This window comes from Solilutibacter silvestris (assembly GCF_050574925.1).
In the GTDB taxonomy this organism is placed as follows: Bacteria; Pseudomonadota; Gammaproteobacteria; order Xanthomonadales; family Xanthomonadaceae; genus Solilutibacter; species Solilutibacter silvestris_A.
Genome location: NZ_JBCMOO010000007.1, coordinates 1 through 57,494, shown reverse-complemented (window position 1 = coordinate 57,494; position 57,494 = coordinate 1). Strand labels below are relative to the sequence as shown.

General features: G+C 64.4%; 51 protein-coding genes and 1 riboswitch (1 of these 52 running past the window's edge). Of the genes, 28 read left to right on the top strand and 23 right to left on the bottom strand.

The genetic code is table 11. The features are described from left to right. On the bottom strand, positions 1–2,827 hold the 5' portion of the coding sequence (hrpA, locus tag ABE093_RS12255; protein ID WP_430761193.1) for an ATP-dependent RNA helicase HrpA. 1,070 nt of this gene lie to the left of the window's left edge; only the first 2,827 of its 3,897 coding nucleotides appear in the window; the start codon lies at positions 2,825–2,827; its stop codon lies off the left edge, out of view. Positions 2,828–3,138: 311 nt separating this feature from the next. On the opposite strand from hrpA, the gene ABE093_RS12250 reads away from it, so the two are divergent. Genes ABE093_RS12250 through ABE093_RS12215 form a run of 8 tightly spaced genes read left to right on the top strand, consistent with a single transcriptional unit; the run spans position 3,139 to position 10,309 of the window. Continuing rightward, positions 3,139–4,527, top strand: a complete 1,389-nt coding sequence (locus ABE093_RS12250) for an anthranilate synthase component I family protein (protein WP_430761192.1) — start codon at positions 3,139–3,141, stop codon at positions 4,525–4,527. Next, a complete protein-coding gene (locus ABE093_RS12245) occupies positions 4,524–5,099 on the top strand; it encodes an anthranilate synthase component II (RefSeq protein WP_430761191.1) in 576 nt (191 codons plus the stop codon). The genes ABE093_RS12250 and ABE093_RS12245 overlap by 4 nt, the downstream gene beginning before the upstream one ends. Next, positions 5,096–6,127, top strand: coding sequence for an anthranilate phosphoribosyltransferase (trpD, locus tag ABE093_RS12240; protein WP_430761190.1), 1,032 nt, complete (start codon positions 5,096–5,098; stop codon positions 6,125–6,127). Before ABE093_RS12245 ends, trpD begins: the two co-directional genes overlap by 4 nt. After that, positions 6,124–6,933, top strand: a complete 810-nt coding sequence (locus ABE093_RS12235; protein WP_430761189.1) for an indole-3-glycerol-phosphate synthase — start codon at positions 6,124–6,126, stop codon at positions 6,931–6,933. The genes trpD and ABE093_RS12235 overlap by 4 nt, the downstream gene beginning before the upstream one ends. Then, entirely contained in the window at positions 6,930–7,550 is a 621-nt protein-coding gene (locus tag ABE093_RS12230) for a phosphoribosylanthranilate isomerase (RefSeq protein WP_430761188.1), read from the top strand. The genes ABE093_RS12235 and ABE093_RS12230 overlap by 4 nt, the downstream gene beginning before the upstream one ends. Next, positions 7,534–8,718, top strand: a complete 1,185-nt coding sequence (trpB, locus tag ABE093_RS12225) for a tryptophan synthase subunit beta (protein WP_430761187.1) — start codon at positions 7,534–7,536, stop codon at positions 8,716–8,718. The genes ABE093_RS12230 and trpB overlap by 17 nt, the downstream gene beginning before the upstream one ends. After that, positions 8,719–9,471 (top strand): tryptophan synthase subunit alpha, encoded by a 753-nt coding sequence (gene trpA, locus ABE093_RS12220; RefSeq protein WP_430761186.1) that lies wholly within the window; start codon positions 8,719–8,721, stop codon positions 9,469–9,471. Between the two features lie 46 nt (positions 9,472–9,517). Beyond that, complete coding sequence (locus tag ABE093_RS12215) at positions 9,518–10,309, top strand: prolyl oligopeptidase family serine peptidase (protein WP_430761185.1); 792 nt, start codon at positions 9,518–9,520, stop codon at positions 10,307–10,309. A 12-nt stretch (positions 10,310–10,321) separates the two neighbouring features. Here the strand turns inward: ABE093_RS12215 and ABE093_RS12210 are convergent, their stop codons facing one another. The 5 genes from ABE093_RS12210 to ABE093_RS12190 form a co-directional block, all read right to left on the bottom strand. Next, complete coding sequence (locus ABE093_RS12210; RefSeq protein WP_430761184.1) at positions 10,322–11,233, bottom strand: aspartate carbamoyltransferase catalytic subunit; 912 nt, start codon at positions 11,231–11,233, stop codon at positions 10,322–10,324. Positions 11,234–11,235: 2 nt separating this feature from the next. After that, entirely contained in the window at positions 11,236–11,712 is a 477-nt protein-coding gene (ruvX, locus tag ABE093_RS12205) for a Holliday junction resolvase RuvX (RefSeq protein ID WP_430761183.1), read from the bottom strand. 264 nt (positions 11,713–11,976) lie between these two features. Continuing rightward, entirely contained in the window at positions 11,977–12,555 is a 579-nt protein-coding gene (locus ABE093_RS12200; protein ID WP_430761182.1) for a YqgE/AlgH family protein, read from the bottom strand. Between the two features lie 9 nt (positions 12,556–12,564). After that, entirely contained in the window at positions 12,565–13,701 is a 1,137-nt protein-coding gene (locus tag ABE093_RS12195) for a PilT/PilU family type 4a pilus ATPase (protein ID WP_430761181.1), read from the bottom strand. Between the two features lie 50 nt (positions 13,702–13,751). Then, the gene (locus ABE093_RS12190) at positions 13,752–14,789 is read right to left on the bottom strand and encodes a type IV pilus twitching motility protein PilT (protein ID WP_430761180.1); all 1,038 of its coding nucleotides are present in this window, start codon (positions 14,787–14,789) and stop codon (positions 13,752–13,754) included. A 92-nt stretch (positions 14,790–14,881) separates the two neighbouring features. On the opposite strand from ABE093_RS12190, the gene ABE093_RS12185 reads away from it, so the two are divergent. From ABE093_RS12185 to ABE093_RS12175, 3 genes are all read left to right on the top strand, one after another. Next, positions 14,882–15,562 (top strand): YggS family pyridoxal phosphate-dependent enzyme, encoded by a 681-nt coding sequence (locus tag ABE093_RS12185; protein WP_430761179.1) that lies wholly within the window; start codon positions 14,882–14,884, stop codon positions 15,560–15,562. Between the two features lie 69 nt (positions 15,563–15,631). Next, positions 15,632–16,480: a pyrroline-5-carboxylate reductase gene (gene proC / locus ABE093_RS12180; protein WP_430761178.1), complete on the top strand. Its 849-nt coding sequence runs from the start codon at positions 15,632–15,634 to the stop codon at positions 16,478–16,480. After that, complete coding sequence (locus ABE093_RS12175; protein ID WP_430761177.1) at positions 16,477–16,965, top strand: DUF4426 domain-containing protein; 489 nt, start codon at positions 16,477–16,479, stop codon at positions 16,963–16,965. The genes proC and ABE093_RS12175 overlap by 4 nt, the downstream gene beginning before the upstream one ends. A 3-nt stretch (positions 16,966–16,968) precedes the next feature. On the opposite strand, the gene ABE093_RS12170 is transcribed toward ABE093_RS12175, so the two are convergent. From ABE093_RS12170 to ABE093_RS12155, 4 genes are read right to left on the bottom strand one after another with little or no spacing between them, the layout of a single operon-like run. After that, positions 16,969–17,760, bottom strand: coding sequence for an ABC transporter substrate-binding protein (locus tag ABE093_RS12170; protein ID WP_430761209.1), 792 nt, complete (start codon positions 17,758–17,760; stop codon positions 16,969–16,971). After that, positions 17,760–18,221: an aminoglycoside 6'-N-acetyltransferase gene (gene aac(6') / locus ABE093_RS12165; RefSeq protein ID WP_430761176.1), complete on the bottom strand. Its 462-nt coding sequence runs from the start codon at positions 18,219–18,221 to the stop codon at positions 17,760–17,762. Before aac(6') ends, ABE093_RS12170 begins: the two co-directional genes overlap by 1 nt. Further along, positions 18,218–18,826 (bottom strand): pyridoxamine 5'-phosphate oxidase, encoded by a 609-nt coding sequence (gene pdxH, locus ABE093_RS12160; protein WP_430761175.1) that lies wholly within the window; start codon positions 18,824–18,826, stop codon positions 18,218–18,220. Before pdxH ends, aac(6') begins: the two co-directional genes overlap by 4 nt. A 39-nt stretch (positions 18,827–18,865) precedes the next feature. Continuing rightward, positions 18,866–19,069, bottom strand: a complete 204-nt coding sequence (locus tag ABE093_RS12155) for a dodecin family protein (protein ID WP_430761174.1) — start codon at positions 19,067–19,069, stop codon at positions 18,866–18,868. A 106-nt stretch (positions 19,070–19,175) separates the two neighbouring features. Between ABE093_RS12155 and ABE093_RS12150 the strand changes: the two genes are divergently transcribed. The 5 genes from ABE093_RS12150 to ABE093_RS12130 all read left to right on the top strand — a co-directional run bounded on the left by ABE093_RS12150 (position 19,176) and on the right by ABE093_RS12130 (position 23,300). Beyond that, positions 19,176–19,706, top strand: coding sequence for a shikimate kinase (locus ABE093_RS12150; RefSeq protein WP_430761173.1), 531 nt, complete (start codon positions 19,176–19,178; stop codon positions 19,704–19,706). Continuing rightward, positions 19,703–20,794: a 3-dehydroquinate synthase gene (aroB, locus tag ABE093_RS12145; protein ID WP_430761172.1), complete on the top strand. Its 1,092-nt coding sequence runs from the start codon at positions 19,703–19,705 to the stop codon at positions 20,792–20,794. Before ABE093_RS12150 ends, aroB begins: the two co-directional genes overlap by 4 nt. A 24-nt stretch (positions 20,795–20,818) precedes the next feature. Beyond that, on the top strand, positions 20,819–21,073 hold the full coding sequence (locus tag ABE093_RS12140) for a WGR domain-containing protein (RefSeq protein ID WP_430761171.1): 255 nt from the start codon (positions 20,819–20,821) through the stop codon (positions 21,071–21,073). Positions 21,074–21,095: 22 nt separating this feature from the next. Beyond that, positions 21,096–22,178, top strand: a complete 1,083-nt coding sequence (gene hemE / locus ABE093_RS12135) for a uroporphyrinogen decarboxylase (protein WP_430761170.1) — start codon at positions 21,096–21,098, stop codon at positions 22,176–22,178. A gap of 75 nt (positions 22,179–22,253) precedes the next feature. Further along, a complete protein-coding gene (locus ABE093_RS12130) occupies positions 22,254–23,300 on the top strand; it encodes a proline iminopeptidase-family hydrolase (RefSeq protein ID WP_430761169.1) in 1,047 nt (348 codons plus the stop codon). Positions 23,301–23,312: 12 nt separating this feature from the next. On the opposite strand, the gene ABE093_RS12125 is transcribed toward ABE093_RS12130, so the two are convergent. After that, positions 23,313–26,840, bottom strand: coding sequence for an ATP-binding protein (locus tag ABE093_RS12125; protein ID WP_430761168.1), 3,528 nt, complete (start codon positions 26,838–26,840; stop codon positions 23,313–23,315). 117 nt (positions 26,841–26,957) lie between these two features. On the opposite strand from ABE093_RS12125, the gene ABE093_RS12120 reads away from it, so the two are divergent. Genes ABE093_RS12120 through ABE093_RS12110 form a run of 3 tightly spaced genes read left to right on the top strand, consistent with a single transcriptional unit; the run spans position 26,958 to position 28,708 of the window. Further along, positions 26,958–27,569 (top strand): YceI family protein, encoded by a 612-nt coding sequence (locus tag ABE093_RS12120; RefSeq protein ID WP_430761167.1) that lies wholly within the window; start codon positions 26,958–26,960, stop codon positions 27,567–27,569. Positions 27,570–27,584: 15 nt separating this feature from the next. Then, entirely contained in the window at positions 27,585–28,163 is a 579-nt protein-coding gene (locus ABE093_RS12115; RefSeq protein WP_430761166.1) for a cytochrome b, read from the top strand. Next, positions 28,160–28,708: a YceI family protein gene (locus ABE093_RS12110; protein ID WP_430761165.1), complete on the top strand. Its 549-nt coding sequence runs from the start codon at positions 28,160–28,162 to the stop codon at positions 28,706–28,708. The genes ABE093_RS12115 and ABE093_RS12110 overlap by 4 nt, the downstream gene beginning before the upstream one ends. Here the strand turns inward: ABE093_RS12110 and ABE093_RS12105 are convergent. Then, positions 28,680–28,925 carry a glutaredoxin family protein gene (locus ABE093_RS12105; protein WP_430761164.1) on the bottom strand — a complete coding sequence of 82 codons (246 nt, stop codon included), beginning with the start codon at positions 28,923–28,925 and terminating at the stop codon, positions 28,680–28,682. The genes ABE093_RS12110 and ABE093_RS12105 overlap by 29 nt on opposite strands. A gap of 63 nt (positions 28,926–28,988) precedes the next feature. Here ABE093_RS12105 and ABE093_RS12100 point away from each other — a divergent pair, with 63 nt between their 5' ends. Further along, positions 28,989–29,516: a cytochrome b gene (locus ABE093_RS12100; RefSeq protein WP_430761163.1), complete on the top strand. Its 528-nt coding sequence runs from the start codon at positions 28,989–28,991 to the stop codon at positions 29,514–29,516. 16 nt (positions 29,517–29,532) lie between these two features. Next, the gene (locus tag ABE093_RS12095) at positions 29,533–30,915 is read left to right on the top strand and encodes an L-serine ammonia-lyase (protein ID WP_430761162.1); all 1,383 of its coding nucleotides are present in this window, start codon (positions 29,533–29,535) and stop codon (positions 30,913–30,915) included. On the opposite strand, the gene ABE093_RS12090 is transcribed toward ABE093_RS12095, so the two are convergent. From ABE093_RS12090 to metX, 4 genes are all read right to left on the bottom strand, one after another. Then, complete coding sequence (locus tag ABE093_RS12090; RefSeq protein ID WP_430761161.1) at positions 30,902–31,537, bottom strand: HdeD family acid-resistance protein; 636 nt, start codon at positions 31,535–31,537, stop codon at positions 30,902–30,904. The genes ABE093_RS12095 and ABE093_RS12090 overlap by 14 nt on opposite strands. Positions 31,538–31,661: 124 nt before the next feature. Next, a complete protein-coding gene (locus tag ABE093_RS12085) occupies positions 31,662–32,732 on the bottom strand; it encodes a homoserine dehydrogenase (protein ID WP_430761160.1) in 1,071 nt (356 codons plus the stop codon). After that, the gene (metB, locus tag ABE093_RS12080) at positions 32,729–33,922 is read right to left on the bottom strand and encodes a cystathionine gamma-synthase (protein ID WP_430761159.1); all 1,194 of its coding nucleotides are present in this window, start codon (positions 33,920–33,922) and stop codon (positions 32,729–32,731) included. The genes ABE093_RS12085 and metB overlap by 4 nt, the downstream gene beginning before the upstream one ends. Then, on the bottom strand, positions 33,919–34,968 hold the full coding sequence (metX, locus tag ABE093_RS12075; protein ID WP_430761158.1) for a homoserine O-succinyltransferase MetX: 1,050 nt from the start codon (positions 34,966–34,968) through the stop codon (positions 33,919–33,921). Before metX ends, metB begins: the two co-directional genes overlap by 4 nt. Before the next feature lie 18 nt (positions 34,969–34,986). Further along, positions 34,987–35,109: riboswitch (SAM riboswitch) on the bottom strand. Positions 35,110–35,228: 119 nt separating this feature from the next. Here metX and ABE093_RS12070 point away from each other — a divergent pair. The 4 genes from ABE093_RS12070 (at position 35,229) to trhA (ending at position 38,856) form a co-directional block, all read left to right on the top strand. Next, the gene (locus ABE093_RS12070; RefSeq protein ID WP_430761157.1) at positions 35,229–35,447 is read left to right on the top strand and encodes a hypothetical protein; all 219 of its coding nucleotides are present in this window, start codon (positions 35,229–35,231) and stop codon (positions 35,445–35,447) included. After that, positions 35,434–36,270 (top strand): M23 family metallopeptidase, encoded by an 837-nt coding sequence (locus ABE093_RS12065; RefSeq protein WP_430761156.1) that lies wholly within the window; start codon positions 35,434–35,436, stop codon positions 36,268–36,270. The genes ABE093_RS12070 and ABE093_RS12065 overlap by 14 nt, the downstream gene beginning before the upstream one ends. A 264-nt stretch (positions 36,271–36,534) precedes the next feature. Continuing rightward, the gene (locus ABE093_RS12060) at positions 36,535–38,139 is read left to right on the top strand and encodes a peptide chain release factor 3 (RefSeq protein ID WP_430761155.1); all 1,605 of its coding nucleotides are present in this window, start codon (positions 36,535–36,537) and stop codon (positions 38,137–38,139) included. A 69-nt stretch (positions 38,140–38,208) separates the two neighbouring features. Beyond that, a complete protein-coding gene (gene trhA, locus ABE093_RS12055; protein WP_430761154.1) occupies positions 38,209–38,856 on the top strand; it encodes a PAQR family membrane homeostasis protein TrhA in 648 nt (215 codons plus the stop codon). A gap of 6 nt (positions 38,857–38,862) precedes the next feature. Here the strand turns inward: trhA and ABE093_RS12050 are convergent, their stop codons facing one another. Next, positions 38,863–39,294: a CBS domain-containing protein gene (locus ABE093_RS12050; RefSeq protein WP_430761153.1), complete on the bottom strand. Its 432-nt coding sequence runs from the start codon at positions 39,292–39,294 to the stop codon at positions 38,863–38,865. Between the two features lie 55 nt (positions 39,295–39,349). Further along, the gene (mtgA, locus tag ABE093_RS12045; RefSeq protein WP_430761152.1) at positions 39,350–40,174 is read right to left on the bottom strand and encodes a monofunctional biosynthetic peptidoglycan transglycosylase; all 825 of its coding nucleotides are present in this window, start codon (positions 40,172–40,174) and stop codon (positions 39,350–39,352) included. Between the two features lie 28 nt (positions 40,175–40,202). Between mtgA and ABE093_RS12040 the strand changes: the two genes are divergently transcribed. Next, complete coding sequence (locus ABE093_RS12040) at positions 40,203–41,099, top strand: Hsp33 family molecular chaperone HslO (RefSeq protein WP_430761151.1); 897 nt, start codon at positions 40,203–40,205, stop codon at positions 41,097–41,099. A 149-nt stretch (positions 41,100–41,248) separates the two neighbouring features. After that, the gene (locus tag ABE093_RS12035) at positions 41,249–42,028 is read left to right on the top strand and encodes a hypothetical protein (RefSeq protein ID WP_430761208.1); all 780 of its coding nucleotides are present in this window, start codon (positions 41,249–41,251) and stop codon (positions 42,026–42,028) included. A 149-nt stretch (positions 42,029–42,177) separates the two neighbouring features. On the opposite strand, the gene ABE093_RS12030 is transcribed toward ABE093_RS12035, so the two are convergent. From ABE093_RS12030 to ABE093_RS12010, 5 genes are all read right to left on the bottom strand, one after another. Next, positions 42,178–45,210, bottom strand: a complete 3,033-nt coding sequence (locus ABE093_RS12030; protein ID WP_430761150.1) for a TonB-dependent receptor — start codon at positions 45,208–45,210, stop codon at positions 42,178–42,180. Between the two features lie 286 nt (positions 45,211–45,496). After that, a complete protein-coding gene (locus ABE093_RS12025; RefSeq protein WP_430761149.1) occupies positions 45,497–48,529 on the bottom strand; it encodes a TonB-dependent receptor in 3,033 nt (1,010 codons plus the stop codon). Between the two features lie 355 nt (positions 48,530–48,884). Beyond that, the gene (locus ABE093_RS12020) at positions 48,885–52,001 is read right to left on the bottom strand and encodes a TonB-dependent receptor (protein WP_430761148.1); all 3,117 of its coding nucleotides are present in this window, start codon (positions 51,999–52,001) and stop codon (positions 48,885–48,887) included. 375 nt (positions 52,002–52,376) lie between these two features. Then, positions 52,377–54,146, bottom strand: coding sequence for a phosphoenolpyruvate carboxykinase (GTP) (locus tag ABE093_RS12015; RefSeq protein WP_430761147.1), 1,770 nt, complete (start codon positions 54,144–54,146; stop codon positions 52,377–52,379). A gap of 6 nt (positions 54,147–54,152) precedes the next feature. Further along, the gene (locus ABE093_RS12010; protein WP_430761146.1) at positions 54,153–54,755 is read right to left on the bottom strand and encodes a TetR/AcrR family transcriptional regulator; all 603 of its coding nucleotides are present in this window, start codon (positions 54,753–54,755) and stop codon (positions 54,153–54,155) included. A gap of 168 nt (positions 54,756–54,923) precedes the next feature. Here ABE093_RS12010 and ABE093_RS12005 point away from each other — a divergent pair, with 168 nt between their 5' ends. Next, the gene (locus ABE093_RS12005; protein WP_430761145.1) at positions 54,924–57,404 is read left to right on the top strand and encodes an acyl-CoA dehydrogenase; all 2,481 of its coding nucleotides are present in this window, start codon (positions 54,924–54,926) and stop codon (positions 57,402–57,404) included. Positions 57,405–57,494: the final 90 nt, after the last annotated feature.

Here is a 57,494-nt window from a genome sequence, read left to right as displayed (position 1 = left end):
AACGCGCCAAGGTCGAGACGAATGCATCCGCCTCCGGTTCGCGATGCGCTTCGGCAAAGGCGCGCCCGAAATCCGGCGCCGGCACGAAATTGCGCCGCAGGATCTTCGGCAACGACTTGATCAGCGCCGTCGCCTTGTCCTGCACGAAACCGGGTGCCAGCCACGACAGCTTCGCTTCGTCCAGCGCGTTGAGCAGGTGTAGCGGCACGGCCAGCGTCATGCCGTCGTCGACCGCGCCGGGTTCGAAGCGATAGCGTACTGCCAGCCGCACGTCGCCGATCGCGAGATAGGGCGGGAAACGCGCGGCATCGGTTTCGTCGGCGACCAGCAGATCGTCGCGCGACCATTCCAGCGCCGCCTGCGCGTCCTTCGACAGCGACTTCCACCACGCGTCCAGCGCCTGCGCGTTGTGGACGTGGGGCGGCAGGCGATCGAGGTACCAGCGCGCCTGCCAGTCCTCATCCACAACCAATCCTGCGCGACGCTGCTTGGCCTCCTCTTCCTTGGCCAGTTCCAGCGTGCGCAGGTTGCGGGCGAGGAAGCCGCTGCGCGTGTTGATCTCGCCGGCCACCAGGGCATCGCGCACGAAGATCGCCCGCGCCTCCTCCGGATACAGCGCACCGTAGTGCACCGGCTTCTTCGGCGCCAGCACCAGGCCGAACAGGCTGATCTGTTCGCTGCCGAGCACGCGCCCCTGCGAACGCGACCAGTGCGGATCGTGATGGCGGCGTGCCAGCAGGTGCGGCAGTTCCGAGATCGCCCAATCCGGTTCGATCGCCGCGTTTGTGATCGCCCAGACCTTTTCGGTATCGAGCAAGGTTGCCGACAACAGCCACGGCGCTGGCTTCTTCGCCAACACGGAACCCGGGAACAGCTGGAAGCGCCGGCCGCGCGGGCCTTCGTAGACGCCACGCTCGCCAAGATGGCCGATCTGCGTCGGCAGTCCCGCGATCAACGCGCGATGCAGATTGGCGTAATCGACGCCCTTCGGATTCGCCTCGTCCGACCAACCGAGCTCCACGCATTGCAGCTTCAACTGGCGATGCAGTTCGCGCCATTCGCGCAAGCGCAGGAAGCCGAGGAAATGTTTCTCCGCCCATTTGCGCAGCTGCGACTGGCTCATCTCCTCGTGGGCGACGCGATAGGCCTCCCACAGGTTCCAGATGCCGGCGAATTCCGATTTCGGATCGGCGAATTGCGCGTGCGCGGTGTCGGCGGCAGCGCGCGCATCCGCGGGACGTTCGCGCGGGTCCTGGATGCCGAGGAAACTGGCGATTGCCAGCATTTCGTGCAGGCAGCCATGCTTGTGCGCGGCGATCAGCATGCGCGACAGCTTCACGTCCACCGGTAGCCGCGCCATCTGCTTGCCGATCGCGGTCAGCTTTCGATTGGCGTCGATCGCGCCGAGTTCGGTCAGCTGCTGCCAGCCGTCGGCGATCGCGCGTGGATCGGGGGGCTCGAGGAACGGGAACTGTTCGATCTCGCCCAGCCCGATGCTCAACATGCGCAGGATCACGCCGGCCAACGCCGAGCGACGGATTTCCGGATCGGTGAACTCGGCACGCGCGGCGGAATCGACCTCCGAATAGAGACGGATGCAGACGCCATCGGCAACGCGGCCGCAACGCCCCGCGCGCTGGTTGGCGCTGGCCTGCGAGATCGCCTCGATATGCAGGCGATCGAGTTTCTGGCGCGGGCTATAGCGTTTGACGCGCGCAAAACCGGGATCGACCACATAGCGGATGCGCGGCACCGTCAGCGAGGTTTCGGCGACGTTGGTCGCGAGCACGATGCGTCGTTTCGGGCCCGGCTGGAACACCTTATCCTGGTCCTTCGCCGACAACCGCGCGTATAGCGGCACCACTTCGGTGCTGCGGTATTTGCGCCGTTCCAGCGCCTGATGCGCGTCGCGGATCTCGCGTTCGCCCGGCAGGAAGATCAAGGTGTCGCCGAGCGGGTTCTCGCGGGTGATTTCGTCGCAGGCGGCGACGATGCCATCCAGCACCGTGCGCTCGCCTCCATCCTCGCCCTCGCCTTCCAATGGACGATGGCGAATCTCGACGGGATAGGTGCGTCCTTCCACTTCCACCACCGGCGCACCGCCGAAATGCGCGGCGAAACGCCCGGTATCGATGGTCGCGGAAGTGACGATCAGTTTCAGGTCGGGCCGCTTCGGCAGCAGCTGCCTGAGATAGCCGAGCAGGAAATCGATGTTGAGGCTGCGTTCGTGCGCCTCGTCGATGATGATGGTGTCGTACTTCGACAACCAGCGATCGGAATGGATTTCCGCCAGCAGGATGCCATCGGTCATGAACTTGATCGCGGTGCTGTCGCCGACCTGGTCGTTGAAGCGCACCTGATAACCGACCGCCCCGCCCATCGGCACCTGCAATTCCTCGGCGACGCGGCGCGCCACCGAACGCGCGGCGATGCGCCGTGGCTGGGTGCAGCCGATCATCCCCGCCTGCCCGCGCCCGGCCAGCAGGCACAGCTTCGGCAGTTGCGTGGTCTTGCCGGAACCGGTCTCGCCGGCGATCACGACAACCTGGTGCTTGCGGATCAGCTCAACGATGTCATCGCTGTGCGCGGCGATCGGCAGGTCGGCATTGAGCGTCGCCGTGGGCAGTTGCGCAGCGCGCGCCTCACGCATGGAGACCGATGTCTGCAATTTCGTGGTGAAGGCAGCGCGCAGGGCCGCATCGTTCGGCTTCGCCTGCCATTTCGCCAGCAGTCCCAACAGGCGGCCACGATCACGGGTCGACGCGCCATCAATGGCGCGCCGGGCTTGGCTCAGCTCGGATCGTGGAGAAGCTTCAGCGGGGGACAACGGCAGGTTCCAGCAAATTCAGGCGCGCGGACGAACGGGCGGCCGCCCATTGTCTCGCGTTACGCCTCGATATCGGGATGTCAGCGCCGTGGCTCAAGCCCATCCCCGGCCCTGTTGACACCACGGCCATCCATGCTGTCTCATGTGGCGATGCACCATCTCCCCGCCCTCTCCGCTTTCCCGACCACGCAGCGCGCGTGGTGGTGGCGTCGTGGCTCGGGAGACTCGCCCGGCGCCTGAGCGCGCCTGCCTGCCGAATCCCCGAGCCCGGTCCGCAACGACCGGGCTCTTTTTTTATCCGGACCCCTCACATGCTGCTCCGCTACCGACTCCCCGCCGACCTCATCACCCCGCTCTCCGCCTATCTGGCGCTGCGCTCCCACGGCGCCAGCCTGCTGCTGGAATCCGCCGACCAGGGCGAGCGCGTCGGCCGCCACAGCTTCGTCCTGGTGCAGGACGCCGGCGAAGTGAAGATGAGCCCGCCCGCCCACGGCTGGGTGCAGGCGTTGCGCGATCTCGCCGGCCCGGTCCTGGGCGATCGCGGCACGTTCGACGCTGCCTCGGAACTGCCGCCCGGCCGCGACACGATGCCGGTCGGCGTCGGCATCGCCGGCTATGTCGGCTTCGAAGCGGTGATCGCCGACGAACCGACGCTGCAGCTGCCCAAGCGCGATTCGCTGGGCCTGCCGACGGTGTGGGCGCGCCGCTTCGACGCCGCCCTCGTCTTCGACCACCTCCATCAGGTCGCCGAACTGCAGGTGCTGGGTGACGATGAAGCCGCGTTGCGCCAGCGCCTGCTCACCCTGCGCTTCGCCCTCTCGCAGCCGGTGCAGGCGCGGGAAGACGCCGGATCGCCGCGCGCCTTCGCGACGATCAAGCGCGCCGATTACGAAGCGCATGTCCACAACGCGCAAACGCTGATTCACGACGGCGACGTCTACCAGCTGGTGCCGAGCCAGCGCCTGCGCATCGAACAACCGCCGTCGCCGCTCACCGCGTATCGCCGCATGCGCCGGCTCAATCCGAGTCCTTACGGGTTCCTGCTGGAATGGGACGGATTCGCGCTGGCCGGCGCCTCGCCGGAAATGCTGGTGCGGGTGAACGGTGATGAAGCCGAAACCCTGCCGATCGCCGGCACGGTGCCGCGCGGTGGCGACGACCAGGAAGACGCGGCGCGTTTCGAAGCTTTGCGCAGCGATCCCAAGGAACTCGCCGAACACCAGATGCTGGTCGATCTCGCCCGAAATGATTTGGGTCGCTGCGCCGCGCCCGGCGGCGTGCACGTGGAGAAACCGCTGGCCCTGCAACGCACCAGCCACGTGCTGCATCTCACCACGACGGTCAAGGCAAAACTGCGCGACGGCATCGATGCGCTCGACGTGCTGTCCTCCTGCTTCCCGGCCGGCACCGTCAGTGGCGCGCCGAAACTGCGCGCGGCAAAACGCATCGCCGAAATGGAACAAGACACACGCGGCCCCTATGCCGGCGCGCTGATCAAGCTCGGCGCCGATGGCGCCTTCGACAGCGCCTTGATCCTGCGCACTGCGGTCTACGCCAACGGCCATGCCTGGCTGCAGGCCGGCGCCGGCATCGTCCGCGCTTCCGACGCACACAAGGAATATATGGAAACCCTGCACAAACTCGGTGCCCCCGCCGCGGCGATGGGTGTCTCGCTCAACGCTCTGGAGGGCGCGGAATGATTTTGCTGATCGATGCACTGGACAGCTTCACCTACAACCTCGTGCAGGCCTTCCAGGCACTGGGCGAGGAAGTTGAGGTCGCGCGCTTCGACCAGATCACGCTCGACGATGTGCGCAAGCGCAAGCCGGAATTGATCGTGCTGTCGCCCGGCCCAGGCCATCCCACCGAATGCAGGATCCATGTCGATATCGCCGCCAGCGATCTCGATATCCCGGTGTTCGGTGTCTGCCTCGGCCAGCAGGCGTTGGCCGCGGGCACTGGCGGTCGCGTCACCCACGCGCGCGAACCCCTGCATGGCGAAGCGACGCCGGTGGAACACGACGGCACCGGCGTGTTCGCCGATTTGCCGCAGCCGTTGATGGTCGGTCGCTATCACAGCCTGATCGTCGACGACGCCACGCTGCCGCCGGAATGGCAGATCACCGCGCGCTCCGTTTCCGGCGAACCGATGGCGATGGCGCATCGCACGCTGCCGCGCTGGGGCGTGCAGTTCCATCCCGAAAGCATCCTCACTCCCGATGGTCCGGCGCTGCTCGCCAACGTGCTGCGTCTTTCAGGTCTGCGTCCATGACACTGCTCACTTCACACAACCCGATCCGCCCGCTGCCGGCCGACACCGCCGCCGAGTTGATGCGGACCTTCGTCGACCAGGACACCGACGCCTTGCTGGTCGGCGCCTGTCTCGCCCTGCTCGCGCAACGCGACCCCAGCGCGGAAGAACTGCACGCGTTTGCGTCCGTGCTGCTGGCGGAAGCACAGCCCTTCGATCGCTGCGATCTTGCGGTACTCGATGTCGTCGGCACCGGCGGCGACGGCGCCTCCACGCCCAACCTCAGCACCTTGTCCAGCCTGTTGCTGGCGCATCTCGGCGTCCCGGTCGCCAAGCACGGCAATCGCGCGGCGACCTCGACCTGCGGCAGCGCCGACCTGATGGAAGCGCTCGGCTACGACTTGTCGCGCGCACCGGCGCAGCTGAAGCAGGATCTTGCGACCAACAACTTCGCCTTCCTGTTCGCGCCGGCCTACCACCCGCTGCTCGGGCGCCTGCGCGAAATCCGTCGCCGTCTCGGCATCCCCACCATCTTCAACCTGCTCGGCCCGCTGCTGAATCCGGCGCGTCCCGCTTACCAGGTGCTGGGCGTTGCCCGCGACACCTTGCTGGAACCGATGGCCGGCGCGCTTGCGCAAGGCGAACTGCAGCGTGGCTTCGTCATCCACGGCAAGAACGCCCAAGGCGATGGCATGGATGAAGCGTCGATCGAAGGTCCGACCCGCGTGCTGGAACTGCGCGATGGCAAGGTCCTGGCGACGGAAGTGCTGGTCCCGCGCGACCTCGGCATTGCCGCGCCCGAACGCGACGCATTGCGGGTCGAGGATCGTACCCAGGCGCTGGCGGTCGCGCGCGGCTGCCTGCACGGATCGACTTCCGCCGATTTCCGTCCTGCCGTCGCCGATGCCGTCGCATTGCAGGCCGGTCTCGGATTGCTGCTGCATCGGAATGCCTCGTTGTCGGAATTGCCGGCAGCCATGCGCCAATGCCGCGACGTGCTGGAGAACGGCTTCGAAGTGCCGCTGCCGGCACGGGAGATCGCGGCATGAGCGCGTTGCCCTCCCTCCACGACGTGTTGCGCGACGCACGACTGCCTGCCGGATCGCATCTGACCCGTGTGGTCGAAAGCGAAGCCGCGCGCATTGCCGGACTCAATATCGCGCCGGCACCGCAGCGCACCATCGATGCCCGTTTCGAGAAAGCGTTGCGCGACACCAAGTCCCGCAACGGCGGCGCGGTGATCGCCGAGTTCAAGCGCGCCTCGCCATCGCTGGGCCCGTTCGCCGCCGATCGCGATTTCGACACGCAGTTGCAGGCCTATCGCGATGGCGGTGCGGCGGCGGTGTCGATCCTCGCCGAACCGGCATTGTTCCAGGGCAGCGCCGATGAAGTCCGCGCTGGCAAGCGGTATGGCATGCCGCGCCTCTACAAGGGCTTCGTGCTGGATGCGCGCCATCTCGACGAAGCCGCGACGGCGGCGCAGGCCGATGCCGTGCTGCTGATCGCCCGCGTCCTCGGCAAGCACACCGCCGCGTTCGCCGACGCCGCCCGCGAACGCGGATTGGAGCCACTGGTGGAACTGCACGAACTCGGCGAGATTCCCTTCGCGCGCGACAGCGGTGCGACGCTGGTCGGCATCAACGCACGCGATCTCGCCAGCTTCGCCATCGGCGCGCCGACCGCCGATCCGCTGCGCGAGGCCTTCCCCGACGCCGTGCTGATCCGCGAATCCGGGCTGTCCACGCCGGAAGACGCACGCGCGGCATTCGCACAGGGTTTCGACACGGTGCTGATCGGCGAAGCATTGATGCGCAGCAATGATCCCGTCGCCTTCCTGCAGGCGTGCAGGACATGAGCCTGATCGCCAAGGTCTGCGGCATCACCCACAACGACGACGCGCGCATGGCGCTCGCCGCCGGCGCGGACCTGATCGGTTTCGTGCGCCACCCACCGAGCCCGCGCCATTGCGAGGACCTGGAATCGGCGAGTGCCGGCATCGGCATGCGCGGCGTACTGGTCGCGGTCGGTGACGACATCGAACCGATGATCCAAGAAGCGATCGCGCATGGCCTGGGTTGGGTGCAACCCTATCTTCCAGCCGGCGCGCGCGTTGACGCGTTAACGCGCACCCGCGCCGCCGGCCTGAACTTGCTGCTGCCGTGGCCGGACAGTCCCGACCAGCCAGCAGTCGATGCCGATCAGTATTTGTGGGAAACCGCACCCTCGCAAACCGGCGTGCATGGTGGCTCGGGCCAGACGCATGCCGGGAAATTTCCGCCACCCGGACCGTTCCTGCTCGCAGGCGGACTTGATGGCGACAACGTGCGTGATCGCATCGAGGCGTCAACGCAGCAACAACGCAAGCATTGCCGTGGCGCCGATGCCGCATCGCGCCTCGAAGCTTCACCCGGCCGCAAATCCATTCCGAAGGTCCAGCAATTTGTGAGCACCGTCCATGCCATCCAGCTTTGAACTTCCTACCCGCTTTGGCCGCGCCGGTTTCGGCGGCTGCTACGCGCCGGAAACATTGATGACGCCGCTGCTGGAACTGGAAGCAGCCTTCATCAATGCCATCCACGATCCCACCTTCCAGCGTGAACTCGCCGAACAGTTGCGTGATTTCGTCGGTCGCCCGACCGCGCTCACGTCGGCGCCGCGACTCGCCAAGGCGGTCGGCCTCGAGCATCTCTACCTGAAACGCGAAGACCAGTGCCACACCGGCGCGCACAAGATCAACAATGCGATCGCGCAGGTGCTGCTGGCCAAGCGCATGGGCAAGCACGAGATCATCGCCGAGACCGGCGCCGGCCAGCATGGCGTAGCGACCGCAGCCGCCTGCGCGCGACTCGGCCTGCCCTGCACCGTCTACATGGGCCGCACCGACATGGAACGGCAAGCGCCCAATGTGTTCCGCATGCGCATGTTCGGCGCAACGGTGGAAGCGGTCGACAGCGGCCAGGGCACGTTGAAGGAAGCAGTGAACGCCGCGCTGCGCGCCTGGGCCGCACGCTGCGATCGCGCGCACTACGTGCTCGGCTCCGCGCTCGGCCCGCATCCGTTCCCGACCATCGTGCGCAGCTTCCAGACCGTGATCGGCGACGAAGCGCGTGCGCAGGTTCTTGAACGCCACGGATCGCTGCCCGACGCCGTGATCGCCTGCGTCGGCGGTGGCAGCAACAGCTCCGGCCTGATCAAGCCTTTCCTCGACGATGCACTGCGCCGCGTCGTCGTCGAAGCCGGTGGTCATGGCACCGCACTCGGCGAACATGCCGCGCGCGTCGGCGGCGGTCGCGTCGGCGTACTGCATGGTTGCCGCACCTTGCTCCTGCAGGATGAAGCCGGCCACACCGCCGAAACCTCGTCGGTCAGCGCGGGCCTCGACTATCCCGCGCTCGGCCCGGAACTCGCGGCCTGGGCCGACGAAGGCCGCGTCGATGTCTGGCGCGCCAGCGACGACGAAGCCCTGACTGCCGCGCGCGAACTGTGCGCGCTCGAAGGCATCCTGCCCGCGCTGGAATCCAGCCACGCGCTCGCGCGCTTGCGCGACCTCGCCCGTGATGGCGCCCGTACCGTGTTGCTCGGCCTGTCTGGTCGCGGCGACAAGGATCTCTCCACCTATCGTTCGCGCCTGGAGCTCTGAATGGATCGCCTTCTCCCCTTCATCATGGCCGGCGATCCCGCAGTCGATTCGCTTCCGGAACTGCTGCGCGCGGCGAAGGCCGCCGGCATCTCCAGCATCGAGGTCGGCGTCCCGCACTCCGACCCGATCGCCGACGGCCCGGCATTGCAGTCCGCGGCGCAACGCGCGATCGAACGCGGCGTCACCGCGGAGTCGGTGCTGCAGCAACTGGCGACGATCAGCGACGGCCCCGACGTCGTGCTCTTCACCTACCTCAACCCCTTGCTGCAGATCGGCAGCACGCGCCTGATCGAACTGTTGCGCAAGACGCCGGTGCGTTCGCTGCTGGTGGTCGATCTTCCCTTCGGCGAGGAACCGGAACTCGAAGCGGCATTGCTTGCTGCCGGCTATCCGATCGTCCCGCTGCTGTCGCCGACCACCTCGATCGAGCGCGCAAAGCAGCTGCTGGCCGAACGCGCCGATCCCGGCCCGTCAGCGCCGTTCGCGCAACGCTTCGCCTATGTGGTCGCGCGCCTCGGCATCACCGGCGAAGGCACCCACGATTTCGCACCGATCGCCGCGCGCGTGGCGGCCCTGCGCGCGATCACGAATCGCCCGCTCGCGGTCGGGTTCGGCTTGTCGGAACCGCAGGCATTGGCCAGCATCCGCTCGATGGGTGCGACGCCTGTCGTCGGCACCGCATTGGTGCAGGCATTGGCGGACGGCATGCCGGCGCAAGCTGCCTTTGCGAAATTCACGGAGGGCGTATCCTGATGCGATGAAGCATCCACCGGGAACGTCTTCAATGAAACCGTCTTCCATGACAGCAGCGACCCTTCTGCTCATCGTGTTCGCAGCCCTGCTGCTGGCAGCCTGCGCGAGCAACATGCCCAAGCGCACCGGCGGCGCTTTTCTCGAACGCAGCATCGATATCGGCGGCAAGCAGCATCGCTACCAGGTCTTCGTGCCATCCGCGCAAGCCGGTGGCAGCGAACCCGCCGTGATCGTCTTCCTGCATGGCACCGGCGAGCGCGGCAGCGATGGCGCCAAGCCGACGCTGGTCGGCATCGGTCCCTACGTCCGCGCGCACCAGGACACGTTCCCGGCGATCGTGGTGTTCCCGCAGGCGCCGGATGACACCGAATGGAGCGACAACGTCGATCTCGTCTTCGCGGAACTCGACGCCGCGAGTCGCGAATTCCACGGCGATCGCAAGCGCACCTACCTCACCGGCCTGTCGATGGGCGGTTACGGCGTGTGGGAAATGGCCCTGCATGCACCGGAGCGCTTCGCCGCGCTGGTTCCGGTGTGCGGCGCGGTGAAAGCACCCAGTGATGAACGCGCGCTGCTGGTCACCTCTGTCGCCAACGAGGCTGATCCCTACGCCGTCGTCGCGAAACGCCTGCAACACGTCCCGGTGTGGATCTTCCATGGCGCGAAGGATGATCAGGTCTCCCCCGAGGACGACCGCAAGCTGATTGCCGCCTTCCGCGCGGCGGACGCGGCGGACGCGCGCTACACCGAATTCCCGGATGCCAACCACAACAGCTGGGACCCGGCGTATTCGCACACGCCGGAACTGTGGACCTGGCTGTTCGCGCAGAAGCGCTGACCCAAGCTTCGATCAGCCCGCGAGCGCGGTTTCCAGCACGGCCATCCGCACCGCGACGCCGTTCGCGACCTGGCGCAGGATCAGCGACTGCGGGCCATCTGCGACTTCATCGCTGATCTCGATCCCGCGATTCATCGGCCCCGGATGCATCACCACCGCATCCGGTTTCGCCAGTTTCATGCGCTCCGTGGTGATGCCGTAATCGCGGTGGTAATCCTCCAGCGAGGACACCAGGCCTTCCTGCATGCGTTCGCGCTGCAGGCGCAGCGTCATCACCACGTCGGCGCCGGAAATGGCCTTGGCCACGTCGGCCTCCACCGTGCAGCCCTGCAGCGTCTGCGCATCCGGCAACAGTGACTCCGGCGCACACACGCGGACATCCGTCGCGCCCAGCGCGCGCAATGCGCACAGATCGCTGCGCGCCACGCGCGAATGCCTGATGTCGCCGACGATGGCGATCTTCAGCGTCGAGAAATCGTCGCCCTTGGCCTGGCGGATGGTCAGCATGTCGAGCAGGCCCTGGGTCGGATGCTGGCTGCGACCGTCACCGGCGTTGATCAGCTTCGTCCCGGGCTGCACCACTTCGGACAGTCGCGCGACGGCGCCATCCTCGCGATGGCGGATGACGAAACCACGCACGCCCATCGCTTCGATGTTGCGCAGGGTATCGACGTCGGTTTCGCCCTTGGTGGTCGAAGACGTTGCCGCGTCGAAATTCAGCACGTCGGCGCCGAGACGCTGCGCCGCACGCTGGAAACTCAGGCGCGTGCGCGTCGAAGGTTCGAAGAACAGCGTGCACACCGCGATCCCGGCCAACCGCCCACGCGCGTCCGCGCCATCCGAGAACTGCTGCGCGCGATCAAGGAGTGCCTCGAGATCGCCGCGCGCCATGTCAGCGAGGGTCAGCAGGTGTTTTCCAGCCATCGTCACGTCGTCGCTCCAGGGGCGTTCCCCATCGAAACCGGCACTGCATCACCGGGGGAAGCCAGCCAGCGCTCGACGATGATCGCCGCCGCCATCGCATCGAGCGCATTGGCGTCGCGCCGGCGCGACGCGCCCGATGCCCGTCGCTCGGCGAACGCGCCCGCGGCTTCGATCGAACTCGAGCGCTCGTCCATCATCACCACCTCGCGCTTGCTGCGCGCGGCGATGTCGCGGGCGAACTGCTGCGCGAACTGGCGAATCGGCTGGTCGTCGCCAGCCAGCGTCAGCGGATCGCCCACCACCAGGCCCGACGGCATCCATTCGCGGATCAGCTTGTCGATCGCCTTCCAGTCGATCACGCCATCGTGGACGTCGACCACCGCGATCGGCCGCGCACCGCCGCTGAAGGCACTGCCGACGGCAACACCGATGCGACGCTTGCCGACATCGAAGCCGAGCACGGTGCCATCGGTCCGCATCAGGGCCTGTTACCGCTATCGGAACGGGCCATGTTGCCGTGTCCGGTTGTTAGGCGGGCGCGCGTGGCGCAGCGGCAGGCTGGTTGCCTGTTCAAGCCGCGCGCGATCGCATGGCGACCGGACACGGCAACCCGGTGGGCCGCGTCAAAGCCTGAGCGCTGCATCGTCATCATTCGCTCATTTATCGACATAAACTCACTCATTCTTCCTTGCATCGCACAGGCTTTGGCGCGGCATGGCCTGTTCCGATAGCGGTAACAGGCCCTAGGCGCGACCGGAATAACCGGCCATCTGCATCAGGTCGACGCCAAGGCGGCCGGCAGCGGCCTGCCAGCGCGATTCCAGCGGCGTGGTGAACAGCAGGTCGTTGTCCGCGGGAACGGTGATCCAGCTGTTCTCGGTGATTTCCTGTTCGAGCTGGCCCGGTCCCCAGCTGGCGCAACCCAGCGCGACCAGGGCGCGTTGCGGTCCGGTGCCCGAGGCCAGCGATTCCAGCACGTCGCGCGACGTGGTCAGCGCCAGGCCGTTGCCGAGGGCGAAACTCGAATCCCAGTCCTGCTCGCCGTCGTGGAGGACGAAGCCGCGCTCCGGGTGCACCGGCCCGCCCGCCAGCACATGGTGCATGCGCAGGATCTCGTCGCCGGTGGTGACCTGGATCTGTTGCAGCAGCTCGCCCAGCAGCATGTCGGACGGCCGATTGACCACGATGCCCATCGCCCCGTTCTGGTCGTGCTGGCAGATCAGGGTGACGGAACGGGAGAACGTCGGGTCTTCAAGCGCCGGGACCGCCACCAGCAGCTGGTTGGCCAGCGAGTTCGGTCCGGTCGGGATTTCACGGGGCATGGCCCCATTCTATCGGACTTCCGAGATCTCCACCCCATCCAGCCCCTGCGCCAGCGTGCGCGCATCGCCGCCCTGGGCCAGCTTGATCTTGAGGCGCACCTCGTTCTGCGAGTCGGCGAAGCGCAGCGCGTCCTCGTAGCTGATGTTGCCGCCCTGGTAGAGCTCGAACAGCGCCTGGTCGAAGGTCTTCATGCCCTGCTGGGTCGAATCCTTCATCACTTCCTTCAGCTTGTGGATCTCGCCGTCGCGCAGGTAGTCCTGCACCAGCGGCGTGCCGAGGAGGATTTCCAGCGCCGCGCGGCGCCCCTTGCCGTCGACGGTCGGGACCAGTTGCTGCGCGACCACGCCCTTCAGGTTCAAGGACAGGTCCATCAACAGCTGGCTGCGACGCTCTTCCGGGAAGAAGTTGATGATGCGGTCCATCGCCTGGTTGGCGTTGTTGGCATGCAGCGTCGCCAGCACCAGATGGCCGGTTTCGGCGAAGGCGATGGCGTGATCCATGCCTTCGCGGGTACGGATTTCGCCGATCATGATCACGTCGGGCGCCTGGCGCAGGGTGTTCTTCAGCGCGTTGTCCCAGCTGTCGGTATCCACGCCGACTTCGCGCTGGGTGATGATGCAGCCCTCGTGGCGATGCACGAATTCGATCGGGTCCTCGATGGTGATGATGTGGCCCGAGGAATTCTTGTTGCGATAGCCGATCAGCGCGGCAAGCGAGGTCGACTTGCCCGAACCCGTCGCGCCGACGAACAGCACGATGCCGCGCTTGGTCATCGCCAGCGTCTTCATCACCGGCGGCAGGTTGAGTTCCTCGATGGTCGGGATCTTCATCTCGATCCGGCGCAGCACCATGCCGACCTGGTTGCGCTGGTAGAACGCCGACACGCGGAAGCGGCCGACGCCGGCGAGGCCGATGGCGAAGTTGCACTCGTGGGTCTTTTCGAACTCCTCGCGCTGCATCGGGTTCATCACCGACAGCACCAGATCGCGGCTTTCCTGCGGCGTCAGCGGCTCCTGGCCGACCGGCTGCAACTTGCCGGCGACCTTCATCGCCGGAACCATGCCCGCTGTGATGAAGAGGTCGGACGCGCGCTGCTGCGCCATCAGGCGGAGGAAATTGGTCAGATCGGTCGGAGTGGTAGGCATCGGGGGAGCTCCGTCGGCACGCCGCGCTCACGCACGGCGCTGGGGGTACATCAATCGAAAATCTTCTTGTCTTTCGCGTACTCGCGGGCCTGCGCGCGCGGCACGATGTTGCGCTTCACCAGGTCCTGCAGGCACTGGTCGAGCGTCTGCATGCCCTGGGCCTGGCCGGTCTGGATCGCCGAATACATCTGCGCCACCTTGTCCTCGCGGATCAGGTTGCGGATGGCGGGGACACCGACCATGATTTCGTGCGCGGCGACGCGGCCGCCACCGACCTTCTTCAGCAGCGACTGCGAGATCACCGCACGCAGCGATTCCGACAGCATCGAACGCACCATGGGCTTTTCGCCGGCAGGGAACACGTCGATCACGCGGTCGATGGTCTTGGCCGCGCTGGAGGTATGCAGGGTCGCGAACACCAGGTGTCCGGTTTCCGCGGCGGTCAGCGCCAGGCGGATGGTTTCGAGGTCGCGCAACTCGCCGACCAGGATGTAGTCGGGGTCCTCGCGCAGCGCGGACCGCAATGCCTCGTTGAAGCCGTGGGTGTCGCGATGCACTTCGCGCTGGTTGATCAGGCACTTCTGCGACTGGTGCACGAATTCGATCGGGTCCTCGACCGAGAGGATGTGGCCATATTCGTTCTTGTTGATGTGGTCGACCATCGCCGCCAACGTCGTCGACTTGCCGGAGCCGGTCGGACCGGTCACCAGGATCAGGCCCTGAGGCTGCTCGATCAGCTCGCGGAAGATCGGCGGGCAGCCCAGCTGGTCAAGGCTCAGCACTTCCGAGGGAATGGTACGGAAGACGCCGGCCGCGCCGCGGTTCTGGGTGAAGGCGTTGACGCGGAAACGGGCCAGGCCGGGGATCTCGAACGAGAAGTCGGTCTCGAGGAACTCTTCGTAGTCGCGGCGCTGCTTGTCCGACATGATGTCGTACATCAACGCATGCACCTGCTTGTGTTCCAACGGCGGGATATTGATGCGGCGGACATCGCCATCGACGCGGATCATCGGCGGCAGGCCGGCCGACAAATGCAAGTCGGATGCCTTGTTCTTGACCGAAAACGCCAGCAGCTCGGCAATATCCATCCTAATCCCCAGTACGAACCGACAGGTTGCGAATGGGGCACCATGACGGGCCCCTCGTCGGGCATGCTACCCCGTCTTGACGAAAACTTCACATGGCGATCACAGATTCGCGTTACCTCGAAGTTCTGGCCCGTTTGCAGGCCGCCGCGACACGTTTCCGGCGTCCGCCGCCGCGGCTTCTGGCCGTGAGCAAACGCCAGCCGGCCGAGGCAATCGCCGCACTCCATGGCGCCGGCCAACGTGCCTTCGGCGAGAACTACGTGCAGGAAGCGATGGCCAAGCAGGCCGAACTGGCAGGTCTGGCGGACATCGAGTGGCACCTGATCGGCCATCTCCAGACCAACAAGGCACGCGAAGCCGCCCGGCACTTCGACTGGGTGCAGTCGGTGGACCGCCAGCGACTCGTCGATGCCCTCGCCCGCGAGCGTTCGACGGAACTGCCGCCGCTGAACCTGCTGGTGCAGGTCAACGTGGATGACGAGAACAGCAAGTCGGGCTGTCGCATCGACGAAGCCGACGGCCTCTGTGACGCCATTGCCAGCCATCCCAACCTGGCCCTGCGCGGACTGATGGCGATCCCGGCGCCGCACCCCGATTTCGAATTGCGCCGCGCCGCATTCCGACGCATGCGCGAACTCTTCGACCAGCTGAAAACCGACCACCCCGGCATGGACACGCTGTCGTTGGGCATGAGCGAGGACGCCGAGCTGGCGGTCGAGGAAGGTTCGACCATGGTGCGGATCGGCACGGCGCTGTTCGGCAAGCGCGACTAGCCACTTCGCCGCACTACGTTCACCGCAAATCGTTCACACTCAAGCCTCAGGGGCCATCCGGAAACCGTCATGCCCAACTCGTCCTCCATCCATTCCGTCATCGCCTTCATCGGTGGTGGCAACATGGCGCGCAGCCTGATCGGCGGCCTGATCGCCCACGGCAGCGATCCCGCCTGCATCCACGTCGCCGAACCGGTGGCGGAATTGCGCGACGCCCTGCACCGCGGCTTCGGCGTCCATGTCCACGACAGTGCCACCGCAGCGGTGGCCGACGCGTCCACCTGGGTGCTCGCGACCAAGCCGCAGGTGATGCGCGAGGTCTGCTCGAGTCTCGCCGCAGCCGCGGCGAAGCAACATCCGCTGGTGGTCTCGATCGCCGCCGGCATCACCACCGCGCAACTCGCCCGCTGGTTCGGCGCAGCCTTGCCGATCGTGCGCACCATGCCCAACACGCCGGCGTTGCTGCGCGCCGGCATCACCGGCCTGTATGCCAATGCCGAAGTGTCGAAGGAACAACGCGCCCAGGCCGATGCGCTGATGCATGCCGCCGGCCCGACGATCTGGCTGGAAGACGAATCCCTGATGGATGCGGTCACCGCCGTGTCCGGCAGCGGCCCGGCCTATCTGTTCCTGCTCGCCGAAGCGATGCAGTCCGCCGCCGAAGCGGAAGGACTCGCGCCCGGGCAGGCGCGCGTGCTGGTTGCGCAGACGATGTTCGGCGCCGCGCGCATGCTCAATGAAAGCTTTGAGCCCGCGGCGGAATTGCGCCGCCGGGTCACCTCGCCCAAGGGCACGACCGAAGCCGCGATCAACACGTTCGAGGCAGGCGGGTTCCGGCCACTGGTCAAGGACGCCATCCATGCCGCGCGCATCCGTGGCGCCGAGCTGTCCGCCGCCAACGATGGAGAACCGACATGAGCACACGCCACTTCATCGCTGCCGCCGTGCTGGTGCTGGCGTCGTGCAGCAACAACACGGTTTCGCATGACGCCCAGGCATCGGCGACGGCATCCGGCAACGCTGCCGGCAATGCATCCGCCGAAGCGACGGTCGATGGCGTGGTCATCCATGCATCGACGATTCTCAGCAGCGACCTCAACGACATCAGCGCGCGCCGTTACGGTATTTCGCGCGAAGGCAACGCGTTGTTCCTGCTGGTGACGGTCCGCGACGACCACGGCAATGGCGTGCCTGTCGATGCGGTGCAGCTGACCGCGCAATCGTCCGTGTTGCCGGATGCGCCGGCGCCATTGCCGCTGCGGACGATCACCACCGACGGGATGACGGATTACATCGCGACCGTCGCCGCAAAGCCACCGGCAAGCGTGCAGTTCAAGATCGATGCACGCAAAGGCGGCGCGAACGCGACGATGGCGTTCACCCGGGACCTGTTGCCGCGCTGAAGATCAGCGCGCCGCCCACCGCTGCACGATCGCGGCGATATCCGCCACGCCATCGGTGAGCGCAGCCGGCCCCGGCTGCAGGATGCGCGGAGACTTCACCTCGTGAAGTTCGCCGTCGCGTACCGCGGGAATGTCCTGCCATCCGGGACGCGCCGCGACCCTCTCCGGCCGGAAACGCTTGCCGCACCAGCTGCCGAGGATGATGTCGGGCACGCGCCGCGCCACTTCCAGCGGATCCTCGAGGATGCGCTGCTTCGCCAACGGCTCGGCGGCGCGTTCCGGGAAGATGTCGTCGCCGCCCGCGATCGCGATCAACTCGCTCACCCAGCGGATGCCGCTGATCGGCGGTTCGTCCCACTCCTCGAAATAGACGCGCGGTCGCCGCGGCAACTTGGCCGACTGTTCGGCGACGTCATCGAGGCCACGCTGCAATCCATCCGCATACGCATTCGCCTGCGTCGCCATGCCAACCAGCGCACCGAGGCGGCGGATGTAGTCGAGGATGCCGTCGACGCTGCGATGATTGGAGATCCACACCTCCACGCCACGCCGCACCAGTTCGGCGGCGATGTCGGCCTGGATATCGGAAAACCCGATCGCCAGTTCCGGCTGCAATTTCATGATCTCGTTGATCTTGGCGCTGGTGAAGGCGCTGACCTTGGGCTTCTCCTTGCGCGCACGCGGCGGTCGCACGGTGAAGCCGCTGATGCCGACAATGCGATCCTCCGCACCGAGCGCATACAGCACCTCGGTCGGCTCTTCGGTCAGGCAGACGATGCGGCGCGGTCCGATCATCATGTCAACGACTTGCGGAAGTACACCACACGCTCGGTTTCCTCGAAGCCGCAGGCGCGATGCGCCGCGTGCGATTCACAGGCGTCGATCAGCGCGTCGGAACACAGTTCGCTGCAACCGTGATCGCGTGTCCAGCGGGCGCCGGCGGCAACCAGTGCCCGCCCCACCCCGCCGCCTTGCCAATCAGGATCGACGTACCAGCCCTCGACGAAACCGACGGGCGACGATTCCGATCCGTTGACGTAATCGTGGCGTATCGCAAGCTCGATGAACCCGAAGGGCCGGCCCCCGTCGTCTACGGCAAGGAACGTCGTGGCCGGGCGCGACGAATCGATCGCCGCACCCATGTCGTCGCTCTCCATGACCGCGTCGGGGCTGTCGTCCCAAAGACGGGCGCGCAAGGCGCCCCACGCCGTGAAATCCGCGGGAGTCGCCTCCCGCAACGACCAATCCCGACTCACGGATACAGCTGCTCGCGATGCCAGTCGCCGCAGCGATCGGTCAGGTAGACATCGCGGCGATGCAGGCGGTATTCGGCGCCGTACCAGAACTCGAAACGCTCCGGTCGCACCCGGAAACCGGTCCAGCGTGGCGGACGCGGCACCTCGCGACCGGCGAACTCGGCCTGCGCCTGGTCGAAGCGCTCCTCGAACTCGCCACGATCGGCCAGTGGCTGCGACTGCCGCGACGCCCATGCGCCGATCTGGCTGTCACGGGGACGGCTGGCGAAATAGGCATCGGCCTGCGCATCGCCGACCAGCTCGACCGCGCCTTCGATGCGCACCTGCACGGCGTTGCGCACCCGTGGCCAGAAGAACAGCAGCGCCGCATGCGGGTTGGCCTGCAGTTCCAGGCCCTTGCGACCATCGAGGTGGGTATAGAAGACGAAGCCGCGCTCGTCGTGCGCCTTCAGCAGCACCATCCGCAGGGACGGACGACCGTCGAGCGTGGTGGTGGCGACGGCCATCGCGGTGGGGTCGGGCTCGCCTGCCGCGCCGGCTTCGGCGAACAGGCGATCGAAGGTGGCGAGCGCTTCTGCGCGAAGGTCAAGGGCGGAATCGTTCATGACTCCATTGTGCCGCAGGAGCGCGCCCGAAACCTGCGCTCAATCGACGATGAAACTGACCTTCATGTTGACCCGCCACTCGGTCACGCTGCCGTTCGGCTTGGTCACCACCTTGATCTCGTTCACCCAGGCGCCTTGGATGTTCTTGACGGTCTTGCCGGTCTTGGCCAGGCCGGACTGGACGGCATCCTCGATGCCTTTCTTGGAGGAGGAATTGATTTCAATGACCTTGGCGATGCTCATGCGGAACTCCGGGTGGATGGAAGGAAACGGACCCAAAACGTAGTGCATGGATTGTTAGGACGGCGTCGCTGCCTGCGACCGCTACGGCGGCTGATAGCATGTCGCCATGCAACATCGCCCCATCGCATTCATCGGCCCCATGGGCAGCGGCAAGAGCCGCGTCGCCGCGTCCCTGGCGCGACGGCTGGATCGCCCCTGCCTCGACCTCGATGCCGAGGTGGAAAACCGCGCCGGCCAGACCATCGCAGCGATCTTTGCCGACGCCGGCGAGGCACGTTTCCGCGAACTCGAAAGCGCGGCCCTGCGCGATGTCCTGGCGAACGACGACACGGTGATCGCCACCGGCGGCGGCGTGGTGCTGGCGGCGACGAACCGCGAAGCATTGAACGCACGCGCGACCGTGATCTGGCTACGCGCCGACGTGGCAACGCGACTCGAGCGCATGCGCGACGAACGCGCGCAACGCCCGTTGCTGCACGGCGATGACGCGGCAACGACACTGGGCAAGCTCGATGCGATCCGCACCCCGCTCTACCGGGAACTGGCCGATTTCGAAATGGATACCAGCGACATGAGCGTGGATGAAGTGGTCGATCGCCTGATGCAGCTGCTGGAGCAACGCGAGGCCGCGGCATGAGCGTCACGAACGTCGAAGTCGGCGGCAGCGCGCCCTACGCCATCCATATCGGCGATGGCCTGCTGCGCGATGACGCCCTGCTGGCAAAGCATCTGCGCGGACGCCATGCCCTGGTCGTCAGCGACGAACACGTTTCCCCCATGTATGGCGATGCCGTTGTCGCGGCATTGCGGTCGGCGCGCCCGGATGCGCAACTCGCCACGCTGGTGCTGCCCGCCGGCGAAAGCGCCAAGACCTTCGGCAATTTCAATCGCGTCATCGACGCGCTGGCACGGATGGGCGCGACCCGCGACGCCTGCGTCTACGCGCTCGGCGGCGGCGTGATCGGCGACATGGCCGGATTCGCGGCGGCGTGCTGGATGCGCGGCATCGACTGCGTGCAGATTCCGACCTCGTTGCTGGCGATGGTCGACTCCTCGGTCGGCGGCAAGACCGCGATCGACATTCCACAGGGCAAGAACCTGGTCGGGGCCTTCCATCCGCCGCGCGCCGTCGTCATCGACACCGCGGTCCTGCGCACGCTGCCGCCGCGCGAACTGCGCGCCGGTCTTGCCGAAGTGGTGAAGTACGGCGCGATCATCGATGCAGGCTTCATCGACTGGCTCGAAGCGCACGCCGACGCATTGCTGGCGATGGACGCGACGGTGCTCTCGGCAGCCATTGCGCGTTCGTGCGCGCACAAGGCCGCCATCACCGAACGCGACCCGCTGGAACACGGCGAACGCGCCCTGCTCAACTTCGGCCATACCTTCGCCCACGCCATCGAGGTCGAACAGGGCTACGGTGACGGCCTGAACCACGGCGAAGCCGTCGCGGTCGGCATGGTGCTGGCGGCGCGACTCTCCGCGCAATTGGGAATGGCGACCATGGACGACGCCACGCGCCTGACCGCCCTGCTCGAACGCCTCGGCCTGCCGGTACGCATTCCGCATGGACTCGATGCCGAGGCCCTGCTCGCACGCATGCGCCTCGACAAGAAAACCGCCGCCGACGGCCTGCGTTTCATCCTCTGGGACGGCATCGGTCGCGCCCGGATTGTCGCCGGCGTCGACGAAAACGCGGTGTTGCGGCAGTTGCGCGAAGACTGAGCGGCGACGCCGTACAATTCGCATATGCGCCTTTTGCTGCAACAACGGCCCGACGGCCACGAAGCGCCGCGCTTCGTCCAGCTCATGCTTCAGCCCGACCTCTTCGGCGGCTGGGAGCTGGTGCGCGAGACCGGCCAGCAAGGTGCGCGCAGCAGCCTGCGCCGCGAACAGTACCCCGACCAGGCCGCGGCCCTCGCCGCGATCGAAAAAGCCCGCGATGCCCAGCTGAAGAAAGGTTTCCAGCTGATGTTCGCCTCCGGCTTCGACGGTCCGCGCTGACCCGTCATTTCCAGAGATTCCCATGGATTCCAAGCCCAGCAACGATCGTTTCCTGCGCGCCTTGCGCCGCGAGCCCGTGGACTGCACGCCGGTCTGGCTGATGCGCCAGGCCGGTCGCTATCTGCCGGAATACCGCGCCACCCGCCAACGCGCCGGCAGCTTCCTGGCGATGGCGAAGAATCCCGAGATCGCCTGCGAAGTCACGCTGCAACCGCTGGAGCGTTTCGACATCGATGCCGCGATCCTCTTCAGCGACATCCTCACCATCCCGGACGCGATGGGACTCGGCCTGTATTTCGTCGAGGGCGAAGGCCCGAAGTTCGAACGACCGATCCGCAGCGAGGAAGACATCGCCCGCCTCGCCGTGCCCGACATGGAAACCGAGTTGCGCTACGTGATGGACGCGGTGCGCCTGATCCGTCGCGAACTCCAGGACAAGGTGCCGCTGATCGGTTTCTCGGGCAGCCCATGGACGATCGCCTGCTACATGATCGAGGGACGCGGCGGCAGCGATTTCGGTCGCATCAAAGCGATGGCGCTGAACGATCCTGCCGCGCTGCATCGCCTGCTCGGCGTGGTCACCGATGCGGTGATCGCCTATCTCTCGGCCCAACGCGCGGCCGGCGCGCAGGCCTTGCAGGTATTCGATACCTGGGGCGGCGTGCTGTCGCCGGCGATGTATCGCGAATTCTCGCTGCGCTACCTGCGCCGCATCGCCAGCGAACTTCAACGCGGCGAAGGCGCGGATCGCACGCCCCTCATCCTGTTCGGCAAGGGCAACGGCCCCTATCTGTCCGAACTCGCCGACAGCGGCGCGGAAGCGCTCGGCGTCGACTGGACGACGACACTGCATGGCGCCTGCCTGCGCACGCAGGGCAAGGTCGCGCTGCAAGGCAATCTCGATCCGGCGACGTTGTACGCATCGCCCGACACCATCCGCCGCGAAGTGCGCACCGCGCTCGACAGTTACGCCAAGGGCAACAACGGCTCGCGCGACGGCCACGTCTTCAATCTCGGCCACGGCATGGCGCCGGACATGGATCCCGAGCACGTGCGCGTGCTGGTGGACGAAGTCCATGCGGCAAGCCGGAATCGCAGGCTTTGACTGAACCGAGCGCCTGAGTTGCAGCGCTGACGCCAGCGCGCGAGACTCGCGGGATTCCACTGCGAGGGCTCGGCGATGGCGCGATTTCTGTCGATGGTGATGGCATTGCTGCTGGCCGTGCCGGGCATGGCACTGGCCAAGGATGCGCCGCATCCCGCCAAACACGTGCAGCAGAACTATTTCGACAATCACGGTCGCGACGACGCCTGGAGCGGCGGCGTGCGCATGATTCCGATCCACACGCCCAGCGGCGATTTCCGCGTCTGGACCAAGCGCGTCGGCAACAATCCGCGCATCAAGCTGTTGCTGCTGCACGGCGGCCCCGGCGCGACCCACGAATATTTCGAGGCGATGGATTCCTGGCTGCCCGGCGCCGGCATCGAGTACATCTACTACGACCAGCTCGGCTCCGCCTACAGCGACCAACCCGAAAACATGGCGCCGTTCCTGAGCATCGACCATTACGTCGAAGAAGTGGAACAGGTGCGCAAGGCGCTCGGCCTCGATTCCGGCAACTTCTACCTGCTCGGCCACTCCTGGGGCGGCCTGCTGGCGATGGAATACGCGCTGAAGTACCAGAAGAACCTCAAGGGCCTGGTCATCTCCAACATGATGTCGAGCATCCCGGCCTACAACCGTTACGCCCACGACGTGCTGATGCCGCGGATGGACCAGAAGGCGCTGAAGGAGATCCTCGCGCTGGAGCAGGCCAAGCGCTACGACGATCCGCGCTACGAAGAACTCCTGCACCCGTTCTACGAACAGCACATCCTGCGCAAACCCGCGGCGCAATGGCCGGAACCGGTGCTGCGTTCGTTCGCCCACCTCAACAAGAAGGTCTACGTGCCGATGCAGGGCCCGAGCGAGATGGGCGCCAGCGGCATCCTCGAGCAGTGGGACCGCACGAATGACCTGGCGAAGATCACCGTGCCGACGCTGGTGATCGCCGGCCGCTACGACACCATGGACCCCACCTTCATGAAAATGATGTCGAAGAAGCTGCCGCACGGTCGCTACCTGGAAGGCCCGAACAGCGGCCACATGGCGATGTACGACGACCAGCCGACCTACATGAACGGCTTGATCAAATTCCTGAAGGACGTCGATCAGGCCAGGCACTGATCGCCGGCGGGATCAATTCCGCATCAATGCATCCAGCGCCCGCGTCAACAAGTCGCGGGTGACCGGCTTGCGCAGGAAGCCGTCGAATCCCGCGGCGCGCGCCAATGTTTCCGCTTCGGCATCGGCGCGCGCGGTCACCGCAAGCAACCGCCCCGTGAATCCGTTCGCGCGCAAGGTGCGGGCGAGATCGAAGCCATCCATCCCGGGCAGGTCGAGATCGAGCAAGGCGGCGTCGAAGGTATCGCTCGCGGATTCGGTCAGCGCGGCCAGCCCATGCGGCGCGTGCACCACTTCATGGCCTTGCGCCAACAGCATCCCGGCCAGCACCTCGGCGATGACGAGATCATCCTCGACCATCAGCAGGCGCAACTCGCCATGCGTTGCAGGATCGACCGGCGCCGATGTTTCCGCTACGACGGCGGAATCCGCCTGCGACAGCGGCAGCGTCACGCGGAAGCGGGTGCCCTCGCCCGGCGTGCTGTCGACGCCGATCTTGCCGTGCATTGCGCTGGCCAGTTCCTGGCTGATCGCCAACCCGAGTCCGCTGCCACCGTAACGCTCGGCCGTACGCGCGCCCTCGGCCTGCTCGAACCGGCGGAACAGCCGTGCCTGCTGTTCGGCGTTCATGCCCGGGCCGGTATCGCGCACTTCGACCACGATGCCCTGCGCATCGCCACGCGAAACATGCATGTCGATGCGCCCGTGTTCGGTGAACTTGATGGCGTTGCCGATCAGGTTGAGCAGGATCTGGCGCACGCGCACCACGTCGCCGCGCAATGCCGGCGGCACGTCGTCATCCACGCTCGCCGAGAACAGCAGGCCCTTGCGCAACGCATTCGGCGCCGCCCAATCGCCGACATCGGCGACCAGCGCGCCGACATCGAAAGGCGCCTCCACGAGTTCCATGCGCCCGGCTTCGATCCGCGCCAGATCGAGTGCGTCGTCCACCAGTTTCAGCAGGTGTTCGCCGGCGCGGCGAATGGTGCGCACCTGGCCACGCTGGCCATCGTCCAGCGGCGTCGATTCCAGCAATTCCGACATGCCGAGGACGCCGGTCATCGGCGTGCGGATTTCATGGCCAAGCGTGGCGAGGAAACGCGTCTTCGCCAACGATGCTTCTTCGGCGATTCTGCGTCGTTGTTCGGCGTCGTGGAACTGGCGTTGCTGTTCGCGCCGCTTGCGCCATGCGCGCACGCCAAGCACGAACAGGACCAGTGCGCATGCAAGCCACGCCAGTTTCGCCCATGGGGTCCACCACCACGGCGCACGCACGCTGAAACGCAGTTGGCGTTCCCATGCCGGATTGCCGAATGCATCCTGTGCCCGCACCCGCAAGCGATGCGCACCCGCGGCCAGTCCGGTGAAGATGCGCTCCGGATTCGCGCCCTGGTCGACCCAATCGCGATCCATGCCGTCGAGTCGCGTCCAGTAATGGTTGCCGGCGGGATTCTCGTAGGCGAGCAGGTGCATCGCGACGCGTACCTCGCGATCCTCCGGCGCCAGTTGCGCCTTGTCGGGATCGAGCGCCGCCCATTGCCCATTGCGACGCGCCTCGATGGTCGCGCCGGCCAGCAACGGCGTGTGCAGCGGCGGATCGGTGGCCAGGGTATTGACCAGCACCACGGTGCCGCCCTGGGTCGAGGCCACGAGACGACCATCCTCGCCCATCACGACAGTCCCGCCGCTGAAGAGGAAATCCTGATTCTGCAATCCGTGTTCGCTGCCGATGTGATGCAGTTGGCGCGCTTGCGGATCCCACCGCAACAGGCCGCGACGGGTAGCAAGCCAGACTCGTCCTTGCGGATCCATCTGCAGGGAAGAACTGTCGACCTGCGGCAAACCCGTAGGGGATGTGGCAACCAAAACATCGCGCTGCCAGCGATTCCCCTGCAGGCGGTAATGCGCCAGTCCACTGCGGCGATGCGCCCACAGGCCGCCATCGCGATCGAACCCCAGGGAATAGACATCGTCGCCCTGCAATCCGGCGACGGGATCGAAGCGGACACCGCCGGCATCGGCGCGCGCGATCTGCTTGTCGGCGATCACCCATGGCGCGCCCTTGGCGTCCAGCACCAGTTCGTCCAGCCGGTCGATACCCTCCAAGCCAATCGTGCGCAAGACACGTCCCCGGGCATCGCGCTGTTGCATGCCGCCATTCCCCAGCAGCCAGATACTGCCATCCGCCGCTTCGCGCAAGCGCCGCACGGTTTCACCCGGTGGCGGATCCGCGGTTGCATCGGCCAGCCACGACTGCACCCGGCCATCGCGACCGACGCGATAAAGCCCCTTGCGTTCGCCGATCCATACGCTGCCATCGTGCGCAGCCAGGATCGAAAATGGGTGGGTGCCGGCGAGTTGCTGGCGGACCTGCGATGGAATGCGCTCGAGACGGCCATCGCGGGTCACGCGCTCGATGTCGCCATCGTCACCAGCCAGCCATGTCGCGCCATCGCCGCCGGGCCCGATGGCGCGATAGGTCATCCCCGCCAAATCGAGCGGACCGCTGCCGTAGCGCAATTCGCTGATGCCCCGCCAATCGGGACGCAGGTAACCGAGCCCGGCCTGTGGCGCGCCCGCCCACACTTCGCCGTTGGGCCCCACGACAATCCCGTTGACGAGGCGCTCGATCGGGCGGCCATCGGGATCGATGGCGACCGGCGATTGTCCCGGCACCACGTGCCACAGGCGTTTCTGGCTGCCGATCCACAGTTCGCCGTCGCGATCGGGAACGATGCGCAGGGCGGCATTGGGACGCCGGAACACATCACTCCAAAACGGCGTGTGCCAATGACCATCGGCATCGAGGTAATACACGCCACTGGCAGCGCCAACCCAGACGCCGCGTCCGGTCGCCTGCACATAGTAGATGATCGCCGCAGGTTGTGCGCCGGGCAACGGAATGCGTTCGATCCGCCCCTCGCGCATGTGCGCCAGGCCAGCGGTGGTACCGATCCACAGGCTGCCATCCGAAGCCGCCGATACCGACGGCACGGTATCCGCAGGAAGGCTGGCGACATCATTCTCGTCCATATGCCAGCTGTGCACGCGGCCGGCGGCATCGATGCGGTACAGGCCATCGCCACTGCTGCCCATCCAAGCATCGTTACCGATGCTGGTGATGGCCATGATGTTGCGACTCTTGAATCCCGGCGTGGATTCACCGAAGCGGGTGATGGCCTTGCGTTGCGCATCCAGCATCACCGCGCCATCGTTTATGAGCGCCACCCATAGGCGATTGCCCGCATCGACGTGGACACGCGCGATTTCGCCGCTCGGCAGTCCCTTGCTGCCATCGCCTTCCGGGCGCCAGATGCGCAAACCGCTGCCGTCGTAACGCACCAGGCCATCGGGCGTCGCCATCCAGATGAATCCGTCGCGATCGCGGGCGATGTCCGTCACTTCGTTCGAGGGCAGGCCATCGGTGATCCGCAGCAGGCGCATGCGCGGAATGCGCGGTATCTCCTGCGCAGCGATATCGCCGACCATGCCGAAGAACGCCAGTCCGGCGATCAACGCAATCAAGGCCTTGCTGCTGGACATCGCGCTCCTGCTCCTCCCGCGGGCTCCCCCTCCGCGTCCTGACCGCAGTGTGACCGCCCCGCCTGCCCCGTCGCAAGCACCACGACCGCCACCCCGGTGCTGACATAGAATCCGGGCATGCTCTGCCGCCTCCTGCCATTGGTGATTCTCGCCCTCGTCACCGCCACCGCGGCACGGGCCGGCGAGCCGGAGCGTTTCGTCATCGACCCGGTGCATACCCGCGTCCTCTTCGCGATCGATCACGCCGGCTACTCCAAGGCGCTCGGCACCGTCTCCGGCAGCGAAGGCAGCCTGCTGTTCGATTCCGACGACTGGAGCAGCGCGCGACTGGAAGTGAACGTGCCGATGGAGCGCATCGACATGGGGGATTCCGGCTGGGCCGCCGCGATCTTCGCGCCGCGCTTCCTCGACGTGAAGCGCTACCCGCAGGCGCGCTTCGTTTCGACCAATATCACCCGCAAGGACGCCAACCGCGGCGTCGCCTGCGGCGACCTCACCTTGCACGGCGTCACCCGTCCGTTCTGCATGGACCTGGTGCTCAACAAGATCGCGCGCTATCCGTTGCCGCCGTTCCGCCGCACCGCCGGCTTTTCCGCGCAGGCGCAATTGAAGCGCAGCGATTTCGGGATGACGTCCTGGAAATCGCTGGTGGGCGACGATGTCGAACTGCGCATCGAAGCCGAACTGGTCCGCCACGATGGTGCCACCGCATCACAACCTTCCAAATAAAGGACAGCCACGCGCATGCCGCTGAAAAACACGTCGGGCGAATGGGGTGGCGTCAGCAAGACCCTGCACTGGCTGATCGTCGTGCTGATCATCGTGATGGGATACCTCGGCCTGACCATGGTCGACCTGCCGATCAGTCCCCACAAGATCGCGACATACGCGCTGCACAAATCGATCGGGCTCACCTTGCTCGCGCTGGTGGTGTTGCGGCTGTTGTGGCGCCTGTACGCCGGCGCGCCCGCGGTAGTTCCGGGAATATCGCGCGGGCAGCATCTCGCCGCGACATCCATGCATTGGGCCCTGTATGCGCTGCTGCTGGCGACGCCGATCAGTGGCTGGATCGTCAATTCGGCCGCCGGCTTCCCGCTGCAATGGTTCGGGGTGATCAATCTTCCCGCGCTCGTCGCCCGCGACCACGACCTCCATGAACGGATGGCATCCATCCACGAGTGGCTGTTCTGGACGATGGTCGCGCTGGCTACACTGCATGCGCTCGCCGCCATCTACCACCACTTCTTCCAGCGCGACGCCACCCTCGCCCGCATGTTGCCGCGCGGCTGGCTGCGTCGCCACGATCAAGGAGACATCCCATGATCCGTTCCGCATTGCTGTTCGCGCTTGCGCTGTCCGCAGCGCCGGCATTCGCCACCGATTACGTCCAGGCTCCCGGCTCCGCGCTTGCCTTCGCCGGCAAATACCAGGGCGACACCTTCACCGGGACCTTCCCCGGCTTCAACACCAAGCTGTCGTTCGACCCGCAACAACTGGCGACGGCAAAACTCGAAGTCACCATTCCGATGGCGACCGCCACCACGCGCAATCCCGACTACGACGGCCAGATGCGCGACAGCGCATTTTTCGGCGTGGCGAAATTCCCGCAGGCCACCTATGTCGCCACCAAGTTCCGCGCACTGGGCGGTAATCGTTATGCCGCCGATGGCACCTTGTCGCTGCATGGCGTGAGCAAGCCGGTCACGCTGGAATTCACCTGGACGCCCGGCGCGAAGCCGGTGCTGACCGGCAAGGCCACGGTGAAACGCCTCGACTTCGGCGTCGGTGCCGGCGAATGGGCGGATACCAAGCTGATCCCCGATGCGATTGCGGTCAGCACTAAAGTGGTGTTGCAGCCGGTGAAGTGAGGAAATCGCGCACCTTGGCCGCATCGAACGGCCAGCCCAGTTCCCTGCCGCTGGCGGTTTCGTGCAATACCGGCACGCGCACGCCATAACGTGATTCCAGAATGTCATCGTCGTCGATGAACACGCTGTCGAATTCCGGGCAGTGCGCCTGCGCCAGCACGTCGAGCGCGAGATCGCAGAGATGGCAGTTGTCGCGCTGGAACAGGATGAGACGCATCCGGCGCAGCATAACAGGCGCTTCCGGCCTAGAATCTGCGGATATTCCCTGCCGGACGCGTGCGTGACCCTCAAGAACACCGAGACCTGGGGCGGCGTCAGCCGATCCTTCCATTGGCTGATCGTCGCGCTGCTGATCGTCCAGGGCGCGCTTGGCCTGTTCCACGACGACCTGCCGCGCGGCACCATGGCCCTGCATATCTCCCTCGGCGTCACCATCCTCGCGCTGGCGATCACGCGTCTTGCCTGGCGTCTTTATGCCGGTCGACCGGCCCCGCTCGCGGGCGTTTCCGTGGCGCAACGGCGCATCGCCGCATTCGGCCATTTCGTTCTGTATGTCTTGCTGTTCGCAGTCCCGATCACCGGCTGGCTGATGTCGAACTACGGCGACCATGCCGTGCGCTGGTTCGGCCTGTTCGAGATGCCGCGCCTGGTCGCGCCCGACGACGCCGCGCACGAAATCATGGAAGGACGCCATACCCAGTTGTTCTGGGCGCTGGTCATCGTCGCCGTGCTGCACGCACTCGCCGCCATCCACCACCACATGTTCCGTCGCAACGCCACGCTCACGCGAATGTTGCGCGGCTCCTGACCGGAAGAATCCAGCAATGGCCGTCAGCACCTTCGACATCTACAAGATCGGCATTGGCCCGAGCTCGTCCCACACCGTCGGGCCGATGCGCGCGGCTGCGCGCTTCATCGAACACCATCTCGCCGAAAGCGGACGATTGCAGCAGGTCGCGCGGGTTCGCGCCGAAGTGTTCGGTTCGCTGGCATTGACCGGTCGTGGCCACGGCACCGACAAGGCGGTGCTGATGGGCCTGGAAGGCCACTGGCCGAACCAGATCGACCCCGACATCATCCCCGCCGCGCTGGAGCGAATTCGTTCCAGCAAGCGCATCCGCCTGCACGGCGAACACGAGATCGACTTCAACGAGAAGACCGATCTGATCATGAACAAGCGCCAGAAGCTGCCATTCCATACGAATGGCATGCGCTTCGCCGCCTACGACGCCGACGGCAACGAACTGGCGACGCGCGACTACTACTCGGTCGGCGGCGGCTTCGTGGTCAACCAGGACGAAGCGGCGGAAGATCGCATCGTCGCCGACACCACCGAGGTCGCGCATCCGTTTTCCAGTGGCGACCAGTTGCTTGCGCGCAGCAAGGACACCGGACTGTCGATCGCGCGGTTGATGATGGAGAACGAACGCGCCTGGCGCAGCGATGAGGAAATCGTCGCCGGCCTGCGCGAGCTGTGGGCGGCGATGCAGTCCTGCGTCGCTCGCGGCATCCGCGAAACCGGCACCCTGCCCGGCGGCCTGCACGTCGCGCGGCGCGCGCCGGCGCTGTACGCGGAACTGTCGTCGCGCCCGGAAGCGGCGATGCGCGATCCGCTGACCGTGCTCGACTGGGTGAATCTCTACGCGCTGGCCGTGAACGAGGAGAACGCCGCCGGCGGACGCGTCGTCACTGCGCCGACCAATGGCGCGGCCGGCATCATCCCCTCGGTGCTGCATTACTACGATCGCTTCTGCCCGGGCGCCAACGAACAGGGCGTGTTCGATTTCCTGTTGACTGCGGCTGCGGTCGGCATCCTTTACAAGGAAAACGCCAGCATTTCCGGCGCCGAAGTCGGTTGCCAGGGCGAAGTCGGCGTCGCCTGCTCGATGGCCGCGGCGGGCCTGACCGCGGCGCTTGGCGGCACCTCGTCGCAAATCGAGAACGCCGCCGAGATCGGCATGGAACACAACCTCGGCCTCACCTGCGACCCGATCGGCGGCCTGGTGCAGATCCCCTGCATCGAACGCAACGCGATGGGCGCGGTCAAGGCGATCAACGCTTCGCGCATGGCAATGCGCGGCGACGGCAAGCACAAGGTCAGCCTGGACAAGGTGATCAAGACCATGCGCGACACCGGTCGCGACATGCAGGACAAGTACAAGGAAACCAGCCGCGGCGGTCTCGCGGTGAACGTCATCGAGTGCTGATGCGAAACACGCGCTGGCGGCAAGCCAGCGCGTGCCATGTCACATCGCGCGCCGCACCAGGCTGCGCAACCCGGAACGCGAAGAGCACGCGCAGGACGCCGACCACCAGCGCCCACGCGCCGATCATCATCGACACGCTCATGCCGCCCGCGCCCGGCGCCCAGATCAGGGCAAGGCCGAACAGGATCGACAGGATGCCTGTGAGATACAGCAGCCACTCGCCGCTGACGATCTTGCGGATCGCCGTGCCAAACATGAACACCGCGATGCCGAACAGGATGGCCTGGAAGGCGATGACGTAGACGAACAGCAACATCGCGTTCACTGGTCCGGTGAGTGCATACAACGCGATCGCCACACTGACCAGGCCGCCGAAAAACACCCACCAGCGGCCATCCGCGCCTTTCGCCATCAATGCGCGAACCACGCTGATGACGCCATCCACCAGGATGAAGCAGGCGAACAATACCGAGAGCCCGAGCAACGCTTCGACCGGACGACTGAGCGCCAGCACGCCGAAGATGATGTAGAGCACGCCGCCCAGCAGGAACAGCCACCAGTTGGCCTTGGCGAAATCGAGGGCGTCCTGGAACAACGACGAGCCCATGGTTCGATCGTTCATGTTTCCTCCGCTGCGATGTCATCGATCCGCCGACCAGATGCCGGCGAAACGAGCATACGCCGGGTGAATGCGCGGAGTTTTTGCAGTGCGGAATGACCGTGGACGATGAAGCGGAGCGGCAGGATCAGACCCTGATCTGCAGCACGTCGTCGAGCAAGGCGGCGGCGGTGACTTCCGCGCCCGCGCCCGGACCCTGGATGACCAGCGGCTGCACGTTGTAACGGTCGCTCCAGATCGCGACCCGGTTGTCGGTCCCAGCACCGCCGGCGAGCGGATGATCGAAGGGCAACGATTCCAGGCCGACCCGGGCGCGACCATTCTCGAGACGGGCGATGAACTTCAGCACTTCGCCATTGCGATGCGCTTCGGCGAAGCGTTGGCGCAACGGTTCGTCCATGGCCGGCAACGCGGCATCGACTTCGGAAGCCGGCAACACGGCCAGCGCATCCGGCACCAGCGATTGCACGTCGACATCGGCGCTCTCCAGCTCGACGCCGGCAGCGCGCGCAAGGATCAGGATCTTGCGGCGCACGTCTTCGCCCGACAGATCGTCGCGCGGATCGGGCTCGGTGTAGCCGGCATCGCGGGCATCGCGCACGAAGCCCGAGAACGGGCGCATGCCGTCGTAATGATTGAACAGCCACGCCAGCGAGCCCGAGAGCACGCCGGCAATCGCGTGGATGCGATCGCCACCGCGGTTGAGCATCCGGATCGAACGCAGCAGCGGCAGGCCGGCGCCGACGGTCGCGCTGTCGCCGTACTGCGTGTCGCCATCGCGGCGCGCACGCTGGATCAGCGACCAGCGCGCGAGATCGCTGCCCTGCCCGATCTTGCATGCGGTCACCACATGCGCACCACGGCGCAGCCATTCGGCATGGCGATCGGCAACCAGCGCACTGGCGGTGGCATCGACCACGATGTCGCCACGACCGAAGCTGTCGCCGGACATCCACGCGCCGTCACGCACATTGTCGACTTCGCGCAGTTCGTCGAGGACCGCACGCTGCGTATCCGCGTCGACGCGCGCGAAACCGCGCGAATTGGCGATCGCCACCAGCGGCGGAATCGGCAGCGACCCCCCCTGCAACACCGCAAGTCGCTCGACGAAGGCGCTGCCGACTGTCCCGGTCCCCAGTAGCGTCATCCGCAAGGAGGACGCCACCGGCGCTGCTGCGATCGCGCGCACGGCACTCATGCGCCGACGCGTTTCGGCGGACACGCGGCCAGCGCGCGATCGAGCCCGGCCTTGAGGTCGGCGATAAGATCGTCGGGCGATTCGATGCCGACCGAGACACGCACCAGGCCATCATCGATGCCGGCCAGCGCACGCGCTTCCGGCGTCATTGCGGCATGCGTCATCGTCGCCGGATGGGCGATCAGGCTTTCCACGCCGCCTAGCGATTCCGCCAGGCTGAAGCACTCCAGTCCATCGACCAGCTGCGCGACCGCGGCTTCGCCACCCACCAGCTCGAAGCTGAGCATCGCGCCGAAACCGTGCTGCTGGCGCGCGGCCAACGCATGGCCCGGATGCGACTCCAGCCCCGGGTAGTAGACCTTGGCCACCGCCGGATGCGACTGCAGCAGATCGACCAGCTGCTTGGTGTTTTCCTGGTGCAGGCGCAGGCGTGCATCGAGCGTGCGCAGGCCACGCAGGGTCAGGAAGCTGTCGAACGGCGCACCGGTGATGCCCAGCGCATTGCCCCACCACGACAGTTGTTCATGCAACTCCGCAGTCGCAGCAATCACCGCACCGCCGACCACGTCGCTGTGGCCGTTGATGTACTTGGTGGTCGAATGCACCACCACATCGGCGCCGAGTTCGATCGGGCGCTGCAGCAGCGGCGACAGGAAGGTGTTGTCGGCGACCACGCGCGCGCCGGCGCGCTTGGCGGCTTCGGCGACAAAGCGGACGTCGGTGATGCGCAGCAACGGGTTCGACGGCGTTTCGATCCACACCAGTACCGGCGCCGGATCGAGCGCCTTGGCCAGTGCGACCGGATCGGTGAGATCGCAGGTCACCAGCTCGAACGCGCCCTTCTTCGCCAGCGCGTTGAACAGGCGCCAGCTGCCACCGTAGCAATCGTGCGGAACCACGAGGCGATCGCCCGGTTGCAGCAACGCGTGCAGCACCAGCGTGATCGCCGACATGCCCGTCGAAGTGATCACGCCGCCGGCACCACCTTCCAGCGCGGCCAGCGCATCGCCCAGCTGGTCGCGGGTCGGATTGCCGCTGCGGGTGTAGTCGTACTTGCGCTTGCCATGCAATCCCTCAAACGAGAAGTTGGTGGAAAGCACGATCGGCGGCGACACCGCACCGAAGGCGGTATCGCTGTCGATGCCGGCACGCACCGCGCGGGTGGCAGGAGAAATCTTCTTGGAGCTCATGGCGTGGCCTCGATGGCGGCGCGCAGGACGCGCGCGATGGCGGTGGTTTCTTTCAGGAAAGCGTCGTGACCGTAGTGCGAGCGCAATACGTGCAATTCGGAATGCGGCAGCTTCGACGACAGATCGAGCATGTCGGGCAGCGGCACCAGGCGATCCTCGGCGATCGCGACCACGGTGGTCGGCGCCTTCACCTGCGCGGGATCGACGCGATGGAGGTCGATCGATTCCGACAACCGGCGGTATGCAACCGGCGGCATCCGCCCGATGAAGCGCGCGCCACAGGCGTCGAGATAATCCTCGGCGGCGACGCGCACGACGTCATCGGTCACCGTCGGCGCTTCCGCAAAACGCGCGGCGAATTCTTCCGGCGTGCGATAGCTCAGGATCGCCAGCTGGCGCGCCAGCGACAACCCGGCGTTTTCATCGCCCGACTCGATTCCCAGCGCGGCGATGCGGCGCTGCAATGCGCGCCAGGCGCTGGCAAACGGATGCGCACGATGGGCGCCGCTGATCACCACCAACGCGCGCAGGCGTTCGGGATGTCGCGCCGCGAACTGCAATCCGCTCATCGCGCCATAGGAAGATCCGATCCACGCCAGTGCCTGCGGCAGTTGCAGGGCATCGAGCACCGCGGCGACGGCATCGGCCTGGTCGGCGCTGTCGATCGGGGCATCGATGTCGCCATCGGCGCCAATCCAGTTGATCGACAACAAACGGAAACGTGACGGGTCGATCCCGAGACCGCGCTGGTCTTCCCACCATCCCGCTTCCGGGAACGCGGCACTAGCGAGCGCGTGGCGATTGGCACTGATGCCACCCGCGACGATCAGCAACGGCGCATCGGCGACGCCATTCAATTCCCAGGCGATGCGGACGTCGCGCGTGCCGGCATGGCGCAGCGCCAGTCGACACGCAACTTCGCCGCGCTCGGCATCGGGCGCGACGGCGGTTTCGGATCGGGCAGCGGCTTGGGAGGCGTGTTGCACGGAGAGCTCGACTTCCTGCAGGCGGTGGTTCCAGCCTTGCGGGTCCGACGAGGTCGGCATCGTCCATGACGATGCACGCGACCATCTTCCGGTGGGCAAAGCCCCCGCAGGAGTTGGCACCGTCCGGATCGTCCTCGAAAGGATCGTCCCTCGGTTGCCCCGGCGTCGAAGGGCCTGTCCCTCAGCCGGTCTGGATGGAATGTGCAGTGTGCCCGCCGCCGCCCGGGGTGTCAATCCCTTCATTCGGATGAAGAGATAAATACCCGAAACCGGTCGATCCGGCTTGATCGGCCGCCGTCGCTTGCCGCTAAGATCGACCCATGCAGCAGACCCAGCAACTCAAGCCCGGCGATGTGTTCCGGGTCCACAACACCACGTCCCAGGCCCATCGGGTCACATTGACCACGCCGGCCGGGACGGTGATCCGGGTGATGTTGCATCCCGGCGCCGACATCGAGCTGGTCGCCAGCACCGAACCGATGCAGATCGACATGGCAGCGCTCGACGATGCGAAAGGGCGCCTGCATGCGGTCGATTGAACGGGCGGCCACCGCCCTGTTGCTGGCGATCGCGGCTTCGGGCGCCGCCGCCCAGGACTGGATGCAATGGCCGCCACGGGCGGGGTCGACCGCGATCGCGCCGATGGCGGGCACCAGCAATTCGAGCAAGGTCGATCTGGTGCTCGAAAAGAGCGGCGACCATATCGACGTCCTGGTCGACAATCCGCTGGCGGGTCCGGTGCAGGCCATCGTCAGCCTCGATCGCAATGGCCAGCAGGAAGACACCGCCGCCGTGATCCGGCCCGGCAGTCGCAGCCGCGTGGTGCAGCTGCCGATCGGACAGGAAATCAACGTGCAATTGCAGGCGATTCCCGGCGATCCCGCGCTGCACCCGCAACCGTTCGACTACATCCTGCCGGTGCCGGCCAAGGGATTGCGGATCGACCAGGCCGACGGCGGCGCGCACAGCCACAACGACGACGAGAACCGCCACGCCATCGACTTCGCCCTGCCAATGGGAACCATGGTCAGCGCCGCCCGCGAGGGCGTCGTGATGGATCTCGACGACGACGAGCCGGACAACACGGGCGTCAACGGCAATCGCCATGCCCGTGCCAACTTCGTCCGCGTGCTGCACAGCGACGGCAGCATGGCGCTTTACGCGCATCTGCAGCGTGGCAGCATCCCGGTCCATCGCGGCGATCGCGTCGCCATCGGCCAGCGCATCGGCAGCGTCGGCAACAGCGGCTGGAGCACTGCGCCGCATCTCCATTTCACGGTGCAGGTCAACGGCGATCGGCGCCTGCAGTCGATTCCGGTGCGGATCCTCGCACCGCAGGGCGTGTTGAGATTGCCGAATTAGCGCACGCGGAAGAGCCCCATGGGTCGGGATTCCGCGACACGCCGTGAATCCCTGCTACGCGGGTCCGGCCCGCAATCACAGATTGCGGGCGTTCGGCTGCGCGCGAACCAGTGGTTCGCAAGCGTTTGCCTCACCCATGTAGGCTCGTGCGCAGCATCCATGCTGCGCAACGGTCGCTTCACCCGATCCCATGAGGCCCTTCCGCGCCCGGTATAATTCCGCTCTCCGTTTCCAGCCTTTCGGCGCCCCGCGCGCCCCGTCCGCATGTCTACCGTTGCCCAGGAAGCCGCCCGTCGGCGCACCTTCGCCATCATTTCCCACCCCGACGCCGGCAAGACCACGCTGACGGAAAAGCTGCTGCTGTTCGGAGGCGCGATCCAGATGGCCGGCTCGGTCAAGGGTCGCAAGGCCGCGCGCCACGCCACGTCCGACTGGATGGCGCTGGAAAAGGAGCGTGGCATCTCGGTGACGTCGTCGGTGATGCAGTTCCCCTATGAAGGCCGCATCGTCAACCTGCTCGATACGCCAGGCCACGCCGACTTCGGCGAGGACACCTACCGCGTGCTCACCGCGGTGGACAGCGCGCTGATGGTGATCGACGTCGCCAAGGGCGTCGAGGAACGCACGATCAAGCTGATGGAAGTGTGCCGCCTGCGCGACACGCCGATCATGACCTTCATCAACAAGCTCGACCGCGAGGGCAAGGACCCGATCGAACTGCTCGACGAAATCGAGAGCGTGCTGAAGATCCAGTGCGCGCCGGTGACGTGGCCGATCGGCATGGGCCAGCGCCTCAAGGGCGTGGTCCACCTGATCACCGGCGAAGTGCATCTGTACGAGGCCGGAAAGAACTTCACCCGCCAGGATTCGACCATCTTCCCGTCGATCGACGATCCCGGCGTGGAAGCCGCGATCGGCGCCGACATGCTCTCCGCGTTGCGCGACGAACTGGAGCTGGTCGAAGGCGCTTCGCATCCGTTCGATCGCGACGCCTATCTCCGCGGCGAACAGGCGCCGGTGTTCTTCGGCTCGGCGGTGAACAACTTCGGCGTGCAGCCGCTGCTCGACTTCTTCGTCGACCACGCGCCCTCGCCCCTGCCGCGCGCGACCACCGGCCGCGACGTCAAGCCCGACGAAGACAAGCTCACCGGCTTCGTGTTCAAGATCCAGGCCAACATGGATCCGCAGCACCGCGATCGCGTGGCGTTCATGCGCATCTGCTCGGGCCGTTTCAGCGCCGGGATGAAGGCCTTCCACGTCCGCACCGGCAAGGAACAGAAACTCGCCAACGCACTCACCTTCATGGCCAGCGATCGCGAGATCGCCGAGGACGCGTGGCCGGGCGACGTGATCGGTCTGCACAACCACGGCACGATCTCGATCGGCGACACTTTCAGTGAAGGCGAATCGATCAGCTTCACCGGCATTCCCAACTTCGCGCCGGAACTGTTCCGTCGCGCGCGCCTGCGCGATCCGCTCAAGCTCAAGCAACTGCAAAAGGGCCTCGCGCAGTTGTCGGAAGAAGGCGCGACCCAGTTCTTCCGCCCACTGATGTCCAACGATCTGATCCTCGGTGCGGTCGGCATGCTGCAGTTCGACGTGGTCGCCTATCGCCTCAAGGACGAATACGGCGTCGATGCCTCCTTCGAGAACGTGCAGGTCGCGACCGCACGCTGGATCCGCTGCGACGATGCCAAGAAGCTGGAAGAGTTCCGCGAAAAGAACGCGGGCAACCTCGCACTCGATGCCGCCGGACAACTGGTCTATCTCGCACCGACCCGCGTGAACCTCCAGCTTGCGGAAGAGCGTGCGCCGGGCGTGACCTTCCTCGCGACGCGCGAGCACGCGCACGCAACCCACATCGACTGAGAGCACAACCCGGAAGCAGCCCAGACAGGCTCTGATGCAGCGCATCATTCGGTGGCGTATGCTGCGGTCATGGCCTACGGAATCTCCACCTATACCGCGCAGGAAGAACGCGCCAATGTCTGGACCGCCGGACTCGGCGCGATCGCCGCGCTGATCGCGGGCATCGTGATGCTGGCCACCGCGGGCGCGCAACACGCCAGCGGCCTGCAATTGTTGTCGGCGGCGGTATTCACTGCATCGATGCTCGCGCTCTATGGCGCCAGCACCGCCTACCACAACGCCAGCGAACCGACGCGCCGCGCACGCCTCAAGGTGATGGATCACTGCGCGATCTATCTGCTGATCGCCGGCACCTACACGCCGTTCACGCTGTTGGCGTTGCCGCAACCGACCGGCATCCGGCTGTTCATCATCATCTGGTCACTGGCGATTTTCGGCATCGCCTTCAAGCTGTTTTTCACCGGACGCTTCAAGCTGGTGTCCACCCTCGTCTACATTGCGATGGGCTGGCTCGGCATCATCGAATGGCGGACGATGCGCAGCGCGCTCACTCCGTGGGTCTTCGACTGGATCCTCGCCGGCGGTGTCTGCTACACGCTGGGCACTGTGTTTTACATGAGCAAGAAACTGCCGTACGCGCATGCCGTCTGGCACGCGTTCGTCGCCGCTGGTACGGTCTGCCACTTCGTCGCGGTGTGGAAACTCGTCGTGCCGTGACGAAAATCAGGACGTGATGTAGTCCTGCAGATGCCGCAACTCGGTCTTCTGGTCGTCGATCACCGCCTTCACCAGGTCGCCGATCGACACCAGGCCGACGACTTCCTTGTGATCGAGGATCGGCAGATGGCGCACGCGCTTCTCGGTCATCACCTGCATGCACTGGTGGACGTCGTCGCTGGGCCGCGCGCATACGACTTCGTGGCTCATGATCTCGCTCACCGGCGTGGTCGCCGACGTGCGCCCGAGCAATACGACTTTGCGCGCGTAGTCGCGTTCGGAGAGGATGCCGACCAGTTTCTGGCCATCCATCACCAGCACCGCGCCGATGCCGTGCTCGGCCATCAACCGCAGGGCATCGAGGACCGGCGCCGACGGCGCGATCGACACCACTCCGGAAACCTTCTTTCCTTCAAGCAGATGCCGGACCTGACCCATGGATCACTCCTCGCCTCGAGCCTGACCTCAGGATACTCCCACCGTCGCGGCCCGCTCAATGGCTGGCGTCTTCGACGTCCTGCAGCGCATCGACACCACCGAGATTGCCCATCTGCCGCTGGATCGCGTTGGCCCGGCGCAACACGTAGGCACTCGGGTGCGCGGCGCTGAATCGGCGCGGACTCGGCAGTACCGCCGCCAGTCGCGCCGCCTGCGCCGACGACAGTCGCGATGCGTCGACGCCGAAGAAACTCCGCGACGCCGCCTGCGCGCCATACACACCGTCACCGAACTCGGCGATGTTCACGTACAGCTCGAGGATGCGCTCCTTCGGCAACAGGTGTTCCATCAGGAAGGTGTACCAGACCTCCAGACCTTTGCGTCCCCAACGCAGCAGCATGTTGTCGCCCTGCCACAGGAACAGGTTCTTCGCAGTCTGCTGGCTGATGGTGCTGGCACCGCGCACTTTCGTCACCGGTCGCCCACGCGCTTCCGCGCGCGCCTTCATTCGCGCGTTGTAACGCTCGGCCGCCTGGATCGCATCGAAATCGAAGCCATCGTGCTCGGCGAATTTCTGGTCTTCGGAGGCCATGACGGCAACCGGCAGCGATGGCGAAATTTTCGCCAATGGACGCCAGTCGTAGGCGATGCGGAATCCGGTATCGCCCGATACCCAGGCACCCAGGGTGCGGATCAGCATGAAGCTGGAAAACGGTGGATTGATGAAGCGAAGGCTCGCCACCTGCAGGATGCTGAAGACGATCGCGATTGCCGGCAACCACAACAGCCATTTGCGCAGTCTTCGGCGTCGACGCTGGCGCCGCGTCCCTTGCGCACCAGCCGATGCGCCCCCATTTGAGTTGTCTGAAGTCCGGCCCATCCGGACATTATCCCTACCGATACCCGCCATGAGCGACTCCAGCGACCTCCTCCATCGTTTCCTGCTACCGGACGCACATGTCCGTGGCGCCCACGTGCGCCTCGACGCCACCTGGAAGCACATCCTGTCGCACGCCAGCTATCCGGAAGCGGTCGAAGCCCTGCTCGGCGAGGCGTTGGTTGCCAGCGCATTGCTCAGTGCGCACACCAAGGTCGAAGGACGACTGTCCCTGCAGGCCCGCAGCAGCAGCGCCCTGCGCACCCTGTTCGCCGAGTGCACCGCGGCTGGCACCCTGCGCGGCATCGCCAGGCTCGCGGATGGCGAAGTACCACCCGAGGACCTCGCCTCGCTCGGCAGCGACGCCATGCTCGCCGTCACCATCGAGAACCCCGGGCTTGGTGGTGGCGAACCGATGCGCTACCAAGGCCTGGTGCCTCTGGAGTCGCCGACCCTATCCGGCGCGCTCGAGGACTACTTCGACCGCTCCGAACAATTGCCGACCCGGTTGATCCTCGCCGCCGATGGCGAACGCGCGGCCGGACTGCTGTTGCAGGCGCTCCCCGGCGCCGGCAGCGACGACGATGGCTGGAATCGCATCTCCTTGCTGGCCGCCACCCTGGGTCGCAACGAGTTGCTGGATCTCCCTGCCGACATTCTCCTGACCCGCTTGTTCCACCAGGAAACGCTGCAGGATCTCGGAGCGAAACCCCTGCAATTCGGTTGTTCCTGCTCGCAGGGCCGAGTCGAGGACATGCTGCGCGCCCTTGGCCGTGAAGAAGCCGAAGCCGCCGCTGGCGCGTCTGTCTCAGGGCAGGCCGAGATCATCTGCGAATTCTGTGGCAAGCATTACCATCTCAGCGGCAGTGAGATCGATCAGCTGTTTCTGGCGCCTCCAGCCGTGACACCATCTTCACGCCTTCAGTAGCTGAATGAGCAGGAATCGATTCGAATCCGAAGTTGTTAAGGAAACATAAACGGACTAGAATCGATTCGTTCAAAAGAGGGGAACTTCGGGTATCACGCCCGGTCTGACTGCCGATGAACAACCGGTTCCGCACCGTTGTCGCCGTTTCCCTGCTGGCTCTCGCCTGCAGCGGATCCGTGTACGCGCAGTCATCGACCTACGTTCCGATCGTGAACAACAAGAGCGGCAAGGTCGAAGCGTTCCTGCAGCTCGATCCGATGACCGTCGGTGGCAAGCACACCCAATGGCGCTTCGGCAGTAATTCCCTCGATAGCGCTTTCGGCCTCGGCAATGGCGAATCCCTCGCCCTGCTCTGCGATTCCGGCACGACTCCGCAGTCGATCCGCAATCTTTCCAGCGGCTGCATGCTCGGCTCGCTCGATCGCAGTGGTCGCCATGGCGTTGGCGCCAGCGTCCAGAAGGGTGGCAATCGTGCCGGCTTCAACCTCGGCAAGGGCAATTCCGGCCTTCCCGAATGGCTGACGCCGGTCAACGGCAAGGTCCAGCAGACCGACCTGGCCCTGTTCGCCGAGCGCAACGTCGGTCGCAACGGCGTGGTCTCCATCGCCGGCACGACCGCGAACGCGCGCCTTGTGCCTGCCTCGGAAATGCCCCTGCTCGCTGATCGCTGGAACACCCAGTCGCTTAGCGTCGGTGGTGGTGTCGGCAACATCCGCGCGAACATCTTCGGCCGCGTGGTGAACGTTCCCGGTCAACCGAAGTTCGAAGGCTTCGGCCTCGGTGTGACCTGGCGCACCCCGTGGAGCGGCCAGCTGTCGGTCGGTGCGGAAAACATCGTCACCAAGGGCAGCAATCCCTTTGCCGTTCCCGGCAAGGATGGCAAGGAAGACAGCACCGTTCCCTACGTGCGCTACCAGCAGGATCTTTGATTCGCCACTGCTTATGTACTGATGATCGATGAAACAAACCGCCGCGAGGCGGTTTTTTGTTGGCTGGCATCTTTCTGTATCGAATGGCGGACAAAAAAACGGCCACCCGAAGGTGGCCGTTTCGTTTGGAGCGATTTGCAGTGCTTCGATCAGTAGTCGTAACGGACCGTGAAGGCGGCGTAGCGCGGCGCGGTGTAGGACAGGTCCTGACCGAAACGCGGGTTGGCGACCGTACGCGAGCTCTGGATGCGAGCGTACTTGTACTGAGCGACCTGCTCGTTGAACACGTTGTAGATATCGAGCATGAACGACAGCTTGTTCTGCGCGAAGGTTGGCGTGTAACGGAACTGCAGGTTGTACTGGTGCGTCCACTGCGTGCGACCGAGGCTGCCACGCGGAGCCGGGGTGTAAGCGCCCGGCTGCACGGCGGTCGTCTGGATGCCGCAGAAGTGGTAGAACGAACCGTTGTACAGGCCGGCATCGGCCGTCGGGTAGAAGCTGGTGCAGCTGGTCGGACGACCGGCCGAGATCACGGCAGTGGCACCGACCTGGAACTGCTTCGAGAAGCGATAGAAGCCGTAGGCCTTCAACACGTGCGGGCGATCGTTCGGCAGGTAACCATAGGAATTCACCATCAGCTGCGGCAAGTCCCAATCTTGCGTCACGGCCACGTCGGCCTGGCCACCGGCACCGGTATCGATGTCGGAGTTCAGCTGACCTTCGGCGTTACCCGTGTTCTTCGAGAACACGTATTCGAGCTTGCCGTACCAGTTGTTGGCCAAGGTGTGCTCGACGAAGGCATGCAGCGCCGAGTACTTGCGCTTCAGCTTCGGCAGAGCGAGCTGTTCGGCACTGTAGTAGTGCTCCTTGAACGAACCATCCGGCTGCTGTTCCAGGAAGGTATTGCCCACGCCCGGGTTGAAGATGAAGCACGCGCCACCCAGTGCCGGGGTGCAGGTGTCATCGATCGAGCTGCGCAGCGCGCGGTACTGGTACTTCAGGCCCCAGGTCACGGTCGGGGTGATCTGGTGCTGGAAGCCCAACACGTACTCGTCCTGGAAGTGGCCCTTCAGGTTCTTAGCCGCGACGGTACGCGGATCCGGAGCCTGGCCGCACTCGAGGTTGGAGGAAATCGCCTGCGTACCCGGGCAGACATAACCCTTCGAGGCATCCACCGCAATCGGGGTCAAGCCGGTCGGAGCGCCGGTTGCCGGATCGACGCCGGTGTAGGTGAACGACTGCACGGTGAACAGCGAACCGGAAGCAGCACGCACCGCCACGTTGTTCGGCAGCACCAAGTGGTAACGACCCGCGTTACCGAAGACCTTCAGCGAAGAATCGCCGTTCACGTCCCAGCTGAAGCCGAGGCGCGGCGCCCACTGGTTCTTCTGTTCCACGTACTTCTTGCCGGTACCGGTGTAGTTCGTGAAGTTCTCGTTGCGGACACCGATCGACAACAGGAAGTTGTCGGTGATCTTCCACTTGTCCGTCAGGTAGTAGGCCTTCTGGTCGGTCTTGACCAGGCCCTTGTTGACGATGATGGTCTTGTCGACCCAGAAACCCTGGGTACCGAGACCACCAGCCGAAGCCGGCGAACCGACACCGTGGCCGGCGTCAACCGGACCGTTCGGGGTCGAGGTGAAGTTGTAGGTCCAGGAATAGCCACCCGCCGTCTGGGTACCGGTCAACGACGTTGCCGTCATGTTGTCGATACCAGCGCCCAGCGTGTGGCGACCCAGCACGTACTCGACGTCGAAGCGCAGCGCACGGGTCTTGTCGTACGCACCCGGCACGGCAACGCTGGCCGCGCCCTGGCAACCGACCGTATAGGTCAGGCCCGGCGCGCGGTTGGCGGCGACGTTCTGGCCGGCGATGACCGGGCAGTTCGGGTTGTAGCCGAACAGATCCTGGGTATGAGTGACCTTCTGCTGGCCGCCCAGCAGGCTGATCGTCAGGTTCTGGCCGAAGTGGCCGGTGTACTTGCCGATGTAGGTGCGGGCGTTGTCTTCGAAATTGCCGCCACCATTCTGGGTGCTGCCGTGCACGAAGCCGTTGTAGTCATAGCTGACCAGCTTCTGGTCTTGCTTGGTCACGTCGGAAATGCCGGTGAACTCAAGCAGGTGGTTGCTGTTGATCTGCCAGTCCAGCTTGACCAGGCCACGCGGGTACTTGTACTCGCGATCAGCCCAACCGGTACGGGAAGTAGCCGACAGACGGGTGATTCCGTTGGACTCGTCGTGCTGCTTGGTCAGGTCGGCCGAAGCGTAGAAGAACAGGTGGTCCTTGATGATCGGACCGCTGGCGTACAGGCCGTACTGGAGCGAACCAAGCTTGTTTTCCTGGCGACGCTGATACAGCGTGCCATCGGTGGCCGGCACGCGACCGGTGGTCGGGTAGTAATAGTCACGATAGTTCGAGCGCCAGCTCGACGGAGCGTAGATGGCGAGCGCACCGAAGTGCCATGCGTTGGAGCCGCGCTTGGTCGTCACGTTGACCACGCCGCCGGTGGAACGACCGAACTGTGCGCCATAACCGGCAGTCAGCACTTCTTCTTGGTCGATCGCGTCGAACGGCAAGGTGGTGAAGCCGAGCGAGGTCAGCGGGTTGGTCACCGGGAAACCGTTGATGTAGTACGCGTTTTCCGACGATGCCGAACCACCGAAGCTCGGGGCGTTCGCGGCATACGAGGAGTTGGCGACCACGCCAGGCGCCAGCAGGGCGACCGAGGCGACGCCGTGCGCCACCGGGATCTGCTGCAGCTGCTTCGCGGTGAAGACGGTCGTCGATTCCACCTTGGTCACGTCGATGGCATTCGCGTTGTACGCGCTGCCGACGACGGTCACTGTGCCGAGATCGCCACTCTTCGCTGCGGCTGCGCCGCCGAAGTTCACCGAGGTACCCGAGTTGATCTTGACGAACGCGTCTTGCGACACGCCATTCGAAGTCACGCGGTAGTTGCCCGGCGGGAGCTGGGCAAACGAGTACTTGCCATCGCTGCCGACCGACACGACACGGGTGAAGCCGGTATCGGTGTTCTGGATCGTGACCTGGTCGCCTGCTTTGGCGTTACCGAAGATCGAACCAACGGTGCTCTGTGCACCGACGGTTCCAGCGAAGCACATGCTGAGCGCCGCTGCCAGCGCGCTGATGCGCACGGTGGACTTGAGGGATTTTGATGCCATGTTGGATGTACCCCTGAGGAGAAATTCGAGACTTGTATACGGTCAGGGCCAGAGCCCGACCGCCGGACTATAGCTTTGGAAACAAATCCTTAACAAGTTCCCGCATCCCATTCAGGTGGATTTACTTTCGATAGGTTGACACGGTCTTTTAATATTGTGATGAGATTCACATTTTTTTGTGACCTAATTTATGAGTCATTTCAAGTCCCATTTCACGTGTTGCTGCAGCGCAAAAAAAACGGCCACCGCAAGGTGGCCGTTTTGGTTATGCCAATACCGCTATCGATCAATAGTCGTAGCTGACCGTCAAACGTGCCGTGCGTGGGGTCTGGAACGTCGTTCCCATGCCATAGGTATTCGACACGGAATGCGGACCATCCTCATAGATCGGATCAACCGAAGTCGGATTGCGATCATTCAGGACATTGAACACGTCGAAGGCAAACGTCAGCTTCTTTTCCGCCCACAGCGGACGGTAAATCACACCGAGATTCAACTTCTTGGTCCAGGGCGTGCGACCAGCAGAGCCCGGCGTCGACGGCGTGCCATTGCACCAGTGGTAGAACGAACCATAGCCGATCGGATCGGTTTCATTCGGTCCGTAATAACCCATGCAGTTCTTGGGTGTTCCCGACTGGGCCAACACAGTACCGGTCACCATCCAATCGCGAGCAAACTGATACATGCCACGCAGCTTCAATTGGTGGCGACGATCGTTCTGCAGGGTGCCGCTCGCGTATTCCATCAGCGTTGCAGCATCCCAGTCGGTCGTCTTGGACACGTCATTCTGTCCGGTATCCGACTTGACCTGGCCTTCACTGTTGCCCGTGCTGCGGCTCCAGGTGTAATCGAGGCGTGCCTGCCACTTGCCATCGAACGGGTGCTCCAGGTACAGGTCGAGACCGACGTACTTGCGCTTCGCACCCTCGGTGAACCCGAGGTCCGCATTGGTCGTGGTCACAAGAGCCGACCCGGAACCATCCAGTCGATTGACCTGGAAGGTGTTGTCGCGACCCGGATTGAAGATGTAGCAGCCCTTGATGTCATACAGCGCCGAGTTCATACCCGAAGCATCCATCTTGTCGGCAATCTTCTGGGTATCGCAGAAGTCGTCGATTGCCGTTCGCAGCATGCGCAGCGTGCCCTTGGCACCCCAGCTCCACTTGGCGCTCAGAGCCTGATCGAAGCCCAGGATGAATTCATCCTGGTATTGCGCCTTCAGGCTACGGGCAGCCACGGTATGCGGATCGACCGGCGTGCCGTATTCCTGATTGGCAGACACCGGACCGGTGGTACCAATCGGAGTAAGGCCCGTCGGCGCGCCATTGGCATCGATACCCGTGTAATTGAAGTATTCGCGCGTATACGTCGAAGCCGATGCACCGCGAATCGCCACGCTGCTGGGCAACGCCAGGTAGTAACGGCCAACATTGCCGTAGACCTTCATGGTCGAATCGCTCTTCACGTCCCAGCTGAAGCCGACGCGTGGCGCGAATTGATTGCGCTCGTCAACATAAGCTTGGCCGATATTGTTCTTGTTGATGAAGCGGTCGTTGCGGATACCCAGCTTCAACAAGAAGTTCGGACGGATCTGCCATGCATCTTCGAGGTAATAGGCAGTCTGATCCACGGACATGTTGCCGCGGAAATCCTGGACAAGCTTGTCGACGTAGTAGTTGCTGTTCGGCGCCGGGACGCCAAGACCGGTGCTGATCGGATCGGTCGGGGACGACGTCTGGTTGTATTCCCAGCGATAACCCGGGCCACCAGTCGTCTGGCCCTGGTTGTAAGCCTCGTAGTACATGTTGTCGATGCCGCCGGCGAACGTATGGTTCCCGAGGCGATAGCTCAAGTCGATGCGCAGGCCATGGGTATCGATCTCTGCATTGCCGGAAGCCAATCGTCCAACCGTCTGGCCGTTGCGGATCGGCACGCCGCCCGGCAAATACGCCGGATTCTGATTGGCCGGGCCAAGAATCTGGGGAAGCGAGCTGTACACACCTGGGAATACCGGATTCTTCAATACGCTCTTGCCATAGGTGACATTGAGGGTGAGATCGTCCGAAAGATAGCTGGTGTACTTGCCGACATAGAGCTTGGTTTCGTTCTTGAAAATATTGCCCTTGCTCTGGAAGGCACCTTCCTTGCCAGTCGCATAGTCGTATGCGTAGTTGTCGCTACGGACGTTGTCCGAGTTCTTGATGCCGGTCAATTCAACAATGTTGTTGCTGTTGATATTCCAGTCCAGCTTCAAATAAACCTTGGGACGCGTATTGACTGCCTTGTTGTCACTAATAATCGACGCAGCGCTGTTTGAGCGCGTCATGCTGTCGATTTGTTCGTTTTCTGCCGACAGGAAGAAGAACAGCTTGTCGGGAACCAGCGGACCACCGACGTATGCGGAATACGTACGCGACCACGTCTTCTGGTCAGCGCCGCGCGAGAAGATCGTTCCCGGCAGTGTGGGATCAGAATACGCATGGCCAGCAGGCAAGGAATTGTTCGGATACATGACGTCCTTCGGAGCGCTTGCCCAAGCCTTCGGCGCATAGATGATCTGGCCACCAAAGTGCCAATCCTTCGTACCACGCTTGCCGACCTGGTTGATCACGCCACCATCCGAACGACCGTACATGGCGCTGTAACCACCGATGTAGGTTTCCTGCTGGGCAATCGACCCATAGGGCAGACCGACGCCACCCAGACCCATCAGCGGGTCGGTGCTGTTGTAACCATTGATGTAATAGGCATTTTCAGTAATGCCTGAACCACCGAAAGACACGGTATTGGTGGATCGACCGCTGAGCGTGCCGACATTGCCGCTACCCTGGATGACACCCGGAGCAAGCAAGGCCACCGACTCTGCGCTACGAGCAACCGGCAGAATGGCAAGCTCCTTGGCCGTGATGACGCTGCGCGAATCGACCTGAGTGACATCGATGGTTGAACCGGCGCCGGTCACGGTAATCGTGCCGAGTTCGTTGCCACCGGAAGCTTGTGCGCCAGCAAAGGATGCTTCCGTACCGGCACTCACCTTCACCAAGACTTGCTTGGTGCCGACAACCTGATCGCCCTTCTTGGCGGTGATGGTGTAGTTGCCGACTGGCAGGCTGCCAATGGAATATCGACCACTGCTATCGACGTTCACCGTACGGGCAAAGCCCGTATCACTGACGACGGTGATGGTTTCACCGGGTGCAGCATTGCCGAACACCGTACCGGTAGTAGCCTGCGCGTGCACGGTCCCTGCAAAGCAGAGACCCAGTGCAACCGTCAGGGCACTGCGCTTGAAGCCGGACCTGATTGAATTGGATGACATTGAATTGAACCCCATGGGTGTGGAAACACGTGGAAAAGCCAGCCAACCGACATGTGGTCCAGTCGACCTGACGATCGACTATAGCTGTTGAAACAATTCTTTAACAAGGTTCTCACTAGCCATTCATAAACATTTGCAACCCATGACATTCAGTCAAGAGACAGCTACGTGTCTCTTTAGTAAACAATCGATTAGCGAACAAATTTCCTTGTCAACCAAAAGGTATTACACGCGTAGGTCACGTTGCGCATCGATAAATCAAATCTATCGAGATGCCTGCAGCATCGACACGCCCATAAAAAACCGGCCCTGTGCTGGGCCGGTTTTTGAGTTGCATTGATGCTGTCTGTTCGGGTCAATAATCGTACGAAACCGCAAGCTGCACATACCTCGGCGTGGTGTACGAACGCGGCTGGAACAACCTTTCGCGGATCAGATACGGAGCACGCTCGCTGTATGCATAGACGGATGTCGGCGTACGGCTGTTGCCCACGTTGAACACGTTCAACGAGACCGCCATCTTGTGCTGGAGGAATGCCGGCTTCCAGGTCACGTTCAGATCGTAGCGGTGCGTCCATGGCGTCCGCGTCTTGCCGGGCGTCCAAGTTTGACCAAGGCAGGTATGGTAGGAATCGCCATAACCGATCGGATCCGCCGCCGGCGACCCGTGATCGATGCTGCCGTCCGGATCGTAGAGCCCGAAGCAGCTGATCGGTGCACCCGATGCGATGGTCGCGCTGGCACCAATCATCCATTCCGGCGTGATCGCATAGCTACCATGCGCCTTCAGCACGTGGGTGCGGTCGTTCGGCAGGAAGCCATCGGCGAAGGCCATGATCTGCCAGGCGTCGTAGTTCTGGCTGGTCCCCACGCCGTTGTCATGCGAATCGGAACCCTGGCCGGTATCCGAGTTGGCCGGGCCTTCCGAATTACCGGTCGAACGGCTGAAGGTGTAGTCGATGCGTGCTTCCCACTTGCCATCGAACGGATGCTCGATGAACAGGTCCAGCGCGTTGTACTTGCGCTTCAACACATCCATGCCCGGCCCCAGCTGGCCCGATGCAATTTTCTGGTTCTTGCGGTTTCCGGTATTTGACCACAGACCAGTGACAGGATCCTGGGTGATCTGGGCGAAGCTGTAGGTATTGCTGCCGCCCGGATTGAAGATGTAGCAACCGGACACGCCGTAGTAGCTGCCATCGGAAGCCTGGGCTGTGTAGTTGCCCAGGTTGTTGGTGCCGCCACCGCTCACGTCCGTCAGGCCAGCCGCCGCCATCACCGAGCCGTGATCACACATGTCGTCGATCGCCGACTTCAGGTCGCGATGCGTCAGCTTGGCGCCGATGGTCCACGCCTTGGTCAGGTTGGCCTGGAAGCCAAGCACGAACTCATCCTGGTACTCGGACTTGATGTCCTTCGGCACATAGGCCAAGGGATCCTTCGGGGCACCGTTTTCGCCATCCGCCGACACGGGGCCTGCAGGCCCCGTACCCGCCAGGTTCAGGACCGGCGTCAGGCCCGTGGGCACGCCATTGGCATCGATGCCGGTATAGGTGAAGTACTCGCTCGTGTAGGTCGACTTGCCCACGCCGCGGATCGCCACCGCATTCGGCATGGCGAGGAAGTAGCGCCCGGCGTTGCCGAACACCTTGAACGTGGAATCGCCGTACACATCCCAGCTGAAGCCCAGACGCGGTTCCCACTGCGCCTTGCTGTCGACGAAGCGCACGCCGGTATCGCTGAAGTTCTGGAACTTGTCATTGCGGATACCGAGCGACAACAACAGCCTGTCGGTCACCTGCCAACGATCTTCCAGATACCAGGCCTGCTGCTTCAACTTCATGGTGGTGGTATCGAAATACTTGTCGCGACTGACGTAGTAACCACCGGCATTGGTCGAGGGGCCAACGCCCAACCCTGCATTGATCGGCGTCACGTTGTCACCGGTAAAGCTGTAGGTCCAGACATCCGCGACCTGGCTTTGGCCTTCGTTCTCGCCCTTCAGGTTGGTGTTGTCGATGCCCGCGCTCAGGGTGTGGCGACCAAGGACGTATTCCAGCTCGATGCGGTAACCGTCGGTGATATCGCGAGTCCCCTTGACCGCGTTCTGGGTCTGCTGCGGGTTGGTGAATACATCACCGCCCGTGATCGCCGGATCCTGGTCGCCGGCACCGGCATTGATCAGCGGAAAGCCGGTCAGAAACGGATCCGTGTTGTAGGTCTTGGTCGACCTGCCGTAGAGGGCCGTCAGCGTCAGCTTGTCGGTGAGATAGCCGGTGTACTTGGCGATATGGAAGCGGTTGTCTTCCTGGATGCTCGTATCCGGAATGTTCTTGCCCAGGAATTTCTGGCCACTCCAATCGTAGTTGTAGGTATCGCCGGACTGGCGATACTTCTCGCCCACGAAGGTGTATTCGAGCAGATTCTTGTCGTTGATGTTCCAGTTGATCTTGAGGTACATCTTCGGGTCACGCGATGACGTCTTCGTGCCCAATTGATTGGGATCGGCAACCGGGTTCAGTGCCGGAGTCGTCGTGTGTCCAAGCGTGGTTTCGTAGGACAGGAAGGCAAAGAGCTTGTCCTTGATCAGCGGGCCGCTGATATACCCCGAATAGGTATTGCTCCAGTCCTTGTGGTTCTTGCCAGCGTCGTAGACCTGGCCAATGCGCGACGGGTGCCAGTACGAATAGGGACCGTACGCGGAAGGGGCCGGCAGCGCTGGCGGCCTGTAGTAGGTATCCGGACGCGACTCCTTCAGCGATTTCGGCTCATAGACGATCTGCCCGCCGAAATGGAACGTATTCGTACCGCTCTTGCCGACCTGGCTGATCACGCCACCATCGGAACGGCCGTACTTGGCGCCATAACCACCGGTATAGGTTTCCTGCTGCTCGATCGAACCATAGGGCAACTGGAAGCCACCCACGTTGGTGATCGGATTGCCGCTGAAATAGCCATTGAGGTAATAGGCGTTTTCGGCGACGCTGGAGCCGCCGAACGACACGTCATTGCCGAAGAAGGTGCCATTGCCGCCCACCGCGCCCGGCGACAGCAGGGCGATCGCTTCGGCGGAACGGGCAATCGGCAGACGCTTAAGTTGCGCGGCCGTGACGACGGTGCGGGTATCGGTCTGGGTAACGTCGATCGCCGGCGCACCATGTGCCGTGACCGTGATCACGCCCAGCGTGTTGCCGGAATTGTTCGTAGGAGTGACGAAGGACACATTGGCGCCGGCGCCAGGCGTCACAACGACTTCGCGCGTGCTGCCCCCCGAAGTGACCGTGTAGGAACCCACCGGCAACGAGCTGGCGGTATAGCGCCCCTGCGAGTCGGCGGTAATGGTGCGGGTGAAGCCCGCGTCGTTCTTGATCATGACGGTCGCGCCCGCGGGCACGGTGCCGTAGATCGAACCGCTGGTGGCCTGGGCGTGGACTCCGCCTGCAAAGCAGAGGCCGAGTGCGACTGTCAACACACTACGCTTGAATCCGAACCGGATTGAATTGGATGCCATTGGAGAGACCCCGTGAGTGAGTGAAAACTCTCAGGCAGTCCACCTACCCGGCCTGCCTGACCGGGTTATCTTGCATAAACAAATCTTTAACGAAACGCGATGGCTCCATTCATCTTGTGTTTAAGATTTCCTTGTTCAGCAACCGTATAACTATATTTTCTTCGGATAAACCGAATTTCGGGGATGGCCAATCTTGTCAACCCATAAGACAGGCATGCGTTAATCGAAAACGCGCGTTCTCGCGAAGAATTCCGAGAAAGAAACACACGAAACCCGGCCGCTCGGCCGGGTTTTCTATTGCACCAAGACGATGTGTCAGCCTGACGACTGTCTTCTTTATGAGAGAGACCCGAGGATGCGCCGCTGCTCTTCCGGCAAGGCTTCCGGCATCCGGACCCCGTACTCATGCAGGTACTCCCCGATGTGCTCGAACTCGGAAGCCCAGCCTGCCCTGTCATAGCCGAACAGCTTCTCGCGGGCCTCGACCGTCAGCTCGACGCCGTCGAGGTTGATGTCCGCCGGGTCCGGCAAGTTGCCGATCGGTGTTTCGACGGCGCCTGCGGCGCCATCGACGCGCTTGAGCATCCACTCGAGCACGCGCATGTTGTCGCCGAAGCCGGGCCACAGGAAATCGCCACCCTCGCCCTTGCGGAACCAGTTGACGTGGAAGATCTTCGGCAGCTTCGCGCCCGGCTTGTCGAACGACAGCCAGTGATCGAAATAGTCGGCGAAGTTGTAGCCGCAGAACGGCTTCATCGCCATCGGGTCGCGTCGCATCACGCCGACCGCACCGGTCGCGGCGGCCGTCGTCTCCGAACCCATCGCGGCGCCGACCAGCACGCCGTGCGTCCAGTCGCGCGCCTCGAACACCAGAGGCACCAGTGATGCACGACGGCCACCGAACACGATCGCGGAAATCGGCACGCCCTGGGCGTCTTCCGCATGCGGTGAATACGACGGGCACTCCTTCGCGCTCACGGTGAAACGCGAGTTGGGATGCGCTGCCGGATGCGTCGCCGACGCGTCGTAGGCATTGCCCTTCCAATCGGTGACGGGCACGCGCTTGTCGAGTCCTTCCCACCACGGCTGGTTGTCGTCGGTGACGGCGACATTGGTGAAGATCGTGTTCTGCTGGATCGATGCCAGCGCGTTGGGGTTCGACTTTTCCGATGTCCCCGGCGCGACGCCGAAGAACCCCGCTTCCGGATTGATGGCGTAGAGACGGCCGTCCTTGCCCGGGCGCATCCAGCAGATGTCATCGCCGATCGTGGAGATCTTCCAGCCATCCTTGCGATAACCCTCCGGCGGAATCAGCATCGCCAGGTTGGTCTTGCCGCAGGCGCTGGGGAACGCCGCGGCAACGTAATGCGTTTCGCCCTGCGGGTTCTCGATGCCGAGGATCAGCATGTGTTCGGCGAGCCAGCCTTCCTTGCGCGCCTGGTACGAGGCGATGCGCAAGGCATGGCACTTCTTGCCGAGCAGCGCATTGCCGCCATAGCCGGAGCCAAAGGACTGGATTTCCAGGTCTTCGGGGAAATGCATGATGAAGCGGCGATCGGGATCGAGTTCGCCGGTGGAATGCAGCCCTTTCACGAAGCTGCCTTCGCGCTCGATGCGCGCCAGTGCCGCCGCGCCCATGCGCGTCATGATGCGCATGTTGGCGACCACGTAGGGCGAGTCGGTGATCTCGACGCCGCAACGCGACAGCGGCGAATCGATCGGGCCCATGCAATAGGGCACCACGTACATGGTTCGGCCCTTCATGCAGACATCGAACAGCGACTTCATTTGCTGGCGCGCCTGATCGGGCGCCATCCAGTGGTTGTTGGGGCCGGCATCGTCGCGATCGCTGGTGCAGACGAAGGTCAGGTGCTCGACGCGCGCGACGTCGTCGGGATGCGAGCGGTGCAGGTAGCTGTCGGGATGCGTCCGTTCGTTCAACTTGATCAGCGTACCGTCGGCCAGCATCTGCGCGATGAGTGCGTCATTCTCGACATCGCTGCCATCGCACCAGTGGATGCGGTCCGGCTTGGTGAGTTGCGCGACCTCCAGCACCCATTGGTTCAATGCATCAAGGCTCGACGTGCTCTGTCCGTGTTCGCTCATGTCCCCTCACTTTTGTTTTGGAATCAATGTCGCCATCATGTGGGCGACATACGCTTCGTATTCTTCTTTTGGCGGCCGGTCCTGCGGCAGCTGCAGGTTGAGCTGCAGGAAACCGATGTAGGCCGAATACACCAACCGGGCGCGATAGCGCGCGGTGTCGGCGTCGAAGCCGGCGCGACGGAACGAATCGGTGACCCATTCCAGGCGGCGGCGCGAAATGCGCGTGACCGCCGGTTGCACGATGGGGTTGTCCATCGCGCGCAACAGCTGGCCATAGATGACATGCGAGACGTCATCGTGGGCAACGAGTTGGAACAACTGTTCGAGGCGCGCGCGTGGATCGCCGATCGACTCGAGGCGATCGAACACCTGCGCCTGTTCGTATTGCTCCCAGCGATCGAGCGCGGCCTGCAGCAGGGCATCGCGCGTCGGGAAGTGCCAGTAAAAACTGCCCTTGGTCACGCCGAGTCGACGGGCCAGCGGTTCGACCGCCAATGCCGGGACACCTTGTTCTCCGATCTGCTGGAGGGCCGCGGCCGACCAATCGTCGGCACTCAGCCGGCCGGCGCGATCCGCCTTGCCGGAAATCGATGCGATCTGGTTTGTCATGGCCCAGTGTAAGCACACTCCGTACGGTTCCGTCAAAGTGCGTATGGTGCTGCACTGCAACTTGACGATCACGAATTCTTCTCAATACGTACAAGTATGGAAAAGGGCGCGGGGTTGGTATACGCTCGCGTTCATTCATTCAATTGTTTGAATTCCAGCGGAGCCGCCATGAGCATCGTCCTCCCCCTCCTCGCCATCGTGATCGCGACTGGTATCGCGGCCTATCACCGCTGGAGCCTGGCGCTGTGGTCGGCGCTGACTGCAGCATTCCTATTGGTCGCCTGGTTCTTTGGCGGCAACTCCACGCTGACGATTGTCCTGGTCGTGCTGTCCGCGATCGTGGCGATTCCGCTGCTGGTGCCGGGAATCCGCAAGTCGCTGGTGACGACCCCGCTGTTGAAGTTCTACACGCGCATCCTGCCGCCGCTGTCCGACACCGAACGCACCGCGCTGGAAGCCGGCACCGTCGGCTTCGAAGGACAACTGTTCTCGGGCATGCCCGATTGGTCGCAGTTGCTGAAGTTGCCGAAGCCGGAACTGAGCGCCGAGGAACAGGCATTCCTGGATGGCCCGTGCGAAGAGCTGTGCCGCATGGTCGACAACTGGGAGATCGACCACGTGCGCGCCGACCTGCCGCCGCAGATGTGGGACTACGTCAAGCGCAACAAGTTCTTCGGCCTCAACATTCCCAAGGAATACGGCGGCCTCGGCTTCTCGGCGCTGATGAACCACAAGGTCATCCAGAAGCTGGCCTCGATTTCGTCGGTGGTGAGCTCGACCGTCGGCGTGCCGAATTCGCTGGGCCCGGCGGAGCTGCTGATGCATTACGGCACCGATGAGCAGAAGGCGCATTACCTGCCGCGCCTGGCCGATGGTCGCGAAGTGCCGTGCTTCGCCCTGACTGGTCCCTTCGCAGGTTCCGACGCGACGTCGATTCCCGATTACGGCATCGTCTGCAGCGGCGAGTGGAACGGCGCCAAGGTGCTGGGCGTGCGCCTGACGCTCAACAAGCGCTACATCACGCTGGCGCCGGTCGCGACGCTGATCGGCGTGGCCTTCCGCATGTACGACCCGGATGGCCTGCTCGGCGACAAGAAGGACATCGGCATTTCGCTGGCGCTGGTGCCGCGTGACAGCGAAGGCCTGGAAATCGGCCGCCGCCACTTCCCGCTCAACTCGCCGTTCCAGAACGGCCCGATCCGCGGCAAGGACGTGTTCGTGCCGCTGTCGCAGCTGATCGGCGGGGAAGACTACGCCGGCCAGGGCTGGCGCATGTTGATGGAATGCCTGTCGATCGGCCGCTCCATCACCCTGCCCTCCACCGCCAGCGGCGGCGCCAAGATGGGCGCGGTCGTCACCGGCAGCTATGCGCGCATCCGCAAGCAGTTCGGCCTGTCGATCGGTCGCTTCGAAGGCGTCGAGGAAGCGCTCGCGCGCATGGGCGGCCACGCTTACGCGATCAGCGCGTTGTCGCAGGCGACTGCGGCAGCGGTCGCGCGCGGCGAGAACCCGGCGGTGCCTTCGACCATCTCCAAATATCACTGCACGACCATGGGTCGCGAAGTCGCCAAGGACGTGATGGACGTGATCGGCGGCAAGGGCATCATCCTCGGCCCGCGCAATTTCGCCGGTCGCGCCTGGCAGGCTTCGCCGGTGGCGATCACGGTGGAAGGCGCCAACATCATGACGCGCTCGCTGATGATCTTCGGACAGGGCGCGATCCTCTGCCATCCGTGGGTGATGAAGGAAATGAAGGCGACCCAGATCGCCGACGCCAACGAACGCATCAGCGCCTTCGACGGCGCGTTGTTCGGGCACATCGGCGCTGCGATTTCCAATGCCGTGCGCAGCCTGTGGTTCGGCCTGAGCTGGTCGCGATTCGGCAAGGCGCCGGGTGACGATTACACGCGCCGCTACTACCGCAAGATGAACCGCTACTCCGCCAACCTCGCGGTGATGGCCGACATCTCGATGCTGATGCTCGGCGGCAAGCTGAAGTTCAAGGAATCGCTGTCGGGCCGCCTCGGCGACGTGCTGAGCGAGCTCTACATCGCCAGCAGCATGCTCAAGCGCTACGAGGATGAAGGCCGTCCGGCGAGCGACCAGCCGTTGCTGGCCTGGGCCTTCCACGACGCGGTCAACAAGATCGAAACCGCGCTATCGGGCGCGCTGCGCAACTTCCCGGTGCGTCCGGTGGCATGGCTGCTGTGGCCGATCATCTTCCCGTGGGGTCGTCGCGCGCAGGCGCCGAGCGATCGCCTTGGCCACAAGGTGGCAAGCCTGCTGATGACGCCGTCCGACGCGCGCGATCGCCTGGCCGAAGGCGTGTTCACCACGCCCAGCGAGAACAACCCGGCCGGCCGCATCATCAGCTACCTGCCGAAGTTCGTGATGGCCGAGCCGGTCGAGCGCAAGTTCATGAAGGCGCTGAAGAACAGCGACATCGAAGCGCTGGAGTTCGAAGACCAGCTGGTCGAAGGCGTGCGCGAAGGCTGGATCTCGTCCGAGGAAGCCGACCAGTTGCGCGAACTGCGGACGATGACGCTCGACACCATCATGGTCGACGACTTCGATCCGGAAGAGCTGCGCTCGGCGGGCTATCGCGATCTCATCGCACGCGAGCAGCAGTCGCCGCGGGCGGTTGCCTAGCACGCGCTGGTGCGTGGGTGACCAGCTCCGGAGCGCGGGACGCCGTGAATACGTCCATGTAGGCTCGGACGCGCCATCCATGGAGCGTCC

Coding starts and splice junctions, on each gene's coding strand:
- ABE093_RS12250 (WP_430761192.1), top strand. CDS start 3,139: ATGCTGCTCCGCTACCGACTCCCCGCCGACCTCATCACCCCGCTCTCC.
- ABE093_RS12245 (WP_430761191.1), top strand. CDS start 4,524: ATGATTTTGCTGATCGATGCACTGGACAGCTTCACCTACAACCTCGTG.
- trpD (WP_430761190.1), top strand. CDS start 5,096: ATGACACTGCTCACTTCACACAACCCGATCCGCCCGCTGCCGGCCGAC.
- ABE093_RS12235 (WP_430761189.1), top strand. CDS start 6,124: ATGAGCGCGTTGCCCTCCCTCCACGACGTGTTGCGCGACGCACGACTG.
- ABE093_RS12230 (WP_430761188.1), top strand. CDS start 6,930: ATGAGCCTGATCGCCAAGGTCTGCGGCATCACCCACAACGACGACGCG.
- trpB (WP_430761187.1), top strand. CDS start 7,534: ATGCCATCCAGCTTTGAACTTCCTACCCGCTTTGGCCGCGCCGGTTTC.
- trpA (WP_430761186.1), top strand. CDS start 8,719: ATGGATCGCCTTCTCCCCTTCATCATGGCCGGCGATCCCGCAGTCGAT.
- ABE093_RS12215 (WP_430761185.1), top strand. CDS start 9,518: ATGACAGCAGCGACCCTTCTGCTCATCGTGTTCGCAGCCCTGCTGCTG.
- ABE093_RS12210 (WP_430761184.1), bottom strand. CDS start 11,233: ATGGCTGGAAAACACCTGCTGACCCTCGCTGACATGGCGCGCGGCGAT.
- ruvX (WP_430761183.1), bottom strand. CDS start 11,712: ATGCGGACCGATGGCACCGTGCTCGGCTTCGATGTCGGCAAGCGTCGC.
- ABE093_RS12200 (WP_430761182.1), bottom strand. CDS start 12,555: ATGCCCCGTGAAATCCCGACCGGACCGAACTCGCTGGCCAACCAGCTG.
- ABE093_RS12195 (WP_430761181.1), bottom strand. CDS start 13,701: ATGCCTACCACTCCGACCGATCTGACCAATTTCCTCCGCCTGATGGCG.
- ABE093_RS12190 (WP_430761180.1), bottom strand. CDS start 14,789: ATGGATATTGCCGAGCTGCTGGCGTTTTCGGTCAAGAACAAGGCATCC.
- ABE093_RS12185 (WP_430761179.1), top strand. CDS start 14,882: ATGGCGATCACAGATTCGCGTTACCTCGAAGTTCTGGCCCGTTTGCAG.
- proC (WP_430761178.1), top strand. CDS start 15,632: ATGCCCAACTCGTCCTCCATCCATTCCGTCATCGCCTTCATCGGTGGT.
- ABE093_RS12175 (WP_430761177.1), top strand. CDS start 16,477: ATGAGCACACGCCACTTCATCGCTGCCGCCGTGCTGGTGCTGGCGTCG.
- ABE093_RS12170 (WP_430761209.1), bottom strand. CDS start 17,760: ATGATCGGACCGCGCCGCATCGTCTGCCTGACCGAAGAGCCGACCGAG.
- pdxH (WP_430761175.1), bottom strand. CDS start 18,826: ATGAACGATTCCGCCCTTGACCTTCGCGCAGAAGCGCTCGCCACCTTC.
- ABE093_RS12155 (WP_430761174.1), bottom strand. CDS start 19,069: ATGAGCATCGCCAAGGTCATTGAAATCAATTCCTCCTCCAAGAAAGGC.
- ABE093_RS12150 (WP_430761173.1), top strand. CDS start 19,176: ATGCAACATCGCCCCATCGCATTCATCGGCCCCATGGGCAGCGGCAAG.
- aroB (WP_430761172.1), top strand. CDS start 19,703: ATGAGCGTCACGAACGTCGAAGTCGGCGGCAGCGCGCCCTACGCCATC.
- ABE093_RS12140 (WP_430761171.1), top strand. CDS start 20,819: ATGCGCCTTTTGCTGCAACAACGGCCCGACGGCCACGAAGCGCCGCGC.
- hemE (WP_430761170.1), top strand. CDS start 21,096: ATGGATTCCAAGCCCAGCAACGATCGTTTCCTGCGCGCCTTGCGCCGC.
- ABE093_RS12130 (WP_430761169.1), top strand. CDS start 22,254: ATGGCGCGATTTCTGTCGATGGTGATGGCATTGCTGCTGGCCGTGCCG.
- ABE093_RS12125 (WP_430761168.1), bottom strand. CDS start 26,840: ATGTCCAGCAGCAAGGCCTTGATTGCGTTGATCGCCGGACTGGCGTTC.
- ABE093_RS12120 (WP_430761167.1), top strand. CDS start 26,958: ATGCTCTGCCGCCTCCTGCCATTGGTGATTCTCGCCCTCGTCACCGCC.
- ABE093_RS12115 (WP_430761166.1), top strand. CDS start 27,585: ATGCCGCTGAAAAACACGTCGGGCGAATGGGGTGGCGTCAGCAAGACC.
- ABE093_RS12110 (WP_430761165.1), top strand. CDS start 28,160: ATGATCCGTTCCGCATTGCTGTTCGCGCTTGCGCTGTCCGCAGCGCCG.
- ABE093_RS12105 (WP_430761164.1), bottom strand. CDS start 28,925: ATGCGTCTCATCCTGTTCCAGCGCGACAACTGCCATCTCTGCGATCTC.
- ABE093_RS12095 (WP_430761162.1), top strand. CDS start 29,533: ATGGCCGTCAGCACCTTCGACATCTACAAGATCGGCATTGGCCCGAGC.
- ABE093_RS12090 (WP_430761161.1), bottom strand. CDS start 31,537: ATGAACGATCGAACCATGGGCTCGTCGTTGTTCCAGGACGCCCTCGAT.
- ABE093_RS12085 (WP_430761160.1), bottom strand. CDS start 32,732: ATGAGTGCCGTGCGCGCGATCGCAGCAGCGCCGGTGGCGTCCTCCTTG.
- metB (WP_430761159.1), bottom strand. CDS start 33,922: ATGAGCTCCAAGAAGATTTCTCCTGCCACCCGCGCGGTGCGTGCCGGC.
- metX (WP_430761158.1), bottom strand. CDS start 34,968: ATGCCGACCTCGTCGGACCCGCAAGGCTGGAACCACCGCCTGCAGGAA.
- ABE093_RS12070 (WP_430761157.1), top strand. CDS start 35,229: ATGCAGCAGACCCAGCAACTCAAGCCCGGCGATGTGTTCCGGGTCCAC.
- ABE093_RS12065 (WP_430761156.1), top strand. CDS start 35,434: ATGCGGTCGATTGAACGGGCGGCCACCGCCCTGTTGCTGGCGATCGCG.
- ABE093_RS12060 (WP_430761155.1), top strand. CDS start 36,535: ATGTCTACCGTTGCCCAGGAAGCCGCCCGTCGGCGCACCTTCGCCATC.
- trhA (WP_430761154.1), top strand. CDS start 38,209: ATGGCCTACGGAATCTCCACCTATACCGCGCAGGAAGAACGCGCCAAT.
- ABE093_RS12050 (WP_430761153.1), bottom strand. CDS start 39,294: ATGGGTCAGGTCCGGCATCTGCTTGAAGGAAAGAAGGTTTCCGGAGTG.
- mtgA (WP_430761152.1), bottom strand. CDS start 40,174: ATGGGCCGGACTTCAGACAACTCAAATGGGGGCGCATCGGCTGGTGCG.
- ABE093_RS12040 (WP_430761151.1), top strand. CDS start 40,203: ATGAGCGACTCCAGCGACCTCCTCCATCGTTTCCTGCTACCGGACGCA.
- ABE093_RS12030 (WP_430761150.1), bottom strand. CDS start 45,210: ATGGCATCAAAATCCCTCAAGTCCACCGTGCGCATCAGCGCGCTGGCA.
- ABE093_RS12025 (WP_430761149.1), bottom strand. CDS start 48,529: ATGTCATCCAATTCAATCAGGTCCGGCTTCAAGCGCAGTGCCCTGACG.
- ABE093_RS12015 (WP_430761147.1), bottom strand. CDS start 54,146: ATGAGCGAACACGGACAGAGCACGTCGAGCCTTGATGCATTGAACCAA.
- ABE093_RS12010 (WP_430761146.1), bottom strand. CDS start 54,755: ATGACAAACCAGATCGCATCGATTTCCGGCAAGGCGGATCGCGCCGGC.
- ABE093_RS12005 (WP_430761145.1), top strand. CDS start 54,924: ATGAGCATCGTCCTCCCCCTCCTCGCCATCGTGATCGCGACTGGTATC.